Source organism: Chitinophaga jiangningensis (assembly GCF_900142605.1).
Lineage (GTDB): Bacteria > Bacteroidota > Bacteroidia > Chitinophagales > Chitinophagaceae > Chitinophaga > Chitinophaga jiangningensis.
The window spans coordinates 576,714-634,384 of sequence record NZ_FRBL01000002.1 but is presented as its reverse complement, the minus strand read 5'-3'; the positions used below and the strand labels follow the sequence as shown (position 1 = coordinate 634,384).

Below are 57,671 nucleotides of genomic sequence, written 5' to 3'. Positions count from 1 at the left end.
CTGGAAGCGATCGGGTACAAACAGTATACGGAAAACACGGCATCACAGATGGTGGGCCGCCTCGTAGGTACTTATGAGTTTACCACCACCGACCGCCAGATTATCCGTATCAACCCGATCAATGGTACACAGAATGATAACTACCTGGATATGATCCATTTCATTCCTGTTGATGATAATCAGGTTTTTCCAAGGTTCAAGCCAGATGGTACCCAAATATTCCAATAAAAAAGAGATTATGATGTCCTATAAGACGATCGCATATACCTTGCTCCCTTTGCTGTGCTGTGCAGTGCTGCTGCAAGGCTGTAAAAAATGGGAAGACAGCATTACCATTAACGACCAGGTACTGAAAGAAAACCTGATGGAGCGCATTGCCGCAGAACCATCCACCAGCAAGTTTGCCGAGCTGGTAAGAAAGGCTGGCCTGGACTCGGTTTTAACATCTTCCAAAGTATATACGGTATTTGCTCCCGATAACGACGCTGTATCTAAACTGGATCCGGCCACGCAGAATGATCCGGCTAAACTGAAACAGTTTGTATCCAACTACATCACCCTGCAGGCATGGAACAGCAAAACAGAAGATACCGCTTCCAGCTACCTGCAGATGCTGAATGGTAAATACCACCTGCTGCACGCTGCCCTCATGGGAAATGCTACCATCACCAGTGGTAACAAGCCCGCTAAAAACGGGGTATACCACGTGATCAGCAGCCTGCTGCCAATGTCGGATAACATCTGGGAAACATTGACCAACGATAACACCATTCCTGCAGTACAAAAGGCTTACATGCTGTCGCTGTTCAGAAATGTGTTTGATCCTACCAACGCGGTGCAGATAGGAGTGGACCCTAAAACAGGAAATCCAATTTACAAGGCAGGAACAGATTCTGTTAATACCAACCTGTTCTGGCAGCGTGTTTACGATCTCAGAGATGAGTCAAAACGCTATGCCTTATTTGTAATGGAAGATGCCGCCTGGCAGGGTGCTACCCAAACCTACTACCCGTACTTCGTTACCGGCGGTATGGATACCACCGCTGCCCTGGCCAGTTGGGAAGTGCTGAAAGACCTGGCCACCGAAGGTAACTACACCTCAGATAATATTCCGGATACCGTGTTGTCGAAATTTAACGTGAAAATTCCCGTGGAAGGTGCACAGATCAAGCGAAGCATTACTACCAGTAACGGTACCATATTTATAATGGGGAAGGTAGATATCTCCCCAAAAAATAAATTTCAGCAATGGATACTACAGGGAGAGGAATATACTTCCTCTACCAGCAACAAACGGAGCAATACTTACTTCCGCGACAGGGTAACGCCAACGGGTATACCGTTTAAGGATGTACTGGTGTATAACCATGGTACCAGTGGCTTCAGCCTGGGTTTCCGTATTACCAATGTGCATACCATGAAGTACAAAGCCTATTGTGTGGCAGTAAACGACTGGATGACGACCAACTTTACACAGCGACTGAGTGTGGACAGCGCTACCAATGCATCAATGGCCTATGTTACTGTAACGCCTAACAACTATTCGGAAATATACCTCGGGGAGTTTACTATCAGTAACTACCGTTCTGCAATGAATGTATACCTTACCGCAGCCGCCAACACCACCGCAACCACAAATCCGCTGGTATGTGATTATATCAGGATTGAACCTTCATTCAATTAATTATGCAGCACAAATATAAATACAACGGCATAAAACTATTATGTGGCGCGGCTTTGCTGCTGATCACTGTTACCGCAGCCGCCCAGTCTGCCAAAGATTCTACCGGCAGCAGGGAACAATCGGTTACCGGTAAAAAGAACCTGACTGTTACTGGCAGAATTCTCGATGCATCCACCGGGAAACCGGCAGCGGGTGTACACGTATCCATGCAGGATTTTTCAGCAGCCATTACTGATACTTCCGGTAAATACAGATTACAGGTGCCTTCCTATAACGTCACCATCCTGGTAGACGGCGATGGTTACGCCTCCCGCATGATTCCCCTGCAGGGCAGAAAGAAAGTGGACGTTACACTGATGGACGCCTCTCATACCGGCTACCAGGAAAATATTGTGATGCCGGTAAATATTATACCACAGCGGGAGATTACCTCTGCCGCACAGCAATATAATGTGGACGGCTGGCAGCAAAACAGTGCCATGCCCGACGAACTGCTGCAGGGCCGCATTGCCGGACTGAATGTAACCCGCCGCTCCGGTACGCCGGGCGCAGGTGCCACCCTGTTTCTCCGCGGTATCAATTCTATCTATGCCACCAACAAACCATTGGTAGTGGTGGATAACATGATTTTTGATACAGAGGATTACGGCGAAAGCGTGATCGCAAATTATTATACCAATCCTTTATCCCTGATTGATGCAAAGGATATTGATAATATCACCGTGTTGAAAGATGCATCTTCCATTTACGGTACCAAAGGTGCTAACGGTGCTATTATCATCACCACCTCTCATACTACGGATAAGGCTACTCATATTGATTTTGGAGCCTATGGCGGTTACATTGCCGCACCTAAAGGCCTGCCGGTAATGGGGGCTTCCGATTTCCGCAGCTACCTGAGCAGCATGATGCAGTCCAAAGGTATGAGCCCGGAAGAACTGGCTGCCCAGCCTTATATGAACGACGATCCCACCGCTCCCGGTTATGCACGTTACCATAACCAAACCAACTGGCAGGATAAAGTGCTGACAGATGGTTTCAGCAACAACTACTACCTGAAAGTAACCGGTGGCGATAACATCGCTACCTATGGCCTCAGTATGGGCTATATGAAAAACCAGGGTACGATCAGTGGTACGGATTTGAGTCGCTATAACACCCGCTTCAACGCGCAGTTCAACTTTACGCAGCGTTTCACCGGTTTTGCCAACCTGTCTTTCACCTACAATCAACAACAACTGAAAGACCAGGGTATTGCCGACAGAACTTCTCCTTTATTCCTGGCGCGCACTAAATCTCCTTTCTTACAGGATCATGAAGTGAACGATGCAGGGGTACAGAGTCCTAACCTGGCAGATGTGGATTTACTGGGTACGGGTAACCCTACCGCAGTTATTGATAAAATGATTGGTGCCAATATCTTTTACCGTTTCTTCGGTTCCTTTGGATTTAAATACGACCTGGGTAAACATTGGAACCTGAATACTACTGTTGGGGTGGTGCTCAATAAAGTAAGGGAGAATATGTTTGTACCGGGCATTGGTATCGTAAAAGATACGCTGGCCAATGCGATTGCGGAAAACCGCATGGGCTCACAGGTTAAGCGTATGTTCACTTTTTATAACGATACCTGGGCGGAATACGAGCAGCGTTTTAACATGGACCATAAGCTCTATGTGCGCGCCGGCCTCCGCACCCAAACCAATAATGCAGAACAGGATTACGCCCTCGGTTTCAACTCCGCTACGGACGACCTTACCAGCGTTCAAAACGGTTTGCCAGCCCTGCGTGTAATTGGTGGTGGCATGGGAAAATGGAATTGGTTTAATACCTACCTAAGTTCCAACTATGGTTTCCGCGATAAACTGTTCCTTACCCTGAACGTGGCTATGGATGGTTCCAGCCGCTTCGGTAAAGCAGCGAAGGATGGACTTACTATCAACGGCAGCAAGTTTCCGGTAATGCCTTCTGTTGGCGGTGCCTGGCTGGTATCGTCTGAAAGCTTCATGGCACATTCTAAAATTGACCTGCTGAAACTGCGTGCAAGCTATAGCGTTACCGGCAACGATGATATTGGTAACTATACTGCCCGCCAGACATACATTACACAAAATCTCCTCGGTTTACAGGGGCTGGTGCGCAAAGGCATCGCCAACCCTGAGCTGCAATGGGAAACTTCCGTGAAACTGAATGGAGGTATCGATGTGGCGATCCTCAACGAGCGCCTCTCGCTTAGTGTGGATGCCTATAAATCAGAAACCAAAAACATGCTGGTATATGAAAATGTACAGGCAGCCACCGGTTTTGAACAAATGCTGACCAACGCCGGCCGTATGAAAAACACCGGTGTGGACCTGTCGCTCAACGCCCGCATTGTGGATAATGCCAGCTTCAAATGGGACCTGGGCGTAAACGTAAGCAAATACAAAAATACGGTGATTGCTGTACCTAACGGCGCTTTCACCACTGAATATGCAGGTGCTACCATCCTGACTGCCAACGGTCAGCCGGCTAACCTGTTCTATGGTTATAAAACCGAAGGCATCTACGCTACCAGCGCCGATGCTGCAAAAGCACAGGTCTATACAAAGCAACCGGATGGCAGCCTGCGTGCTTTCACCGCTGGTGATGTACGCTTCGCCAACACCAACGGGGATAACGTGATCAATGCAGATGACCGCACCGTTATCGGTGATCCTAACCCGGATTACATAGGTGGTATCAGCAACCGTATTAGCTGGAAACGTTTTGAGCTGAATGCACTGATTACTTTCTCCCAGGGTAATGACGTATTCAACTATACCCGCTACCGCATGGAATCGATGACTGATGCCAGTAACCAGCTTCAAAGCGTGAATAACCGCTGGCAGTACGAAGGACAGCAAACCAGTATGCCAAAGGCTACCTGGGGTGATCCTTTGGGTAACAGCCGCTTCAGCGACCGATGGATCGAAGATGGTTCTTACCTCCGCCTGCGCTCTGTATCCGTACAATACTATTTGCCGGTAAATCGTAAAGTGATTAAAAATGCTACAATTTACCTGATCGGTAACAACCTCGTTACCCTCACCAAATACAAGGGGTATGATCCGGAATTCAGCAGCAGCAACAGTCCGCTGGCGCAGGGTATAGATACAGGCCTGGATCCCATCAGTCCTAATGTGACACTCGGAATTCGTATAGGCCTCTAGGTTATTAACAATTTGAAACGATTAGCATGAAAAAGCTCACCATATTATTCTTATCTGCGGCCTGCTTCTGTACGGTGCTTTCTTCCTGTAAGAAAATGCTGGATGTAATGCCGGGTGATGAACTGGACCAGTCGCAGATGTACCGTAACGTATATGATGCAGATGCCGCAGTAATTGGTATCTATGGCAAGTTCCAGGGCCTCGCGGAAAGATACATCCTGCTGAATGAACTCCGTGCGGATATGCTGGATTATACCGACAATGCAGATGAATACCTGCGACAGCTCAGTAATCATACCGTTACGGCCGATAATCCCTATGCAAGTCCCCGTCCGTTTTATGAAGTGATCCTTAACTGCAACGATGTACTGAAGAACTTCGACATCATGCTGAAGGATAAAAAAATGAAGGAGTCGGAGTACGCGGTGCGTTATGCCGATATCACCTGCCTGCGTAGTTTCCTATACCTGCAGCTGGGCATCCACTACGGAGAAATTCCTTATGTAACCTCCACACTGGAATCAGTGGAAGAAGTAAAAGATGTGAAGCGCTTTCCTAAACTAAGTTTCGACGCGCTGCTGGATACACTGATTAAATCCACAGAAGCGCTGACATATAAAGATGAATATCCTTCCGGTACTTCACCAAACATTACCGTGGATGGCTATCCTACCGCGAAATGGTTTATCAACAAAAAAGTATTGCTGGGTGATCTGAACCTCTGGAGAGGTAACTACGTACAGGCGGCCACGTGGTATCGCCAGGTGATGGAAACTGCTGCCAATAACTCCAACGATGCTACGATGTATACCATGTACAAAGTGGGTTGGGACTCCAATGGTGATGTGGATCACTATATCAGCTATGGCCGCATCAGCGATGCCACCTCCCTGGTGTGGAATACGCAGTGGCGCATCATGTACGAGCAGGCTGCCAATACGAAAGGTTACGAAAGAGAGTGGGTATGGGCAATGCCGTTTGATTCCAAGTTCAAACCGGAAAATCCATTTGTGAAACTGTTTTCGCCAATTGGTGGTAAATACCTGGTGAAACCCAGCCAGGAAGCATTCGACAACTGGAACAGCCAGCAACAAATCGGCAACAGCTCGGCACCGGCCGTTCCCGGTTTACCGTACGATGCACGTGGTATCCTCACCTGTCAGCAAATTAATGGTCAGCCGGTGGTGATGAAATACCTCTGGAACTACCTCAACTGGTCCAGCATGCTACCAGTAGATGTATTAAAGAGAAGCAGCACCTGGTTCCTCTTTAAGCAAACGCACCTGCACATGCGTTTTGCGGAAGCAGCCAACCGCGCCGGTAAACACCTGCTGGCATGGGGACTTTTTAACAACGGTATTGCGGGCGCTTACCCTGCACCTACCTCCGATGTAACCAATTATCACAACACCTTATTTGAACCATATCCTTTCAACTTCGACGCAAGAAACAGTGGAAGTTCGGGTATTCCTTACTACCGCGCTCCGTGGTACCGTAACATCGGTATCCGTAAAAGGGCCAACCTGGTGAACTATAACGTAGCACCGGGGGCAGACAGCACCCTATCCATCGAAAGTGGATTGATTAACGAAACCGCGTTGGAAGACGCATACGAAGGAACCCGCTGGCCTGACCTGTTGCGCGTAGCACTGAGAAGGAATGATCCGGCTTTCCTTGCTGACAAAGTTTATCAGAAACTGAAGAAGGATAATGTTCCGGGTGCAGAAGCAGCAAGGGCTAAACTGATGGATAAGTCCGGCTGGTACCTGCCTTTCAAATTCTGATTTTTTATCGATTCCCACAGCAAACAAGCAGCAGAGAAATTTGCTGCTTTTGCTGCTTTTTACAAGGGGAAATTATGCTCATGATTTTATATTTTGTTGAGATGAAGAAAAAAGTATTACAGATTGCCGCAATGCTCGTATGTAATTATGCTGCTCAAGCCCAGGTACAATGGCCAGCTATTACTCAAACGGCCAAACCATGGACACGCTGGTGGTGGGAGGGTAGTGCTGTAGACTCCTCCGGGCTCACTGCAGCGATGGAGTTGTATGCAAAGGCCGGCCTTGGCGGACTGGAAATCACACCGATTTATGGTGTGAAAGGAACAGAAGCACGATTCAGACCTTTTCTTTCCCCTTCATGGATGACCATGTTGGAATACACGCTCAGCGAGGCTTCCAGGCTTAAGCTGGGAATCGATATGGCTACCGGTACGGGCTGGCCCTTCGGCGGGCCATGGGTTACCAATGAAGATGCCAGCAAATATCTGGCGTATAAAAAATTTGAAATAAAGAAGGGTAGCAGCCTTTCAGAAAAATTGGAATTTATACAGGAGCCAATATTGCGCAGTGCTAATCCAAAACCACTGCCACCGGATACCAAAGTGCTGGAACCTGTCAGTGCCAATAAAAATTTACAGGAGCTTGCCATCGACCAGGTAAGGTTCAGAAAGCCACTGCCGCTGGTGTCAGTACTCGCGTACGACAGCAAGGGCAACATGACCGACGTTACCCGATATGCAACCGCTGACGGTCGCCTCAACTGGAGCGCACCGGAAGACGTAACCATCTACGCCCTCTTCATGGGATGGCATGGTAAGATGGTGGAAAGAGCTGCCCCCGGTGGAGAAGGCCTCGCCATCGATCACTTTTCATTACCCGCCTTACAACACTACCTCGCTAAATTTGATGAAGCATTTAAAGGCAGGAATACTGCCAGCTTGCGCAGCTACTTCAACGATTCCTATGAAGTAGATGATGCGCGCGGACAGGCCAACTGGACACCTGAGTTCTTCAGCGAATTCCAGCGCCTACGTGGATACGACCTTCGTACGGTAATGCCGCTGTTGCTGGCAAAAGATAATAGTCAGGAGCACCTGCGTGTACTGTATGATTACCGCATGACGATCTCCGACCTCCTCCTGGAAAAATTCACACAGCCATGGCATAACTGGGCAAAGGCCCAGGGGAAACTGATCCGCAACCAGAGTCATGGCTCGCCTTCCAATATATTTGACCTGTATGAAACAGTGGACATACCTGAAACAGAAGGCACGGAAATATTGCGTTTCAAATTTGCCTCCTCTGCCGCGCATGTGAGCGGTAAGCAGTTCGCCAGTGCAGAAGCGGCCACCTGGTTAGGGGAGCATTTTAAATCCAGTTTGGGAGATGTAAAACAAGCGGTGGACAAATACTTCCTTGGTGGGGTCAATCACATCTTCTATCATGGTACCAACTATTCCCCGCAGGATGAACCGTACCCGGGATGGTTGTTTTATGCAGCGGTGCACTTTACACCAGCCAACTCTTTCTGGAAGGATTTTCATACGCTCAATGAATACGTGGCCAGGTGCCAGAGCTTTTTACAGGCAGGCCAAAGTGATAATGATGTATTGCTGTACTTCCCTTTCCACGACCGTAATATGCAACCAGGCAGGGATATGCTCCATCACTTCGACGGGATGGAAGGCTTTTCAGGTACCTACTTTGAATCAGTGGCAGAAGAAATGCTGAAAGAAGGCTGGACGTTCGACATGGTGTCCGACAGGCAGCTGCTGGAAAGCAAGGCTACCGACGGTAAGGTGCAGATGCCGGGTGGCAAATACAAAGCCATACTGCTGGCAGATGTAAAGTACCTGCCGCTGGAAACCCTGCAAAAACTCAATGCCCTGGCTAAAGCCGGTGTTAAAATTCTCTTTTACGAAAACCTGCCGGCAGATGTAACAGGTTACCATAACCTGGAACAAAACCGTGCAGCCTTCCATAAAACTCTAGCGGAAGTAAGCGCTAATAAAAACTCTGCACTCAACAACCACCTGTCCGAGTTAATGCGTGCAGCCGGTATCGTTAAAGAAGAGATGAATGGCCTCTCCTTCGAACGCAGAAGCTGGGATAAAGGCCGCACCTACTTCATTGCCAATACCACCGGTAAGGAATACCACAGCTATATCACGCTTTCCGAACCATTTGCCTCGGTAGTACAGTACAACCCGATGACACAGGAGGCTGGTGTAGCGCATGCGGTGGGCCGGCAGGTATATATGCACCTGAAAGCAGGAGAGAGCTGCATCTTACAAACCTCTTCTGAAAAATCTACCGCTCCTGCTTATCCTTACATGATTTCCGCAGGCCTGCCGGAAGAAATAACCGGCGACTGGCAACTGCAATTCCTACAGGGAGGGCCGGATATTCCGCAAGGGAAGATTACCACTAAAACCGGCTCCTGGACTGATTTGCAGGTGGCGCATGCCAGCGAGTTTTCCGGCACAGCGGCATATACGATTAACATTAAAAAGCCGCAACGAAATGTAGATGCCTATGAGCTCAACCTCGGAAAAGTAGGTGAAACCGCGGAGGTATTTTTAAATGGTAAACGCATTACTACCTTAATGGGACCTGATTACCGTGTGATGATTCCAATGAGTGCCTTTAAGGAAAATAATGAATTGCGTATACTCGTTACCAACGGCATGGCCAACAGGATGATTGCGCTGGAAAAGAAAGGTGTGCAATGGAAGAAATTCTATAACATTAACATGCCGGCACGACTCCCGGAAAACCGCGGTGATGACGGATTATTCACCACTAAAGGATGGCAGCCAACGCCTTCCGGATTATTAGGCAAAGTAACGCTGACGCCTCAACGTAAATTACTGGACCTCAAGATTACTAAACCACGACAATAATGAAACGGAAACTGGCAGTGATGCTTGGTATGTTGCTGAGTGGACAAACCTATGCACAATCGACACTGATTCAATACCTGTCTGGCAAGGACAATCACCCCACCGTGCAATGGGATTTCTATTGCACCGGTGGCCGTAACAGCGGCGCCTGGACTAAAATTGCCGTGCCCAGTTGCTGGGAGCAGCAAGGTTTTGGCAGCTACAACTACGGCAGGGACTATAAAACCTACGGTAAAAATTTCCGCTTTGCCGACGAGCAGGGATTATACAAACATACTTTCCAGGTGCCAGCCACCTGGAAAGGACAAACGATAAACATCGTTTTTGATGGGGTAATGACCGATGCGGAAGTGAAAGTAAACGGCGTATCCGCCGGAGCTATCCACCAGGGCAGCTTTTATCGCTTCCGCTACAACATTTCCTCTCTGCTGAAGTATGGTACCGCCAATACGCTGGAAGTAACGGTCAGCAAAATGTCGGCCGATGCCTCAGTGAATAACGCGGAGCGCCTGGCGGACTACTGGGTGTTCGGGGGGATTTTCAGACCCGTGTTCCTGGAAGTGCTGCCGGCAACGCATATACGGCAGGTGGCAATAGATGCCAAAGCCAACGGCAGCCTGCGTTTGCAGGCTGAGCTCACGGAATCTAAGCCTGGCGATGTGCTGCTGGCCACCATTACCGATAAAGCAGGAAAGAAGTTAACAGAAATAAAAGCACCGGCGTCTTCCAAAACCTTACTGGAAGGTAATGTAAACAACCCGGCCACCTGGAGTGCGGAAACACCGGAGCTGTACAAATACACCTTGCAGTTACAACGTGGCGGCAAAACCATCCATACCGTAACGGAGAAGTTTGGTTTCAGAACTATTGAAATTCGCCGCCAGGATGGTATTTATGTGAATGGCGTGAAGGTAAAAATGAAAGGCATCAATCGTCACTGCTTTTGGCCGGAAACCGGCCGTACGCTCAACGATAGCATACAACTGCAGGATGCATTGCTGATAAAGGAAATGAATATGAACGCTGTCAGGTGCTCGCACTATCCGCCGGATAAGCGTTTCCTGGAGTATTGCGATAGCCTCGGCATTTATGTGATCGATGAACTGGCGGGCTGGCAAAAGGCTTACAGCACTAAAGCCGGTGAGCCGTTGGTAAAAGAAATGGTGGAGAGAGATGTAAACCATCCCAGCATTATTTTCTGGAGTAATGGCAACGAAGGTGGCCACAATAAAGACCTGGATGACGATTTCGGCAAATACGATTTATCCGGCCGCCCGGTGATACATGCGCACCACCGCCCCGGTAACCAGTTTAACGGTATCGACTGCAACCATTACGAAGACTATTACAGTACTAAAAAAATCCTGGAAGATACCAGCATTTACATGCCTACTGAATTCCTGCATGCGCAGGATGATGGCGGCGGCGCTGCTGCACTGAAAGAATTCTGGGACCTGCACTGGAACGCCAAACTGGGCGCTGGTGGCTTCATCTGGGCCATGCTCGACGAAGGTGTGGTAAGAAGGGATCAGCACAATATCATTGATGTAAACGGCATCAATGCGCCGGATGGGGTGCTGGGTCCGCACCGCGAAAAAGAAGGCAGCTTTTGGGCAGCGAGAGAAATATATTCTCCCGTAAAAATAGATATGCAACAGCTGCCTGCTAACTTTTCCGGTGAAATACCAGTGGAAAACCGCTTTAATTTCACGAACCTGAATAAGTGCAGCTTTAAGTGGGAACTCCGTAATTACCGCAAGCCCTTTGACGCACAGAGCGGGAACTTTATCATGAAGTCAGGACAAGCTACGGCGCCGGATGTGGCACCAGTAGTCAAAGGCAGTATTCAACTGCCTCTGCCTGCCGACTGGAAAAACTATGATGCATTGAGTTTGACCGCTACAGATCCTTTTGGTCGTGACCTGTACACCTGGGTATGGCATGTGAAACCAACATCCGTATTGATAAAAGACCTGACGGGTACCACTACCGGCGCGGGCAACGTTACGACTACTGACAGTAGTGTAACCCTTACCGGTGGACAGGTAACCGTTGTGTTTGACCGCGGTACCGGTATGATCAAAACTGTACGCAATGCCGCTGCTGACGCATTATCGTTTACCGGTGGGCCGGTATTTACTTCCGGTAAGGCTACCGCGGAAGATATGCAGGTAGTAGCAGATACCATAGTGTTCCATTACAACGGTGATATGAAAGAAGTGAAATGGTACATGGACAACAACGGCTGGCTGCGCATGGAATACAACTGGGAACTCAAACGCGACGCCCCTTTTGCAGGGGTGAGCTTTAATTATCCGGAGCAATACATGCTCAGCGCCAAATGGCTGGGTAAAGGCCCTTACAGGGTTTGGAAAAACCGGCTGCAGGGCGTAACGCTGGATGTTTGGGAGAATGCTTACAACAATGCTTCCGCAGGATCTGCTCCCTGGCAGTTCCCGGAGTTTAAGGGATATTTTTCCGATGTTACCTGGATGGAGTTTAATACCGTGCAGGGTAAGTTTTATGCAGGAACTTCCGACCCCGGATTGTATGTACGCCTGTTCGAATTTTATGGTGTGAAGGATGTGAAACCTAATCCGGCACTGCCTCAGGGTGATATTTCCTTCCTGGAAACCATTCCGCCGGTAGGTACCAAGCTGGCATTTAATATCACCAATGGTACAGCCGCATTAGGCCCCGCCAGTGAATTAAATCACCCAACAGGCATGCACACACGTACCCTGTTTTTCTATTTCGGACTGCCTAAGTCGACTGAGAAAGCGCAGCAGTTCAACAGACCTAAGGTAAACGAGTTATTATGAGAACCTGTATAATCGTGCTTTTGCTGGGTATAGCCCACCTCAGTGATGCGCAAAGTATCAATCGCCGGCAGGTGGTAACCCGCCACAATGTGCAAGTTCAACAGATAGACAGCCTGTCGTCGTTGTCGGTGGGCAACGGACAATTTGCTTTTACAGTAGATGCTACCGGCATGCAGTCGTTTCCTGCACTGTACGCCGGTGGCGTGCCTTTAGGTACGCAGTCGGAATGGGGATGGCACAGCTTTCCCAATACCCATCACTACAAATTTGAGGAAACACTCAGAAACTATGATTTACAGGGTAAGCAAAGGCCTTATTCCGTTCAGATAAAATCACCGGACCGCAGTCGAGAAGCATGTGATTATTTCCGCGTCAACCCGCATCGTTTGCAGCTGGGCAGTGTGGGCATGGAAATCACGCTGCGAAACAATCGGCTGGCTACCGCTGCAGATATCAAAGATATCCGGCAGCAGCTGGATGTATATACCGGTATTATCACCAGTAAGTTTACCGTGGAAGGTGTGCCGGTGGAAGTAACCACCAGTTGCCACCAGGAGCGGGATATGGTAGGTTTTCATGTGGAATCGCCCCTGCTGGCCCAAAGTCGGCTGCGCGTGCTGATACGCGTACCTGAGCCTGCCGGTGGCTGGAAAGATGCTGCGGATAACTTTAAAGGATATACGAAGTTAAATACTGAACTGCGTGATAATTTTATTGCCTGCTCGGCAGATACCAGCCAATGGTTTATTGGTGTGGCGGGAAATGCTTCGCTGGTAAAAGCCGGCTTGCATGCCTATGAGGTGAAGCCGGCCGGGGCAAAGGGTTTGGACTTTACTGTGCAGTTTACCGAAAAGCGCACTACAAATTATATGACCGCCGACCAGGTGGACCAGAGCAGCATCGCTGGCTGGAAGCATTTCTGGGAAAGTGGTGCTGCGGTGGACTTCGCAGGCAGCAAGGACCCGCGTGCGAAAGAAATAGAACGCAGGGTAGTATTATCAGAATACCTCACTAAGCTGCAATGTTCCGGTAATTTTCCGCCGCAGGAAACGGGGCTTACCTATAACAGCTGGTACGGCAAGCCTCACCTGGAAATGCATTGGTGGCATGCCGTGCACTTTGCGTTATGGGGTCGCCCGGAGTTGATGGAGAAGAGTTTGGACTGGTACCGGACGGTGTCGGCCAAAGCGGAGCAGCTGGCGCAGCGGCAGCATTACAGCGGCTTGCGCTGGCAAAAGATGGTGGATCACAGCGGAGATGAATCACCTTCGTCCGTAGGTGCGTTCCTGATATGGCAGCAGCCGCATTTTATTTATATGACGGAGCTGTTGTACCAGAGCAGGAAGCAATCTGCCGAGGTGATTAAGAAGTACGCAGACCTGGTGTATAAAACGGCGGAGTTTATGGCCGATTACGCCAGCTATGATTCCGTGAAGCACCGCTACAATCTCGGGCCAGGGCTGATTCCCGCTCAGGAGTGCTTTGATCCTTTACAAACTTTTAATCCTACTTATGAACTCGCCTATTGGCATTGGGCATTGCAAACCGCTCAACAGTGGCGGGAAAGAGCCGGCTTGCCGCGTGTAGCCAAATGGGATGCCGTTTGTACGCAGCTGGCTCCATTGCCTGTGTTAAATGGGGTTTATTTGCCGGCAGAGAGTAACCCTGACGGGTATACGAATTCCCGTTACCTCGGGGATCATCCGGCGGTATTAGGGGCTTATGCCAGTATTCCCGGTAGTCCTGCCCTGGATACTGCTACTATGCTCCGTACGTTAAATCTGGTATGGGATAAGTGGAGATGGAATGATACCTGGGGCTGGGATTTCCCGTTGACCGCCATGGCGGCTACCAGGCTGCACCAGCCAGAAATGGCCGTGCAGGCCTTGCTGAAACCTATCCGTACCAATACCTACCTGGTAAACGGGCATAACTTTCAGGACGAGCGACTCACGATCTACCTGCCTGGCAACGGGGGGCTGCTCAGCGCCATTGCCATGATGTGCGCTGGCACAGCGGCGGATCCAACGCTCATAAACGGATTCCCAGACAACGGACAATGGAAAGTGAAATGCGAAGGATTTACAAAAATATTTTAATAGCAGGCTGCTGCCTGCTCACTACTACGGCGGCCGCGCAACGTGAAATGCGTTACCAGCCGCAGCAGGGCGATTTCGTGATTCATAACGGTTCACTCAGGTTTAACCGTGCCCTTTATGGCGGTAATACAGGCTTCCGCGTGGAAGCGGGCGACAAGCCCATGTTTGCCATGTACCTGCCCGGAATGGGCGGAAATCTTAGGTTTGCGATTAAAAAAGGGAAAAATTTTAAGTGGCTCAGCGATGCAGCGGACATCACTTCCCGGTATGGCCATGGTGCCATGCAATATGATATTGCTGATCCTGTTTTAGAGAGAGGTAAGATTACCCTGACGGTAATGGCCTTGTATAGCCACGAGGGCCTCATTGCCCGGTTCACTACGCAACAACTGCCTGCCGGTGTAACACTGTACTGCGTGTACGGCGGCGCCAGCGGGAAAAAGTTTAGTCGCGATGGTGATATAGGCGCGGATTCGCCCAGCCTCTTTGACCTCCACGAGGCCAATTGCGCGGGCAATGCCTATACGCTGACAGACCAGCAATTCAGGCTCAAACTCGCTAATGGCAAGACCATTGCAGGCTCGTTCCCTAAAGGTGCCACGCTCGCCGTGGGTGAGGCTGCCGGCCTGCAACGTGCTGACCAGCTTCCTGCCGCCCTAACGGCGAAGGACCCACGCGCCGCGATACTGATCGCTCACATGCCACTTACCAATGGCGTGACTGATATCTCCCTGAACACAGGCGAACAACCGGTGAGCTTATCCGGTTTGTTTGAAAAAACAAAAGCTGCAGCGAGGGATATTGCGGACCGGATAAAAGTAAATACCCCGGATTCCTGTATCAATAATCTGGGCAGCGCCCTCGCACTGGCCGCGGATGCCGTTTGGGAAAGCCCTACCTTCCTGCATGGTGCCGTCGCCTGGCGTATGCGGCTCAATGCCTGGAGAGGCGCCTATATCGGGGATGCCCTCGGCTGGCACGACCGTGCCCGCGAACATTTTTCCAGCTACGCTAAAAGTCAGGTAACGGTACCGCCTACACTGGGAGTAGTGGCAGATACCAATTTGCACTTGGCCCGGCAACTGGAAAAGATCGGAACTGCCATGTTCAGCGACGGTTACATCTGCCGGAACCCAAATGGCGACATACGCGCGCACCACTACGATATGAACCTCGTGTTCATTGACCAGCTGCTGCGGCACTTCAACTGGACAGGCGATACGGCCTATGTCAGGGAAATGTGGCCGGTGATTACCCGCCACCTTGCCTGGGAAAAACGAAATTTTGATGCCGACGGGGATGGCCTGTACGATGCCTACGCCTGCATATGGGCCAGCGATGCATTACAGTACAATGCCGGCGGCGTAACACATTCATCTGCCTATAATTATTTTTCCAATGCAACAGCCGCGAAGCTGGCAAAACTGATAGGGGAGGACCCGTCGCCTTATGCGAAAGAGGCGGCGCATATTCTGACTGCGATGCAGCAACAGCTATGGATGCCGGAAAAAGGATGGTTTGCAGAGTATAAAGATAAAATGGGTAAGCAGCTGCTGCACCCAAGCGCAGGTTTATGGACCATCTATCACGCGCTGGATTCAAAAGTGGCGGACCGTTTCCAGGCATATTCCTGCCTGCGGTATATCGATGAATACATTCCGCATATTCCCATTGGGAAAGATATGTACCTGCTCAGTACTACTAACTGGCAGCCCTATACGTGGTCGCTCAACAACGTGGCCCTGGCGGAAAACCTGCATACGGCCCTGGCTTACTGGCAGGGTGGTAACCCGGAAAAGGCTTATCAGCTCTGGCGTAGTGTGTTGGTGGAAAGCATGTTCATGGGATCATCGCCGGGGAATTTTGAGCAGCTGGCAAAGGAAGATGCCATCAGAGGGGAGTTGTACAGGGATTTTGCCGACCCGGTAGCGATGGCCGCTCGTTCACTGGTGGAAGGACTTTTCGGGATTCAGCCGGATGCGCTGAATGGGAAGTTGTTGGTGCAGCCGGGGTTTCCGGCGGCGTGGGAGCAGGCATCGATTCAAACACCGGATATAACGTTTGCGTATACCGGTAAATATGCAGAAAGAAAGTACGTTATTAAACCTTCTTTCAGCAAGCAGTTGCAGGTAAGTTTGATCATTCCTGCACCCGTTACCACAGGAATTAAAGTGATGGTTAACGGTAAGCCGGTAGCTTATAAGCCACTGGCAGATGCCATTGGAACCGCCACCATGCAGATAGATTTACCACTGGCAGCCACTTACGAAGTGGTGGTAACCACTCCGCCCAAACATATGGTGCGGAAGCTGGAGTTGACAGGCCGCAGGCAAATGCCGCTGGTGAGCTTTGATAAGTTCGAAAAAGATGGGTTTAGCTGGTGGGTGCCAGGCAGGCATCTTCGCCCGGAGGAAGCAACCAGTGCTATGGCAGATTTAGGCACCAGCTATGAGAAAGTGCCGTTAGATAAATTTTTCAACAGCAAAGTTACCGACATCTTCCAGCAGCAGTATTTAAGTCCGCGGCCAGCAGTGCCTACACTACAGCTGCCTGTACAAGGGATCGGCAACTGGTGCTATCCATTGGCTACCGCTAATATCGATGATAGTGGCCTGAGAGCCGCAGCCGGAACAGGGAATGAAGTGCGTAACACCGCAGGTGTACCCTTTCAGACACCTGGCGATATTACCGAAAAAAATATCGTGTATACGTCCCTGTGGGATAACTATCCTGACAGTATAAGCATACCGTTGACCGGTAAAGCTAAGGGCGCCTGGCTGCTGATGGCAGGGTCTACCAACGCCATGCAAAGCAGGTTTACCAATGGTTTTGTACGTGTAACCTATACCGATGGCTCCAGCGATACACTGCTGCTGCGCAACCCGCAAAACTGGTGGCCTATCGAGCAGGATCTGATGAACGATGGCAAAGCCTTTACTACCAATGCACCCGTGCCGGAAAGACTTTACCTGAAACAGGGTAAGTTTTCGCAAGGCATGCAGCAATATGCAGCTATCAAAGGGTACACCACCAGGGCGGTAGACGGTGGCGCAGCTACCGTGCTGCAAATGCGTTTGCAGCCCGATAAAACACTGGCCACATTGAGTGTCCATACGCAGGCCAACGATGTTATAATTGGGCTCATGTCCCTTACTTTATGCAGGTAAAATTTTTTTTATGAAGAGATGGTTGTTGTTGCTTTTAATATTTGTAAATATATCCGCAGTGGCACAGGATTCAGTATACCTGTTCTGCTATTTTAAAGACAACGGAAAGGATGGCTTGCACATGGCGTATAGTCATGATGGTTATAAATGGACGGCCCTCAACGGCGACAGTTCCCTGCTGAAACCCACCGCCGGAAACGATAAGCTCATGCGCGACCCCTGTATCATCCAGGGGCCGGATAAATTATTTCATATGGTGTGGACGGTGAGCTGGAATGAACGGACGATCGGCTACGCCTCTTCTCCTGACCTCATTCACTGGAGTGAGCAGCAAACGGTGCCGGTAATGGAACATGAACCCACAGCAAAGAATTGCTGGGCACCGGAAATTACCTATGACCCGGCAGGCAAGCAGTATATGATTTACTGGGCCACTACCATACCGGGCCGGTTTCAGGCCGGTGATACCACCGGCGATGATAAATATAATCACCGCCTGTATTATACACTCACTAAGGACTTTAAGAAGTATTCAAAAGCGAAGTTGTTGTATGATCCCGGGTTTAATTGTATAGATGCTACTATTCAAAAGGATGGTAATCAATGGGTGATGTTTTTTAAGGATGAAACCCGCTTTCCACCTGCCAAAAACCTGCGTGTAGCATATAGTAAGCGGCTTACCGGTGAATATGTGATGACAGGTTCGCCGATCACCGGCAACTATTGGGCAGAAGGACCAACTGCTTTACGCAGCAATAACACCTGGCTGGTATACTTTGATAAGTATCGTGATCATAAATACGGTGTAGTGAAGATGCAGGACAATGGGGTGCAAGACGAATCACATCAATTACAAATGCCTTCCGGAATCCGCCACGGATCAGCGTTTAAAGTAAGTAAAGCCGTTTTTGACCAACTGCCCCGGTAGTTATACAGGTAGGCACAGGATAGTTTCACAGAATGGAACTTGTATTTTGATCTCCGATAATTACCGTTATGATTAGATCCGCGTTACTGATACTTTGCTTATTTACCCTTTCCGTGCATGCGCAACAGTTAGACTGGGTGAAGAAGGTGGGTGCCGCCTCCGTTCCCAAAGGCACAACGGTGTATTATGCCAATACTTACGGTGCGGTAAGTGATACCGTTACCATAAATACAAAAGCGATTCAAAAAGCGATTGATGCCTGCGCCGCCAAAGGTGGTGGCATCGTGGCATTCAGACCAGGTACCTATGTTACTGGTTCCATATTTTTAAAGAATAATGTTCGTTTACGTATAGACAAGGGCGTTACCCTCCTTGGTAGCCAGCGTTTTGAAGATTATCCCGAAATCGATACTCGCATCGCTGGTATTGAAATGAGATGGCCTGCCGCTATGATCAACCTCCTGAAAGTGAAAAATGCTTCCCTGGAAGGAGATGGCGTGATCAACGCCCGTGGCCGTTTCTGCTGGGATAAATACTGGAAAATGCGGAAGGAAGAATACGAACCTAAAGGGCTCCGCTGGATTGTAGACTACGATAGCAAACGCGTACGTACCCTGCTGGTCCAGGAATCCGAAGATGTGACACTGAAAAATGTAACCATCAAAAATGCCGGCTTCTGGACTGTACACCTGCTGTACTCCACCCGCATCACCGTTGACGGCGTGGTAATCCGCAACAACGAAGATGGTACCGGCCCAAGCACCGATGGTATCGATGTAGACTCCTCTACCTGGGTGCTGGTGCAGAACTGCGATATTGATTGTAATGATGATGACTTCTGTTTAAAGGCCGGCCGCGATTATGATGGCCTCCGGGTAAACAGACCTACGGAATATGTAGTGATCCGCAAATGCATTGCCCGCAGAGGCGGTGGGCTGCTCACGCTGGGCAGTGAAACTTCCGGCGGCATCCGTCACGTACTCGCTACGGACCTGCAGGCAAAAGGCACCACTAACGGTTTTCATATTAAATCCGCTACCACCCGTGGTGGTATAGTAGAAGATATTTATTTCAACAACATCACCATGGAAGAGGTAACTACGGCATTCCACTTCACCATGAACTGGAACCCTGCTTACAGCTACTCCACCTTACCTGAAGGTTACAACCCGGATTCTATTCCTGCTCATTGGAAAACCATGCTGATGCAGGTAACGCCGGAACGTGGTACACCACACTTCCGCAATGTACACGTGAGCAACATCAATGCCACCTCCGTGCGCCGCATCATCACTGCACAGGGGCTGCCTTCCTCCCAGCTGGAAGATTTCAGCTTCGATCAGCTGAACATCGCCGCCGAAAGCAAAGGAATGCTCACACAAGTACAGAACTGGACCATCACAGATAGTAAACTCAGCGCTGCTGATAAGAAACCTTTTCAGGTAACCGACTCGAAAAACGTGCAAATCAACGAGTAATGAAATACCTTTTATGGGGCCTTCTGTTGCTCCCTGTAACGGCAACGGCACAACGAAATATGGAATACCTCAACCGGGGCGTAGTGGCTATCGCCGCACCGGAAGGAGGCAACTTCATCAGCTGGCGCTCCCTGGTTACCGACCCGGAAAACGCCGCCTTCAACGTATACCGCGGAAATGTAAAAATCAATAACCAACCAGTGAAAGCTGTTACCTGGCTGTTGGATAAAGCCGTCGACACGGCCGCTACCCTCAGCTACCAGGTGAAAATGGTAGTAAACGGTAAGGAAAAAGAAAGCAGTGAAGTCTTCACAAAAAAAACCGGTAACAAACCTTTTTTATCGATACCACTGCAACTCCCCGAAGGATACACCGCCAACGATGGTTCCGTGGGAGATGTTGACGGAGATGGTGCCTATGAGATCATCCTCCACGCCACCGGTAAAGCACATGATAACTCTCATGCAGGTCTGACAGATCCACCGGTGTTCCAGGCCTATAAAATGGATGGAACGCTGCTGTGGACCATCAACCTCGGAAAAAATATACGCGAAGGCGCCCACTACACACAGTTTCTTGTGTACGACCTCGATGGTGACGGTCGCGTGGAAATCGTCATGAAAACGGCCGACGGCTCCATAGATGCACTCGGCAACGTTATAGGCGACAGCACCAAAGACTATCGTAACGCGAACGGATATATCCTCGCCGGACCCGAATACCTCACCGTATTCGACGGCAAAACCGGCAAGGCCATGGCTACCACCAACTATATCCCCGCACGCCACCCATCGTCACTCACGCCCACCACAGAAGAACTTAAAGCCATCTGGGGTGATGGCTACGGTAACCGCATGGACCGCTTCCTGGCCTGTGTGGCCTACCTCGATGGGCAACATCCCAGTTTTGTAATGACACGTGGTTACTATACCCGCACCGTACTCGCTGCATGGGATTACAAAAATGGAAAAATCACCCACCGATGGACATTCGACAGTGATGCACCAGGCGGACAAAACCGCAAATACAGAGGCCAGGGTAACCACAACCTCACGGTAACGGACCTGGATAATGACGGTAAGGACGAAATCGTGTACGGCGCCATGGTAATCGACGACAACGGAAAAGGACGCTATTCCACCGGTCTTGGTCATGGTGATGCCCTACATGTTTCTGACCTCGATCCGGAACGTCCCGGACTGGAAATATTCGATATCCAGGAACGATTTGATGATGCCGGCGCCAGCTTCCGCGACGCCCGCACCGGAGAAATCCTTTGGAAAAAAGCTTCCGTAAAAGCCGGTGAAGACGGAGAAGGTCCCGGCCGCGGACTCGCCCTGGACGTAGATCCCCGCTATCCTGGTTATGAAAGCTGGGTGGCTGGTGCCGGTATCAGCGGTATGTTCGACGCCAAAGGAAACGTGATCTCCGAGAAAACACCTTCCGTAAACATGGGCATATACTGGGATGGCGACGTGCTCAGCGAACTCCTGAATGGTACCACCATCGATAAGTGGGATTACGCCAACAGTAAAAGTAACCGCTTGCTGGATACCCGCGCGTACGGTTGTGTGAGCAATAATGGTACTAAATCAAACCCGGTATTGTCCGCCGACCTGTTTGGCGACTGGCGCGAAGAAGTGATCTATCGCACCGCGGACAACAAGGAACTGCGCATATTTACCACCACCATACCTACGGATGTGAAATTGTATACGCTCATGCAGGACCCGCAGTACCGCCTGAGCATCGTTTGGCAAAACGTAGGTTACAATCAGCCACCACATACCGGCTATTTCCTGGGCCAGGGCATGAAAGCTCCGGCAAAGCCCAACATTAAAATTATTAAACCATGAAGACATTGAAATATTTGAGTCTGGCCGCCATGTGCCTGATCATGAGTGCTTTTGTACAGTTGAAAAAACCGGTGTTGTATATCATCGGCGACAGCACCGTAAAAAACGGGGATGGCAAGGGTACTACCGGCCAATGGGGCTGGGGTACAATGGTAGGCAGCTACTTTGATACTGCTAAAATTGATGTGCAGAATCATGCCATTGGTGGTCGCAGTAGTCGCACCTTCCTCACCGAAGGCCGCTGGGAAAGGATCCTGGCCGATCTTAAACCAGGTGACTACGTAATCATGCAGTTTGGTCACAACGATGCAGGTCCGCTGGATGATACTTCCAGGGCAAGGGGAACCATCCGCGGAACAGGTGAGGAGTCAAAAGAGATTTATAACCCGATCCGTAAACAGCAGGAAGTAGTACACACCTACGGCTGGTATATGCGTAAATATGTAGCGGAAGCCAAAGCAAAAGGCGCTATCGCCATCATCTGCTCACCGGTGCCGCGCGACAACTGGAATGGCGAAAAGGCAAAGCGCGGCAATGCCGATTATGGCCTATGGGCACATGAAACAGCTGATACCACCGGTGCTTTCTTCATTGACCTGAACAACATCATTGCAGATAAATATGACGCGATGGGCAAGGAAAAAGTAGCCCCGCTGTTTAAAGGAGACCATACCCACACCGGTAAAGAAGGCGCGGAACTCAACGCAGCCGCCGTTATTGAAGGACTGAAAAAAATACCTGGATGTACGCTTAATAGTTACCTGAGATGAAAAAGATACTGATAGCATTCACAATGATCGGGGCCCTGCAGGCAAATGCCCAGCAGGTACCCAACAAAAAGGAAACACTGAAAGCACTGGAACTAACCAACCAGTACTTCATGGAAAAGTACGCTGATCCCGGCAAACCAACGTTCGTGAAAAAGGAACGTCCGTCTAACCTCTGGACCAGGGCGGTGTACTATGAAGGACTGATGGCATTGTACAGTATTGATAAAAAGCCTGCCTACAAGCAGTATGCACTGGACTGGGGAAAGAGCCACCACTGGGGTTTATGGGGTGGACCTACCGTGCGCAATGCGGATAACATCTGTGCCGGCCAAACTTACATCGACCTGTACAGAATTGACAAAGACCCGCAGTACATCAAAGAAGTAAAGGCTGCTATCGACAACATGAAGAGCACTGATAAAGTGGATGACTGGTGGTGGATTGATGCGCTGCAGATGGCGATGCCGGTATTTGTGAAGCTGGGTGTGGATAATAAAGACAACAGCTATTTCGATTTCATGTACCGCATGTACAGTTATACCAAACATAATCATGGTACTAACGGCTTGTATAATGCAGCTGATAAATTATGGTGGAGAGATAAGGACTTCGTGCCGCCGTATACTACCGTAGGTGGTAAACAGTGCTATTGGAGCAGAGGCAATGGCTGGGTGGTTGCGGCCCTTGTGCGTACCCTGGAGGAGCTGCCGAAAACCGATCCTCACTATGCGGAATACCTGCAGGATTATAAAGATATGCTGGCAGCGCTGCTGCCGCTTCAACGCCCGGATGGCTATTGGAATGTAAGCCTGGCCGATCCTACAGAGTACCCGGGAAAAGAACTGACAGGTACTTCCCTGTTTGTTTATGGCATGGCCTGGGGTATTAACAAAGGTATCATTGACCGTAAGGTATACCTGCCAGTGCTGAGCAAAGCCTGGAATGCCATGCTGAAGGACTGTGTGCATCCTGACGGGGCACTGGGCTGGGTGCAGAGCACCGGTAAAGAACCTAAGGACGGTCAGCCGGTGAGCTACGATAAAATTCCTGACTTTGAAGATTATGGGCTGGGATGCTTCCTGCTGGCAGGGTCGGAAGTGTATCAGCTGAAGAAGAAATAATTGCCTGAAGATCCCCCAGGTGGGGTGGCAGGTGCCACCGGCACTGCCCTCCCGGGATTAAATCGGGCCTTCGGCTGCCCGCCCCCTGGTAGTTACTAACAGCTGCATATGGAACTTTCATCAGGTGGCGGCGGGCCAGGCGCAACAACCCGCAATGCGGAAGCCAGGTACTAACAGTCACTGAACTTCCATTGGGTGGTAGGCGCCACCGGCGCCGCCCACCCCGGATTCAATCGGGCCTTCGGCCCGATTGAATCCGGGGCCACAAAATAATTACAAAGAGGTCCCCTCTTTCAAGATACCGTTTTGAGTAGATGCGGTGTATTTTTGCCCATTCCCTCGCTGGTTTTCCGGCGAGGGATTTTTTGTATGCTTTTACGTAAAAATGACCCTTTTGGGAACGATTGCGTAAATAAATAGGGGGAAACTGTTGGCGGTTAGAAAATTAGACAGTAAACTTGTTACCAGAGCTATGGAACTGACGAACTAACAGGCTATCAGCTTTTCATTGGACACGTTAATGAAAATTAATTTAAAGGATGCTTCCTGACCTATAGACACCAACAATATATAGCATGTCATACAGCTGAAAAGCTGATTCTATCAACCTAAATTTCATTCGAAAGGAGTTCTTCACCGGACATTAAATCATTTTTTCCACTTATGAAAAGAATTCTTCTCCTTGTTGCCATTATATGTGGCAGTATGGCTGGCTTTGCCCAATCCCGTCAGGTAAAGGGAACAGTCACCAACAAAGAAGCAGGCGATCCCTTACCGGGAGTAACTGTTCGCCTTCGCAACACTTCAACAGGGGTTAATACAGATGTTAACGGCCGCTTCACGATCACTTTGCCAAATGATAATGCAGCGGAATTGCAGTTTACCTACATTGGCTACCAGGCTAAGGTAATACCTGTAAAACCCGGTCAAACCCTTAACGTTACGTTGGATCAAACCAATGCCAACATGAATGAAGTAGTGGTAGTAGGGTATGGAACGATGTCCCGCAGGGAATTTACAGGTTCCGTTTCCAGCATCAATGCAGCTAAAGAGTTAAAAGACATTCCGGCTAACACCGTAGCGGAAGCACTGGCAGGCCGCCTCGCCGGTGTGCAGGTAACAACTACGGAAGGTCGCCCTGGTGCAGAAATCCTCATCCGCGTACGCGGCGGTGGCTCCATCACACAGGATAACTCCCCCCTCTACATCGTGGATGGTATCCAGGTAGAAAATGCACTCTCTTTACTTTCCCCACAGGAAATCCAATCCATCGACGTACTGAAAGATGCGGCTTCCACTGCCATCTACGGTGCACGCGGTGCAAACGGTGTGGTAATCATCACCACCAAAGGCGGTAAAGAAATGAAAACCCGCGTGAGCTACGATGGCTACGCCGGTACCCGCAGCATCATTAATAAACTGCCGGTACTGAAACCATACGACTTCATAAAGTACCAGTATAAAGTATATAACTATAATACAGACGAAGCTACCTCCAACTCTTTCCGTGATAAATATGGTCGCTGGGAAGATTTAGAGCTATATAAAAATATGCCGTTTACCGACTGGCAGGATGAAGTGTTTGGTCGTGATGCTAAAAACCTGACTAACGTAGTAACCGTTAGCGGCGGTTCTAAAACCACGAGCTTTAATCTCACCCTCAATAACCTGAAAGATGAAGGTATAATGCTCGAATCAGGTTATCGCCGTAATATGCTGTCGTTCCGGTTCGATCACCAGGCATCCGACAGGCTGAAAGTGGGTCTCACCGCACGCTATGGCCGTCAGCGTATAGACGGGGTAGGTACTTCCAACACCGGTTCGCAGGGAACCAACCGCTTACGTAACTCCGTTCGTTACAAACCATTTATAGGTACAGGCCAGGAAGATGTAGTGGATGTATTCGATCCCGAATATGCCAATCTCACCAACCTTACCAGCCCTGTATTACTGGCACACAACGAACTGAAATACGATTACCGCAATGATGGTAACTTTAGCGGTTACTTCAGTTATGATCTCACAAAAGACCTTACCTTCAAATCCGTGGCAGGTATCACCGCCAACAATGGCCGTGCTAATACCTACAACGGTGAAGTAACAAGTGTTGCACGCAGCAACGCAGGCCTGGCGGTTGTAAACATCACCACCGGCGAAACTACTACTCTTACCAACTCCAACACGCTGAACTATAAACATACTTTTGCGAAAAAGCATAACCTAAACGTATTGCTCGGCCAGGAGTTATACCAGACAAAAGCCACTACTTTCAATTCCACCGTTAAGTTTATGCCGGTGGACCTTACGCCGGAACAAGCGTTTGCAGGTATCGATAAAGCAACGCCGCCTTCCGGGTATATTCAGGACCCTGCCTCTACCAGTGAAACACAGGCCAAACTGATTTCTTTCTTCGGCAGGGTAAACTACTCTTACGACAGCAGATATATGCTCACCTTAACAGGTCGTTATGATGGTTCTTCCAAGTTCAACTACGACAATGGTTTTGCATTCTTCCCATCCGCGGCAATAGCCTGGCGGGTGGCAGAAGAAAACTGGTTTAAGGAAGCCAACATCAGCTGGTTATCCGATCTTAAATTCCGTGCAAGCCTGGGTACTTCCGGTAACAACCGAATCGCTAATGACCTGTTCCGCACTGTGTTTGATCCTAAAACCGCCAGCTATGCTTTTGAAGAAGCCGTTACGCCCGGTCTGGCACCTGTGGCGCTCGCCAACCCACGCCTGAAATGGGAAACAACGGTGGCCCGCAACCTGGGACTGGATGTAAGTTTCCTGGATAACAGGGTAAACGCCACCATCGACTTCTATAACAACAATACCCGCGACCTCTTGCTGGCCGTACAGATTCCGCAAACCACCGGCTATGCCACTCAAATGCAGAATGTTGGTAAAACCAAGAATACCGGTGTGGAATTACAGGTGAATGCTTCCCTGTTCGCTAAGAAGAAATTCAACTGGAATGTGAGCTTCAACATCGCGCATAATAAAAATACCATCGTTAGCTTAGGTACTGATCCAAGTGGTAAACCACTGAATTCTTACTTCGCACAATCCGGATGGGTAAACAGTTTGAACGACTTCCTGGTACAGGTAGGTGCGCCCATTGGTCAGTTCTATGGCTATGTAACCGATGGTTACTACAGTGTGGATGATTTTGATTATAACCCATCTACGCAGAAGTATACACTGAAATCAGATGTGCCAAACGCAGGTGCAGTGGCACTCGGCAACAGAGATCCTCAGCCGGGCGATCTGAAACTGAAAAAACTTACCGATGATAAAAACATGGTGATCGGTGCCAACGACAGAACAGTATTAGGTAACGCACAGCCTAAATTCTTTGGTGGTATCAACAACCAGTTTACCTGGAACGGCTTCGATATGAGCATCTTCCTGAACTTCTCTTATGGTAATAAAGTATACAATGCCAACAGGATGGAGTTCACCACGCAGTATCTGTATAAAGACAATAACCTGTTGGAGATCATGAAAGACCAGTGGAAATGGTACGACGATAACGGCATGAAAGTAACAGATCCGGAAGCACTTAAAGCATTGAACAAGGATACCAAATACTGGTCCGCACCAGGGGGTAACTACTTCCTGCATTCATTCGCCATCGAAGACGGTTCTTTCCTTCGTATCAGCAACCTCACACTGGGTTATTCCATACCTGACAAACTGCTGAAACGTACAAATGTATTCTCCCGTTTCCGTGTATACGCGACCGTTAATAACCTGTATACTTTCACTAAATACAGTGGTTATGATCCGGAGGCCAATACCCGTCGCAATAATCCGCTGACACCGTCTGTTGATTACTCTGCGTATCCGCGTAGCCGTTTCATTCTGGCTGGTATAAATGCTTCTTTCTAAGAATTTAATTGTGACTTATTATGCGTAAACGTACTTTATATACAATCCTGGCTGCTGCTGGTATACTTACTGTAGCATCCTGTAAAAAATACCTGGCTGTAGATTCACCCTCTACAGTGCTGCTGGACGATGTTTATAACAGTGTATCCAATACCAACAGTGCCATCGTTGGTACCTATGCGATGCTGATCGGGGATAATGGCTACGGTAGCCGTATTGCTACCCTGTTTCCACAGTCAGGTGATGATTTCAGAACCTCCGGCGACTACAACGCAGATGATCGTCGCGGTATCAGCTGCTATGGCGCAAGCCCGGCTAACACTGACCTGCCGAACTGTTTTAACCAGTTGTTTAAAGGAATAGAGCGGGCCAACAACTGTATTAAGTACATCCCGTTATCCAAACCCTATACTTCCGGTTCGGAAAATGATAAAAAGATGATGCGTAAGATGCTGGGTGAAGCACTCACCCTGCGTGCACAGTTTTACTACGAGGCCGTACGTAACTGGGGCGACCTGCCAGCACACTTTGTGCCGGCTGCAGACCTCACCGATCCTTACCTGCCACGTACCAACCAGGACAGTATCCTGGACCACATCATCGCTGACCTTGCCACCGCAGAAGAGCTGGTGCCTTGGAGAAGTGAATCGCCCGACCAGAACATCCGTATCACCAAAGCTGCCGTAAAAGGCCTCCGCGCCAGAATTGCGCTGGCGCGTGGTGGTTATGCATTGCGTACCGCGTCCAAAACGATGGAACGCGGAAGCGACTACAAAAAATACTACCAGATAGCGATGGATGAGTGTAAGGATATCATGGATCATCCTACCGAACACTCGCTGAACCCGGTGTATGAAAATCTCTTCAAAACCCTGCATTCCGCTACCAGACTGGACAACGAGCATGAGCTGATATTTGAAGTAGGGGCGTTTGGTGGTAATGCCAGCTCCGACAGTAAGCTGGGTTATTACAACGGTATGCGTCACAATGCCAGTTCAAAATATGGCGGCGGTGGCGGTGGTATCAATGCCATTCCAACATACTTCTATGAGTTTGATTCTATAGGTGATATAAGGAGAGATGTAACCCTTAACAGTTTTGAAATTGACGCGGACAGCAAAAAAATCGCCACTACCGGTGCTGCCATGACGGACGGTAAATTCAGACGTTCCTGGACCAGCATTATCGGTACCGCACAGAACCTGGCGGTGAACTGGCCTATTCTGCGCTTTGCCGACGTCCTGCTGATGTATGCGGAAGCGGACAATGAAATCAACGGAGCCCCATCTGCCACAGCGCAGGATGCACTGCTGAAGGTACGTAAACGCGCCTACGTAGGATATGAAAGCCGGATTCCTGCTATTCCACAGGATAAAGAAGGATTTTTCAAAGCGATTGTACAGGAGCGATTACTGGAATTTGGAGGCGAAGGTATCCGTAAATATGACCTCATCAGGTGGAACCTGATCGCTGCCAAATTTGCTGAAACTAAAGATAAGCTGCGCGAATTTATGAACGGCACCGGCAGATACGCCAACGTACCGGCGTATATCTATACCAAGGCTGCCCCTTATGCAGTAAAATCTTCCGGAGAAGAAATGGCAACCATGGACCTGTACGGTGGAGCTCCTGCTAAAGTTTTCTTCGAACCGGGCCTTGGTACCTCCTCTGCACCAAGTGGGTCAGGCTATACCTCCAAGGCATGGCGGGCATCTGTAACGGAAGATTATATCAGCGGCGACCGTAAAGGTTACGTGCGTTACTTCGAAGCCAACAAAAAAGAGCTGTTCCCGATTCCGCTGGATGCAATGAACAGTAATTACAAACTCGAGCAGAACTTTGGTTACAAATAAAAATCCCTATCATGACTATCAGACTTAACTATAATTATATCATAGTATTGCTGCTGGCAGTAGCCGGCCTGTGGTCCTGCAAACGTACCGAAGACGAGCTGGCCATGCCGCGTGAATTCATGCCTTCCGGCAGCATTGATATCTCATCTGAAGATACGGTGGCCATCATCACCTGGAAGGCGGCATTGTATACCACCAAGGCAACCTATATAGTTGATTTATCGAAAGATACCACCTTCGCTACCTACGAACACCGGTTTACTACAGATACTTCCGGCATCAGGATCAACGATAACTTCCTGACGCCGCGTACTAAATATTTCGTGAGAATCCGTACTAACAATGCTGACAGTACGAAAAACTCTCACTGGCTGACCAGTAAAAGCTTCTCCATTTCCGGGGAGCAATGGCTGATCAATCCTGCTGCTACAGATATCATTGATAAGGCGGCTGTCATCAGCTGGAAACCTGCAGCCGGATTTGTAAAGCTGGAACTGAAAGCCAACGGGCAGCCCGTGATTACAGTGCCTTTGGATGCTGCCACCAGCCAGGCCGGACACGTGCAGGTAAACGGCCTTAAAGCGGCTACTACCTATACTGTTGAAATTTACGATGCAGCGGGGAAAAGTAAAGGTTATATATCTTTCACGACCAAAGATGGAGTGCCTGCAAACGGAACGGTGATTGACCTTTCTGGTATTACCGGTCGCCCTTCTGTACTGATGGATACCATTAGCGTGGTGCCTTCCGGCAGTACTATTATTCTCAGACGCGCCGAGAACTACGCGTTCACTTCAGAAGTATTGCTGAATAAATCACTGAGCATTGTAGCTGAAATCAGTTTCAATCCTGCCTATCCTGTGATTACTTTCAACAGTCCCATGAACCTGACTGCCGGTTCCACTATTGACTCTGTATTGTTCAGGGAAGTATCGTTGAAAGGTGCCGTGTATACTGGTTCCTACGTGATGAACATCAATAAAACAGGCAGCATTGGTAAAGTAAACTTTGAATCCTGCAACCTGGAAATGTTCCGTGGGGTGATACGTGTACAAACAGCGGATGCTGCCGGTACTGCCATCAACACGATCAGCTTTAACAACTGTGTAATCGATAGTATTGCAGATTATGGTGTGGTGAATGGTAATGCGCAATCTGCCCTTGCAAATATTAAGTTTACCAACAGTACCCTGTATAAAATGCAGAAGGTAGTGGTAGGGGCTAAGCAGGCGGAGTCTGTTGAGTTTACCGGCTGTACTATCAACGAGGCGCCGCAGGGCGGCGGTGGTGCTTATCTGGTGGACTTCAACGCGATCAATGTTACCAGCGGCATTAAATTCAACAGTTGTATCATTGGTCACGGCAGGATCAACGCAGGCGCTATTACCGTGAGAGGTGCACGTGCAGGTACAGGAACTTCCATTTCTTCCAGTTCCACTTACACCACCGGTGATTACTCCGCCACGGCTAATGCCATACCGGGTGTAACGGCCTATAGCAGCACTGTTGCGGCGCTGTTTACCGATCCTTACAATGGCGTTTTCAGGATAAAAGATAACGGTTTCCCTGGCAGGGCTATTGCCGGTGATCCGCGTTGGAGATAAGTGCCTTCGGCCCTGGCGATCTTTTTTTCTCGCAAAGCAGCATAAGGGGCATAAGCAGCAAAGGCCTGCATTTTGCTCCAATAAGTTTATTCGAAAAAGGAGGAAACCTTCGGTTTCCTCCTTTTTCGAAAGTAGTGCGCCTTTGGCGCACTACTTTCGATCTTAACCAACAAAACACAATTCTTTGCTGCTTACCTGCTTTGCTGTTTTGTGTGCAAAAAAGATCGCGCCCTGGCGCCGCAGGCACCTAAATCCCAATAAGTCTTTGCGAGCTTAAAATCCTTATGCTCCTTCGCGAGAAAAAACATTTAACACGTTATTCATATGAAATTCATTAGCAAAAATTTTTTCTGGCAGATGATGATTGGAGGATGCCTGTTTGCTGCCGATGCGAATGCGCAGCAACAGGCTTTTCCTGGTGCGGAAGGATTCGGGCAGTTTGCCAGTGGCGGACGGAATGGAAAAGTCATTTATGTCACCAACCTGGAAGACGATGGCCCTGGTAGTTTACGCAAAGCCTTAGCCGCCAGGGGCCCACGTACCATTGTGTTTAGTGTTTCCGGCACTATCGCCTTACAATCTCCTATCCGCATAAAGGAGGGAGATGTTACGATCGCGGGACAGTCGGCCCCGGGTGATGGTATTTGTGTACGCAACTACCCGACCTACGTGGAAGCTAACAATGTGATTATCCGGTATATGCGTTTCCGTTTGGGGGATGATTCCCACCAGGAAGGAGATGCCCTCGGTGGTCGAAATACGGATAACGTGATCATCGACCACTGTTCAGTAAGCTGGGCGATGGACGAATGTGCTTCTTTCTATTATAACAGCAATTTCACTTTGCAGTGGTGCCTGGTGGCAGAAGCACTGAATGAATCGTACCACATCAAAGGTGCGCATGGTTATGGCGGCATCTGGGGTGGAAGGAAAGCTAGCTTTCACCACAACCTGATTGCCAACAATAACAGCCGTAATCCGCGCTTCAGCGGTTCCAGCACTACTACCAATACGGAAGATGAGCTGGTCGACTATCGTAACAACGTGGTATATAACTGGGGTTTCAACAGTTCATACGGTGGTGAAAAAGGGCGCTACAATATGGTTAACAACTATTATAAGGCCGGCCCTGCCACCCAGAAAAAGGTGCGCAACAGGATCATCAATCCTTCTGAACCTTATGGGCAGTTTTATGTAGATGGTAATTTCGTTTATCAGGATCCGGCCGTAACGGCCAATAATACCAATGGTGGAGTACAATGCAACGATCCCGCGGCTGCTGTTGTAAAAGTGCCGTTCGAAGTTAGTTCTGTAAAAACTACTGATGCGCTCAATGCCTATAAAGCGGTATTGGCCTCCGCCGGTGCCAGCTTACGGAGAGATGCAGTGGATACGCGTATCATTCGCGAAGTGGAAACCGGCATCTCCACAAATGGTAAAAAGCAAAATGGGATTGTAGATACACCAGCTGAAGCTGGAGGCTACCCGGAGCTGAAATCAGCGCCTGCGCCATTGGATACCGATGGTGATGGTATGCCGGATGCCTGGGAAAAAGCCAATGGGTTGAATCCGGCTGTAGCCGATGGAAACGGACATCAGTTGGATAAAGGGTATACGAATGTGGAGGTGTATTTGAATAGTCTGGTGAAATAATTTTCCTATTTGAAAAGGGCGGGCGCCGATGGTGCCCGTCCTTTTTATTTCCGGAACTGCCGAAGGCAGTTCCGGAAATAAAAAAAAGCGCTGCAGACGCAGCGCTTCGGTGGCTATAGATGGCGGAAGGCGAGCAGCAATTACTGCTCGTTTTGTTTTTCTTTATCTGACTTTCTTTTTGCAACGTCTTCGAGCAGCTTCAGGCCGAGCAGGCCGGAGATAGGACCATTGGTGCCATCTCCGCCGCCGCCGATGAGTATTTCAGGCATGATGCGGATGTTTTGTTCACCGATAGCCTCCATTACTTTCAGCTGGGTGAAGTTATCGCCGCCCATGGCTTCTACGGCAAGCTTATACGATTCTGCGCTGGCCTGACCGGTGGCGAGGATTTTTTCTGCTTCTGCTCTACCGATGAGGGAGATTTTTTCCGCATCAGCTTTAGCAGTCCACTCCGTACGTTCTGCTTCTGCTTTGGCGAGGAGGCGTACTTTTTCGGCCTCACCGGCAGCCATCAGTTTCATACGGTCACTTTCCGCGGTTGCCTGCAAACGTACGCTGTTGGCGTCACCGGTAGCTTTTTTCACCGCCGCATCGGCGATACGTTCGGCGATCCATACACCCTGGTCGGCCTTTACGATCTCCTTCTGGATTTCTGCGATGGCGGTTTCTTTCTCCAGTTTCTGACGTGTTTCCTGCGCCAGTCTTTCCGTATCGTAGGTCACTTTCTGTTCCTCTGCAATCTTACGATCGGTGAGGGTCTTCATCAGTGTTTCCGGCGGTACGATATCACCGATGAGGGTATCCACGCCGTGTACATTATATTGTTCCAGCACATGGCCGATATGTTCTTTCGCAGAGTCCTGGCGTTCTTTACGACTGGTTAAGAAGCCGATCACATCTGAGCCCTGGGCGCTGTTACGGAAGTAGTTACCGATAGTAGGTTCGAGTACCTGTGTTACGAGGTTGCTCATATTACCGAAGCGCGCAATTACTTTTGGTGCTTCGTTGGTAGGAATATGGATGATCTGTGCCACGTCCAGGTTGAACGTAAAACCGTCTTTACTACGCACGGTGATGGTAGACAGGTTTTTATCCAGCTGGTGTGCTTCACTGCGGGCTGCTGCCCAGTTGAGTACCAGGTTGGTGGTAGGTACCAGTTCCACTTTCATAATATATGGGTTGATGGGGTACTTACCGGGTCCCAGTGGTTCCGCCCACACACCTTTATTACCTTTGGATACGATGTTGCCGTGTTTAAACTCAACGCCGCTGAGGTCCACGCCATCACTACCTACGAAGGAGATAACCACCCCTACATGACCGATGGCGATTTCCGTCATTTTCACCAGCTCAATGCGTGCATACCAGGGGTTGATAAAGTAGGAACCTGCCAGCACTACCTGCTCCTGTAATCCTTTATAGCCGCCGTTTTCAAGGAAGGTGTCCACATCCTGGAAGTTGTTGTGATGATCAATATGTTTACCTGCGATGGAGCCGGCTTCCAGGGCCTTACCTTCCAGTGTGGTGACGATACCTACTGCGTTTTCAGGTACCGTGATACTATCGGTCAATTCCACTTCAAACAGGAAGGTGTTGATACGATAGGAACCTGGCGTGATGATGGCGGTTTGCCGGCCTTTGCGGCCACCATTTTTCAGAAATGCTTCGGCGTCCTGGTAGGTGTCGCAGGGCACTTTGCGCGCAAGAATAGCACCGGTTTCCAGCTCCATACCATCCTTTGCCAGTACCAGTCCGATCTTACCGGTAGGGATGATGGTAAATGGCTGAAACGACACGCTGTATTGCCATATCCAGCGCCAGAAATAGATACCGGGAGCCAGTGTTTGCGCCTGAAAACCCGCTTGCCCGTCAGTAGCAATGATGCGGCCTTCCGGCAGTTCCTGCTTACCCAGCAGCACGAATTTTTTGGTTACCAGACCGATACGGTCTTCCGGTACGATTACCACGCCAAAGAGCATACGAAGTATTACCTTATGCAATACAAGGAGTAGTATGGGCACAGCAATAGCTATTACCCACGTAATTGCAGATACGTTTTCCATTGTTAGGGATGTTAGAGAATGTATGTATTGAAAATGATTACATCAGTTGATTATGTAGCTGAAGACATGCATCAAAGAGGCCCCTTTAATTTTTGTGGCGCTATATATCCAAAAGGTATGCCAGAAGTAAAATTATGCGCGTGGCGGAGAAGTATTGAACTTAGATAAGATGTAGGCAGTGAGGAACGTAATAATGTCCGAATTGTCAGATTCCATTGTGGTTGAAATTACGGTGTAAATGTGGAGAAATTCCCGGAATCTGCAAAATTATTTTCAAGAGGTAGATAAGAATATTCATTGTTACAAAGGCAGGGCAGCCTGCGGCCGCCCTGCCTTTGCGATGGTTGCTCGCTGCCGGAGCATGAGGGCATCCTCTCTTATTTTGTACTTGTTTCCATATTAATCGCATTCACGGTTTGTGCTAAAACCGTTTCATCAAAACCGTTATTTGCAATCATAAATTTCTTCGCTGTTTCTGCTGCCTGCGGATCATTGTCGAAAGCAGCCAAAATGTTTTTACGTTTCAATATTACCTTGGTGGCCTTGTCGTTTTGCACAAGGTAATAAGTATACTTACGTCTGAATTCATTATACATTTTCCCTGTTTGCACCATGCCTTTATCCACGAAGTCAGCTTTGGAATAAACAACGGCTACATCTTTCAGTAAAGTATACTTTCCGGCGGAGGAAAGTTGCTCCACAAACTTCATAGAGCCGTTCAGGTAAGCACGTACAAAGAAGCGCATCTCATCACCTTTTTTGAAGTGCAGCGCCTGTACATTGAAGATCTCCGGTGCGTAAGCTTTACCGTCGCCACCTTTGATGATGAGTTGATTTTTTTGCAGATCAAGATTGGCCTCATATACGACTGATTTTTGCACCGGCTTGTTGTCCAGTGAATCCAGCCACATATAAGCCCATCCGTCGTACAGGTAAGGAGTGCCAACTGTATTGGCGGTGGTGGTGAAATTGTACACCATATCCTTTCCCATAGTGAGTTGGTCTATAGCATTGATGTATTGGGAAGTACGTAAGTAACCGGTGGAATCCTGGGCTACAGCACCGTAACAGAAAGACATCAACAAACAAAAAGCAATGGCTAACGATTTCATAAGCGATAAAATTAGTTGGGTTGAAACCAAAATTATCGAAAAAAGCGCTCACGAAGTAATTAATTGATTGCAAATTTATCATGATAGGGTGGAGATGGACCCCACGCAGCCGGCACCTTTTGTGCCAGCTGTACATCGGTCAATGTGTGGGTATCCGATAATCAGCATTTTCATGCTCCGGAAGCTATGGTGGGTAAATACCCCCGGGTAGCTGTTCATAAATATCTTAAGGTAGCAGTACTTGCCCCTGCTCATTCATTTCCCAGAAAGGATTATGCGCCACTTCAAACAAATGCCCGTCAGGATCCGTGAAATAGCCACTGTAGCCACCCCAGAATACTTCTTCCGCGGGTTTCACAATTTTGCCACCGGCTTTTTCCGCCAGCTGCAATACAGCATCGGTTTCTTCCCGGCTGCGGGTGTTGTATGCCAGCGTTATGCCCCGGAAACCACTGCTCTCAGCCGATTGATTTGCATCGGCCGCCAGTGAATCCCAGCCAAACAAAGAGAGTACAATACCTCCCAGTGAAAAGAAGGCTACCGCCTCCTGGCTGTCGGGTGATTTTTTCCAGCCTAATCCTTCTTCGTAAAATTTCAATGAGCGACTCAAGTCCCTTACACCTAATGTAATGAGTGTTAGCCTTTGCTGCATACAGATATTAATTTGCTAATAAATTTAGTAAAATAAATCCGTATGCAGCCATATGTATCATTAAATTTCTACTGCTTCCAGCTCTGCCTCCTGGATGGCTTTCAGCGTTTTAGTAACGGCATCGGGTGTTACAGAAATACTGTCAATGCCCATGCTGATCAGCATCCGCGTGAATTCCGGGAAGTCGGACGGCCCTTGTCCGCAGATACCTACTTTCACTCCTTTTTCTTTGGCAACGCTGATCAGCCTTGCAATCATACGTTGTACCGCAGGATTCATTTCGTTATAAAGTGAGGCAACAATGCTGGAATCGCGATCCAGCCCCAATGTAAGCTGGGTAAGGTCGTTAGAGCCGATGGAGAACCCGTCAATAAACTCCGCAAACTCTTCGGCCATGATTATATTACTTGGCAGCTCTGCCATCAGGTATACTTCCAGTCCTTCTTCGCCGCGCTTCAGCCCAAATTCGGCCATCACGTCCAGTACTTTTTGCAGCTCTTCCACGGTACGGCAAAACGGAATCATCACCACCACATTTGTTAATCCCATCTGCTCACGTACCTTCCTGATCGCCTCACATTCCAGGCGGAACGCTGGTTTGTAAGCATCGGAATAGTAGCGGGAAGCACCTCTCCAGCCTATCATCGGATTTTCTTCTGATGGCTCAAAATACTTACCTCCCAGTAAGTTGAAATATTCGTTACTCTTGAAATCAGAGAAACGTACAATCACTTTTTCAGGGTAGCAGGAGGCGGCAATTTTACCAACGCCGTATGCAAGCTGATTGATGAAATAATCTGATTCGCTGTTATGCCCCTTGATTAGCTGTGTTATTTTTTTTGTGAGATCAGCATCCTTCAGCTCACGGTGGTTCAGTAACGCCAGTGGATGCGCCTTGATATAGTTGTTGATGATAAACTCCTCTCTGGCCAGGCCTATGCCGCGGTTTGGCAAATGGGTATATTGGAAAGCCATGGAAGGCGTGCCCACATTGAGCATCAGCTGGGTGTTTACCTGTGGCAGCAACGACAAGTCCATTTCCTGTTCTTCAATAGGGAGTATGCCATCATATACCACTCCCTCAGTGCCTGCTGCGCAGTTGACCGTAATGGCCTGCCCAGACGTGAGTTTTTCAGTAGCATCGCCGCAGCCAACAATTGCCGGAATTCCCATCTCCCTGGCAACAATAGCAGCATGACAGGTTCTTCCTCCTTTGTTGGTAACAATGGCGGAGGCCATTTTCATAATAGGTTCCCAGTCAGGATCAGTCATGTCGGTTACCAGCACGTCCCCCGGTTGGAAGCCCAGCCCGGCATTCAACCGGTTGTCCAGCGAAAACAGGATGTTGACATGACCGGCCGCAATTTTATCACCCACGGCAATACCGCGCACGATTTCCTCACGGGGAGCGCCGTTGTCATTGATTACATACGACTTCACCTTGCTATGATCCTTACGGGAGTGGATCGTTTCAGGCCTTGCCTGTACAATATATAATTCGTTGGTAAGTCCGTCCAGCGCCCATTCTACGTCCATAGGGCACCAGTGGCCTTTCTTTTTCGTATAGTACTCCTCGATGCAATTGACCCAGGATGCGAGCTGAATAATATGTGCATCGCTGAGGCAGAACTGATGCAGCGCCTGTTTTTCTACCGGAATAATTTTCGTCCTTTCGTCACTGCCTTCTCCATAAACCATTTTTTTATCCTTATGCCCAAGCTTCTTTTCTACGATAGGGGTATAACCTTTATCCAGCAATGGTTTGAATACAATGAATTCATCCGGGCTCACCGCGCCCTGCACTACCATTTCGCCCAATCCCCAGGAGCCATTAATCAGTACTACGTCCCTGAAACCTGATTCTGTATCGAGTGAAAATGCCACCCCGGAAGCACCGAGGTCAGAGCGCACCATTTTTTGTACACATACGGACAAGCCTATACTAAAATGATCATAGCCAAAGGTGGAGCGGTAGCTGATGGCACGGTCAGTAAACAGGCTGGCAAAGCAGTTTCTCACAGCATCAATCAGGGCCACGGGGCCGCGCACGTTCAGGAACGTTTCCTGCTGACCAGCAAAAGAAGCGTCCGGTAAGTCTTCCGCGGTTGCGGAACTACGTACAGCCACGTCCGTTTGGTCCTGGCCATATTCACGGGACAGTTCATTATACGCATCAATAATCTGGCTGCTCAGCTCATACGGAAAGCGGGTGCTGCTAATGGCCTGGCGGATACGCATACCCGCGCGGCGGAGACTGGTGATATCTTCAAAGTCAATATGGGCGATTTGTTCACGGATATATGCTTCCAGCCCGCTATGTTGCAGGAAGTCGTAATAAGCTTTGGTAGTGATGGCAAAACCGGTTGGGATTTTAACTCCTGCCTGGGTGAGGTTGCCTATCATTTCGCCAAGGGAGGCGGATTTGCCGCCTACGAGCGGCAGCGATTCCATCGTTACGGCTTCGAGTGGGAGAATTATATGATCTTTCATAACATGCTGTTTAGACAATGAAGGTATCCCCCGATACCGTTTCCTGAATCGATTGATTCCCAACACCGAAAACAAATCTGAATTAGGGAGGCGATTCGGAATTTTTTTCAGCATTTGTGGCCGGATACCTATTTTTGGAGAAAATCAGACATGGCCTTCATCCCCGATATGCTCGATATGTGTATTTTGGACATACTTCAACAGGATGCGCGAACCACCAATAAGGAGATTGCCGCAAAACTGGGGAAGTCTGTTACTGCTATATTCGAGCGTGTGAAGCGGCTGGAAGCAGAAGGCTATATCCTTGGTTACATTGCCGTGCTCAACAAAAACAAGCTGGGAAATGCACTGGTGGCCTATACCAGCGTTACCCTGGAAATGCATGGGCATGAAAGATTATCGGCCTTTGAAGAAAGTATGAATGGCTTTGCAGAAGTGCAGGAGTGCTATAAAATGAGTGGTCAGTTTGATTACCTGCTCAAAATTGTAACGGCTGATATGGAAGCCTACGACGGCTTTTATTCCAATAAACTCTCCAAGCTGGATAACATCCGTAAAATCCGCAGTTTGTTTGTATTGTCTGAAACCAAGCAGGAGCCTGGTTTGCATCTCAAAACTGAATTTGTAAACCGCACTAAATAATTACGCCAGCGTACTACTGCCGAATCGCGCCCGTAAAGCATCGATGCTTGCCCGGTTAAAAATATAGGTCAGCGGAAAGCCGGTAGCTATCTCTCTTTGCAGAATTTCATCCTGCGTAAGGTTGTCTATAAACATCACGAGTGCACGTAAGCTATTCCCATGTGCTACGATCAGCACGTTTTCAGCGGCTTCCATATGCGGCAGTATGGTGTGCATGAAATAGGGAATCACGCGGTTATAGGTGTCTTCCAGGCTTTCCCCGCCAGGAGGGCGTGTGCTGAAAGAGCGCCGCCAGATGTGTACCTGTGCTTCCCCGTATTGGGCGGCGGTGTCGGCTTTGTTGAGTCCTTCCAGGTCGCCATAGGAGCGCTCGTTGAGTGCTTTGTTGATCACAACAGGGATGCCTGTTTCCCCGGAGTTTTGCAGTACCAGGTCCAGGGTATGTTGTGCCCGTATAAGGGTAGAAGTAAACGCAATATCGATCTGCTCGCCCCGTAATTCCTTGCCCGCTTCAGTGGCTTCCTGCACACCTTTTTCGGAGAGATCTATGTCTTTCCAGCCGGTGAACCTGTTTTCCAGGTTCCAGAGGGACTGGCCGTGGCGGATTAAGAAGAGTTTTACGCTCATGAGTGTTTTTGTATATTACAGTTAGCTAAAGTGTTTTGTTGATACCCTACATCGCTATCAGGAATAAACCCAAAATATACCCTTATGAAAAGTAAAGTTATCCGATCAGCAGAAGGCTCCCGGCTAAATGTATTGGGAGATAATCAAACTTTTAAGTTTACCGGAGCAGATACCGGGGGGCTTTTTACCACGTTTATCCAGGAAAATCCGCCAGGGATTCAGATACCTAAACACCGGCATACGAGGGAGGATGAATTTTTTCATGTCATCAGCGGCGAAGTGGAATTCCAGATAGAAGATGATATACATTCCCTGCTTGCTGGTGACATGATCTTTTTGCCTCGTGGCGTAGCACACTCGTTTAAAGTGGTGGGGAACAGTCCGGCACGGGTGGAGTGTAGCGTATATCCGTCGGGGTTAGAGTTTATGTTTGAGGAGCTGGGACGTTTGCCTGCGGGCCCGCCTGATTTGGCGGTAGTGGCAGCGATTTGTGACAGGTATGGGGTACAGTTTGTATAGCTGTTTATTTTTCCGCGATGAAAGTAATACTTGTGGTACCACTTTCATCGCGGGAGCGTATATCCATGGGAAGTTTCCCTTTAATTTGTTTTATTTCTCTTTACAACCAGATAACAGATATACAGGAACAGCAACCATCCCGGCATCAGTGCCACCGGCAGCTTCATCCCCGTAATCCACATCAGCACCAGTATCCCCGTCAAAAATATCAGGCAGATGTAATTAGACACCGGGTATATGAAAGAAGGAAACTTCGTTTTTTCCTGGTGTAACTCCTTGCTGTGTTTAAACTTGAGGTGCACCACACTGATCATGATCCAGTTGATAATAAGCGAGCTTACTACCAGCGACATCAACACCTCCAGTGCTTTTTCCGGCATCAGCTTATTTACAATAATACAGATGGCGGCAAACAGGCCTGATACGAGTATTGCCTGCACGGGTACACTGTTTTTATTAAGTTTAGAGAGAAATTTTGGCGCATTGCCCTGTTCTGCCAGTCCGTACAACATGCGGCTGTTACTATATACACAACTGTTGTATACCGACAGCGCGGCGGTCAGTACAATCAGGTTGAGCACATTAGCAATAAGGCTGGTGAAGTACACCGTTTTACCAAACAGGGTAAACTGGAAGCCTTTCAGGCTTTCGAACACCATAACAAACGGGCTGCTATCCGTAGTAATACTTTTCCAGGGAGACAGGGAGAATAATATAATCAACGCGCCCACGTAAAAAATCAGGATACGGTAGATTACCTGGTTGGTAGCTTTAGGAATTGTTTTCTCCGGTTTATCTGCTTCTGCAGCGGTGATGCCTATCAGTTCGAGCCCCCCGAAGGAGAACATGATCAGCGAAATAGCTGCCAGTAAGCCCTGGTAGCCTCCTTTGCCGTCGGCCTGCATAAGGCCTTTAGGGAAAAATCCACCATCGTTCCAGAGGTTAGCTACTGTTGCATCCGGGCCGCCGCTGCCACTAACAAGCAGGTATACCCCAAATATGATCATGGCAATGATAGCCACTACTTTTACGATGGAGAACCAGAACTCCGCTTCGCCGTATACCTTTACGGACGTGAGGTTCAGCGCATTGATGGCTACAAAAAAGAAGCAGCTGGATGCCCACAGGGGTATTTCCGGCCACCAGAAGTGAACATATACACCGATGGCGGTGAGCTCAGACATGCTCACCAGGATATAGAGAATCCAATAGTTCCATCCGGAAGCAAAACCGGCAAAAGTACCCCAGTATTTATAGGCAAAGTGGCTGAAACTGCCGGAAACCGGCTCTTCTACCACCATTTCTCCCAATTGTCGCATGATAAAAAATGCTATGACACCTGCCAGGGCATAGCCTAATATAACGGAGGGACCGGCCAGCACCGCCGCAGGACCAATGCCGAGGAACAAACCCGTTCCGATAGCACCTCCCAGGGCAATAAGCTGTATATGCCTGTTTTGCAGTCCTCTTTTAAGGTGCTGCTCTTCTGATTTAGCCATTGTGATGTTTAAGTTGATTGCTATAGGTAGGCTGCAATATGAGCTTTTTTAATAAAATCTTCCCAAAAAAATAATATAAGATGGCCACTATCTACACCAATGGTTATGATAAGTGTATTTTGAACGTTAATTTAGCTGCACGAAAAAACCGCGTGCATGATAACAATGAAAAGAATCGGATTAACCGCCCTGCTAGGGGCCGGGTTAGCTGGACTGTCGCCCCTCGCTGCGCAACAGAAAAAGCCCAACATCATCTTTATACTGGCCGACGATCTTGGTTATGGTGACCTCAGTGTGTACGGACAACAGCGATTCAGTACCCCCCACATCGACCAACTGGCTGCTGAAGGAAAGCGCTTCACACAGTTTTATGCCGGCACCTCCGTGTGTGCGCCCTCCCGCTGCTCTTTTATCTCCGGAAAACATACCGGGCATACCTATATCAGAGGCAATAAGGAAATGAAGCCGGAAGGCCAGCAACCTATTGCCGATACCGTGATTACCCTGGCTGAAGTGCTGAAACAGGGCGGTTATAAAACCGGTACATTCGGCAAATGGGGACTGGGACCGGTGAAGTCCGAAGGTGATCCCATCACACAAGGCATCGACCAGTTCTATGGCTACAACTGCCAGAGCGAAGCACACCGCTATTATCCTTCTCACCTCTGGAGCAACGATACCCGCGTTGAACTCACTGCAAACGGTGATCTGGAACATACCGTGCAATATGCCCCGGACAGCATCCAGCAACAGGCACTCCGCTTTATGGATGCCAACAAGGATCAGCCTTTCTTCCTCTGGCTTACCTACAACCTGCCGCACGCAGAGCTGCTGACGCCGGACGACAGCATCCTGCAACGTTTCAAAGGCCAGTTCCCAGAAAAACCCTATAAAGGAATTGAATATAATACCGGCGGTGGTAAGCACGGCTATGTGTCGCAGCAATATCCACACGCCTCTTTTGCCGCCATGGTTACCAGGCTCGATCTGTATGTAGGCCAGGTAATGGCTAAGCTGAAACAACTAGGCCTCGATGATAACACCCTGGTTATTTTCACGAGCGACAACGGCCCGCACGCCGAAGGTGGTGCTGATCCGGTGTTCTTCAACAGCAGCGGTGGTTTCCGTGGCATCAAGCGGGATCTGTATGAGGGTGGTATCCGCGTGCCTTTCATTGCAAGATGGAGCGGGAAAATCAAACCGAATACTACCTCCGATTTCGCGGGCGCCTTCTGGGATATGATGCCAACTTTCGCCGTGCTGGCTGGGCAGAAAGCCCCTGCCAATATTGATGGTATCTCCATCGTTCCGGAGCTGACAGGCAAAGGCAGGCAGCCGCAACATCCTTTCCTGTACTGGGAATTTCATGAGAATAATGGTCGCCAGGCCGTGCGCATGGGCAACTGGAAAGCCGTGAAATACAATGTGCAAAAGGATCCCGGGGCAGGAGTAGAGTTGTATGATCTTTCAAAAGACCCGCAGGAGAAAAATAATGTGGCTGCGCAATATCCAAAAATTGCGGCACAGATGAATGATATTATTAAAAGAGAACATGTGGAGTCGGACGTGTTTCCGCTGTTTGGACAGCGGTAATACCGGAAACTAAATTGTATAAAATAACAGCGGGCCCACAGGGCCCGTTGTCATTTACGCTAAAAACAAAAAGCCGCCAGGTAGAAATAATCCGGGAAATGGTCGTATTTTTCGCCCTTAACGAAGGGGGATTTTGAATAGGTATGCTAACACCAACTAATGATATTGAATTATGGCAGTTACTCCTTGCTGGGGACGACCGTTCATTTCAGCAGGTGTACCGTTCGCATTTTTCGATGCTGTATGAGTATGGTATGCGTTTTTCTGATGAGGAAGATTTTGTGAAAGAGTGCATCCAGCAACTGTTTGTGAAGATCTGGACTAACAAGGACTCTCTGGCTGCCGTCACTAAAATTAAACCCTACCTGCTTTTTTCGTTGCGCGCTATTATATATAATAAGTTCAGGGACGAGAAGCGCCGCCGCATTAACGGCCTTGAAGAGGACTATGACTTTGAACTGGAATTTTCTCCGGAAGCCTCTTACATAGAGCGGGAAGTGACTGAAAAAAAGCTCGCCGCATTAAAAGCTGCTATGGAGCAGCTAACTCCCCGGCAAAAAGAAATTATATATCTTCGCTATTTCCAGGAGTTAGATTATAAAGAAATAGCAGCTGTCATGGATGTTTCCGTAAAAGGTGCTTATAAGCTCTCCGCCCGATCCCTTGAAGCATTGCGGGAAATAATGGATATCTCCCTCATTACGCTGATTTGCCTGCTGAAAATTGCTGCCAGCAGGTAGTTTACTTCCTTTTTTATTCCCTGTTTGCAGTTCAGTTTATATTGACTGAAAAAAAATTAAAGATTTTTTCATTTTCCGTGGGGTGATATGTATACCACCGGTGTTTAATGAGAAATGGACCTTACAGGTAAGGCTCCGGGTGTAGTTATGAGTGAGTTGTATCAGCAATATAATAAACAGGATTTCCTGGACGATGACAGCTTTGTCCGCTTTGTCCGCGGGGAAAAGATCGACGTATGGGAGCAATATGTGCAGGGGGCACCTGCCAATCTCCACGCCTTCCATGCCGCCAGAACGGAATTGCAACTGCTGCTTACTGCCAGGCGTATACTGCCATCCGCCGCTGTAGAAGCGGAAGTATGGGAACAGATACAAACCAATATAACACACGTAGCGCATCGATCGCACTTGCGCGTAATCCGTAAACGCTGGATGGTAGCTGCTGCAGCCGCCGCGGTACTTATTGTTGGCATAGCTGCCTATTATAAAATGGCGGATAAAAAAGTGAGCACCGACTATGGTAAGCTGGCCAGCGTATTACTGCCAGACAGTTCCAGGGTATTGCTCAATGCGAACTCTACTATCTCCTATAAAAAGAATTGGAAAGCCGGACAGCCAAGAGAAATATGGCTGAAAGGCGAAGCTTATTTTGAAGTGCGGCACTTAAAGCAGGATGCTTTGCCGGTAAAGGCTTCGGAGCGATTTATTGTACACACGAAACACCTGGATGTAGAGGTGCTGGGTACCGTATTTAATGTAAAAGAAAGACGCGGCATTACCGAAGTAGGACTGCGCTCCGGCGCCGTACAGCTGAAAGCGCAGCAGGGGACACAACAGCTGCTACTGCAACCCGGAGAGGTAGCCAGCTATAGCGAAACAACGCAAACGTTACAACGAACAACAGAACAGGTAAACACCGTCAGCGCCTGGAAAAATAAGGAACTGGTCATGGATAATATGACGGTTCAGGAAATAACGGAATTATTGGAAGATACTTATGGCTACCAGTCAGCGATTGCCGATTCAACTATCTTGAGCAGGCGAATCCAGGGTGTAATCACCGTAAAAAATGAAGATGATATCATTTTCATCCTGTCTGGCATATTAAAGATGAACATTGAAAAAAAGAATCACATGCTGATTTTCAAACAACGTAATTAGTCGGCTCAACCAAATCAGAACGCTAACCAACTTATTCTTATGCAAAAAATTTCATTGAAATTTTGGCTGCTATTGCTATGCAGCATCCTGACCGTGGCAACCTATGGCCAGTCAGCAAATGGTGGGAAAAAGATTCCGATTGCAACCGCATTAACGGATATCACTAAACGCTACAGTACACATTTTGTGTTTGAGCCGGACTTAATAAAAGGACAGTTCACCAGTATTAGTGTGACTGACCTGCCTAAAAGTACACCACTGGAAGAAGTGATGAAACGGATATTCTATCCTGCCAACCTGTTGTTTGTGTACGTAAATGAAAATACTTACATGCTCATTCAGCGTCCTGTCAGTGGGAGTCCTAAAGAGCTGGCAGTTGCAGTGGCAGCCCAGCTGCCCAGGCAGGAGGGAGGCCAATTTGTGGATGCAACGGAAATCAGTGGTTTTGTGTTGGATTCCGCCAGCAGGGAACCACTGCCGGGGGTAACCGTACGGTCGGTTAATGGTAGTCATGGTGGCCTTACGGATAACAGTGGCCGCTTTATTTTACGCAATGTAGCTGCCGATAGCAGGCCGCTGGAAGTAGTGGTTAGTATGGTAGGGTACCGTCCTAAGCGGGTTTCCCTGCATGGACAGGTGACCAGCATTGCGCTGAGCCAGAACGTGAATACGCTGGATGAAGTGAAAGTGGTGGAAATCGGTTATGGCTCCAAAAGAAAAGAAGCACTGACGAATGCAGTGGGAACAGTGAACAATAAAACCATTACGCAGATGCCTACTCCTATGCTGAGTAACGCGCTGGTAGGTACTATCCCGGGATTGTTCGGAAGGCAAACCGGCGGCTCTCCGGGAAGGGATGCATCGCGGCTGCTGGTACGCAGTTCATCATTTGTAAACCCTGCATTAATTGTAATTGACGGCGTGCCACTGAATGATAACATTTCCACCGGAGGCTTCGCTGGGCAGGCCAGCATCAATGACCTGGACCCTGCAGATATTGAATCCGTAACGGTGCTGAAAGATGCAGCATCTACCGCTATCTATGGTTCCAGAGGTGGTAACGGGGTAATCCTGATCACCACAAAGAGAGGTAAGAAAGGAAAGTCCGCATTTAATTTTACCGCCAACTCCACCTGGTCGCAGCCTACGCAGCAGCCTAAATTTGTGGACGCCTATCAGCAGGCATTACTGGAAAACGAATTCTCTGTCAACTCCAACAAAGGCATTGTATATTCTGATGCCACTTTAGATACTATCCGCCTGGGTCTCAACCCGGATAAGTTTGCCAACACCAACTGGAGAAAAGCGGCATTAAAGGATTGGGCTAAAGGACAAAACTATAACCTGAATGTTTCCGGAGGCAACGAGGCCGTGAAATATTATGTTGCCGGCGGCTACAACAACCAGGGCTCGCTGGTGTCGGATAACGCTTTCAAACGTTACACGCTAATCTCAAACCTGGATGCTAAAGTAAACAGGAACCTGACAATGGGCGTAGACATTCGTTATGTAAATGAACAGTTAAATGATCCGGCTGCCATTGGTGCCAACGGCATCCTCAACAACGTATATCTGGCATCTCCGTTGCAACCGGTATACTTCAGTAATGGTTTGCCTGCGGCCAACTATACCGGTACTATTACCAACCCGGTGGTGCAGGAATCCAACTCAGGGTACTACCGCAAAACAGGCAACTACTTCAACGGAAAGCTAAAACTGGATTACAATATTCCGTTTGTAAAAGGGCTTACGGCACATGCTATGGCTTCTTTTGACAGGAATAATTACGGAGATAAGACTTTCGCTACGCCATATAAATTATACAGGCAAAATGCCAGCGGCCAGTATATTCCGGTGGCCGGGGTGGACAGTAAAGGCGCTGATCTGAAACCTACACTCAGTGAAAACCTATATCGTGCGAACTATACCAATACCGAGTGGGGTTTTAACTACGACAGAACCTTCGGTTTGCACCGCGTATCCGGTATGCTGCTGTATACTACCAATGAGTCCAATACCAGTACGCTCAGTGCTGCCCGGTCTAATATCTTTTCTTCCAGTATTGACCAGCTGTTTGCCGGCGATGCCAGTACCAACTCCACTAACAATGGTACTGCCAGTGAATTTGGGAGAGTGGGCTACGTAGGCCGCGCCAGCTATTCCTACAATGGTAAATATTATGTGGATGCGAGCTTCCGCTCCGAGGCCTCTGTGAACTATCCGGACGGACATCGTTGGGGAACCTTCCCTTCTGTTTCTGCCAGCTGGCGTATGTCAGAAGAAAACTTCATCAAGGATAATATTACCTGGATAGATGAACTGAAAATTCGCGCATCTTATGGGATGGCAGGTGATGAAACCGGCTCCGGTTATGGCTCTTACCTCTATAACTTTTCCGTAGGACAGAATTCAGGACCGAGCTCCACTACCGGTAGAAATGGATATGTATTTGGCGGCAGCTATGTGCCATCTGTGTATCCTGGCAATACCGCCCCTAACCTCAATATAACCTGGGGTACAATTAAGGCTGCTAACTTCGGCATGAATGTGAGTTTGTTCAAAGGCTTGCTCGGTGCGGAGTTTGACGTATACCGCAAGAACAATACAAACATCCTCATATCCGTATCCGACAATGTGCCTTTAAGCTACGGCGCCAGCACACCAAAAGTAAATAGGGGAAGTAACCATACAACCGGTTATGAGCTGTCGCTGACGCATAATAACCATATCAGTAAAGATTTCAGTTACTATGTACGTGGTACCATTTCTCATACCAAAACCATCACCGACTATTCCGGGGAGCAAAGCGGCTTACCGGCATGGGATACCCGCCAGGTAAACGGTTGGGGCGCTAATATCGCCCGCGTGTATCACGCAGTGGGATTATTTCAGTCGCGCGAAGAAATTGACAACTGGGCTGTACAGGATGGAAGAAATAATACCACCATCAACCCGGGAGATATAAAGTATGCGGACCTCAACGGAGATCATATCATTGACCAGAAAGACGTGATTGTAAAAGATAATACCGCTATCCCGCTGCTGAACTACGGTATCTCACTGGGGGCCACCTGGAAAAAATTATCGCTCGATGTAACCTTCCAGGGTATTGGCGACTATACAAATACTAACCTGGGTAAATCATGGACTAACTACGACTCCCGCCAGCTCGACAGATGGACACCGGAAAATACGGATGCTACATGGCCTAAACTGGGTTCCATCGCAAGCGATATCCGTATCTCTGATTTTTACGGTTTAAACAGTAACTACCTGCGCTTACGCAATGTACGACTGGCTTATACGCTGGCTCCTTTATGGCTGAAAAAGGCGGGGATTAATAATGTGGTGATTAACATGCAGGGCGGCAACCTGCTGGTATTCTCCAGGGTGAAATTTACCGATCCTGAAAATGATAATACCACGCCGTACGGTCCGCAGAAAACATTGAGTGCAGGCGTAAACGTGAGCTTCTGATTTATTAACTCTTTAACCTGAATGGTCATGAAAAGAAATATCATATACATACTGCTGGCAGGTAGCCTCGTTAGCTTTGCTTCCTGCACAAAGGATATTTTAGATAAAAAACCAACTGATAGCATCAATGAGCTGACTGTATGGAATGATATCGGTTTGGTGGGGAACTACGTAAATTATTTCTACTCCACTTTGCAGAGCGGTTATTCGCGTAACTACTACCTGTCTGCCGCTACTGATGACGGCATGAATGGACTAGCCAACGATATCTTTTACGTAAAGCCGCTCACTATGGATGCCAGCTGGAACGCCACCAACGCACCCTTTAATGGCTACTATACCACTACGTATCAGAATATACGAAAAGCCAATGATTTCCTCGCACACATAGATGCCGTGCCGGGCGACTCCCTGCTTAAAAAGCAGTATAAAAATGAGATACACTTTTTCCGAGCTTACTATTATACGGAACTGCTGAATTACTTTGGAGATGACCCCATCACGGCTTCCGGCGCTGTTGCGCCCTCCGGACTGGTGCCTGGCTATGAAGATGCGCTGGGTGTAGTTATTGTGGAGAAAGCACAGCAGTACGGGAAAGATACCTTGAACATTCCACGTAGCACCCGTAGAGAAACGGTGGATTATATTATTGGTCAGCTGGATGAAATAGCCGCTTCACTGGGCTCCCTGCCTGCCAGCTACACCAGCCCTGCCGGCCGGTTAAACAGCGGGGTTGCCCTGGCACTAAAGGCGCGTGTACTCCTGTATGCAGGCCGGTTTCAGGCTGCTGCCGCAGCTGCCAAAGTAGTGATGGACCTGGGGAAATACAGTCTGTACCCAGACTATAGAACCCTGTTCACCGTTAAAAATAACCAGGAGTGCATCCTGTCCGTACAACATAATAATATGGCCAAAGAAAGAGGCCATACCTACGATCGCGACATGGCCGTAGGCTCTATGAGTGGTTTTTCCCGGAGCAACCCTACCCAGAACCTTGTAGATGATTATGAAATGACGGATGGTAAGCTCCCTGCACAATCAGCATTATATAACAGTGCCACCCCTTATGCCAACAGGGATGCCCGCTTTTACGCCAGCGTAGCCTATGATGGCGCTACATACAGAGGCAGTGTGCTGCAAACCTATGCTAACGGTTACGATCAAACGAACGCGGGTTTTTACAAAACACAAACCACTTACCTGGTGCGCAAAGCCTGCAACGAAACTTTCAATTTCCTCGGTGATGCTACCTACGGCAGCGATCAGAACTGGCAATACCTCCGTTATGCGGAAATCCTGCTGAACTACGCCGAAGCACAGAACGAGGCTATAGGCCCGGATGCCACCGTGTACAACGCCGTAAATGCCATCCGTACCCGTGCGAAGCAGCCAGCATTGCCGGCAGGACTTACCCAGGACCAGATGCGCCAGCGCATCCGCCATGAACGCAGAATTGAGTTCGCCTTCGAAGACCAGCGTTTCTGGGATATCCGCCGCTGGCACATCGCTGACCAGGCAGCTTACAAAACTATTTATGGCGCCAATATCAAATTGTCGGGTACCACGAAAGTATACGGTACACCGGTGTTACTGGAATCCCGCTTTTTTGAGCTGAAGAATTATTGTATGCCTATTCCATATTCAGAACTCCAGGCAAATTCCAACATGATCCAAAATACTTACTGGAAATAAAGCAACTTTAGATGCAAACACTCAGGAAAGGCTTACTGGCAGCAGGGATGTTAATTTCCTCGTCGGCCATGGCACAGCAGAACGGTAAAGATTACGTACGGCCGCTGCCGGTACTCGACAGCTGGACTGACAGCCAGCATTTCATTCTCTCTAAAAGAAATGAAAAAAACCGTATTACCTATGTAAAAGTTAATGCAGCCACGGGACAGGAAGTGGCAGATACCAGCTACCGGCCAAAGCCTAAGCAGCCCGCCGCAAAGCTGCTGGTAAAAGATCATGATATATTCCTGCAACAGGGATCCTTGCGCAAACAGCTGACACACGACAGCATCCCGGAAACTACTCCGGTGTTTTCGCCGGACAGCAGCCGCATTGCCTTCATTCGGCAAAATGATTTGTATACCCTGGAACTGGCCACCGGTAAAGAAACCCGGCTTACCTTCGACGGCACCGCCATGCTCATGAACGGTAAGGCCTCCTGGGTATATATGGAAGAAATACTGGGACGCCAGTACGACGGGCGCGCATTTTGGTGGAGCCCCGACAGTAAATCCATCGCCTATTTTCAGACAGACGACAGCCAGGTACCGGAGTATACCATCACCGACGCCGGCAGCGGCTACCATGGCTATGTGGAAAAGCAACGTTATCCACAACCGGGCGATCCGAACCCTGCTGTTAAAATCGGTATAGTGGCAGCTACAGGCGGTAATACCACCTGGGCCGACTTTAACCCCGCTGTGGATCAGTATTTCGGCACTCCAGTATGGAACCCCGACAGCAAAACGGTGCTGGTGCAATGGCTGAACCGGGATCAGAACAATTACCAGCTGTTCGCCATCAACAGGGATAACGGCAGCAAAAAGCTGTTGTACAACGAAACCCAGCCTACCTGGATCAGCCTGGATGAAGAAGACCGCATCACTTTTTTAAATGGTGGTAAGCAATTCATCTTTATATCTGATAAATCAGGCTACCGGCACCTGTACCTGCACAATGCAGACGGGACGCTGAAAAGCCAGCTTACCAGCGGAAACTTTGTAGTGAAAAACATTCAATACATCGATGAAAAAAAGAAAGTCGTTTACTTCAGTTGTAATAAAGACGGCTTAAACAGGCAGGATTTATACCGGGTAGATTTTGCCGGTAAAAATCTGAAGCGACTTACTTTTGGCCCTTATAACCACAAAGTTTCTTTTTCGCCGGATGGAAGTTATTTCACCACCCAGTATAGCAACAGCGCCACACCAGATCGCCTTGCACTGGTGACTAACGAAGGGAAAGTGATCAGCCAGCTGGGCGATAGTAAAGGCCCGGATTTCAATGACGAAGTGGCTAGCTGCATGCGCACCATATACGTAAAAAGTGCAGACGGGAAGTTTGACCTGCCCATCCATTTATCACTCCCAAAAAATTTTGAGGCTGGTAAAAAGTATCCACTCGTGCTGGCAATTTACGGAGGCCCGGCATCGGCGAATGTATACGACGAGTTTATAAATCCTAAGTACGGCAGTAATGATGGAATTATTCATGCCAGCATCGACCACCGCGGATGTTACGAGTTTGGTAAGGTTGGACAAAACTACATGTATCGCAACCTGGCTTACTGGGCCCTGCAGGATTACATCCAGGGTTTAAAATGGCTGATCGACAATGTACAGGTAGACCCGGAAAAAGTATGCATCAGCGGTTACAGCTTTGGCGGATACATGACCTGCTATGCACTCACTTACGGTGCTGACTATTTTAAATACGGCATTGCCGGCGGCAGCGTGGTGGACTGGCGTATGTACGATACCCACTACACCGAACGATATATGGATACCCCGGCTCAGAATCCGGAAGGTTATCAACAATCATCCGTTCTAACGTATACGGATAAACTGAAAGGGAAATTGCTGTTAATACATGGTGTGAAAGACGATAATGTGCATATCAATAATACATTATCGTTAGTGGATAAACTGGAACGTGAGAATAATACTCACTTTGAACTGATGTTATACCCTGGTAACAGACACGCTGTTATTTCCGATAAACTATCGCATTACAATGAGGTGATGAAAACATTTATTGACAAATACCTGCTAAATAAGACGAATGAAAAATAAGCTATTAACGGCCACCGTATTTTCTGTTGTGACATTTAGCGCGCAGGCGCAGCAAAAGCCAGGCATTATTAAAGGTACTGCACCCGCAGCACTTAATGGTGTTACGATCATGCTGATCAGGGATGATGGAGGATTACGTACCTCCTACGTAGATACGGCTGTTATCAGGGACGGTAAATTTGAATTAAAGGATACCACTCAGCAGCCATTCTCCGGCATGATTTCAGCGGTGTTACGCAGGCCTGGCCAGCTTCCACTGCCTGGTTATCGCCGTATCTTCCTGAAACCGGGTGATGTGACCGTGATTTCACAACCGGAAATAAAAAGTGATAAAAATAGTATGGAAGGAGCTGTAATTACCGGTTCCGACTATACGAAACAGCAGGATGAATTGCTGGCAGCCCTGGCGCCATCTGAAATAAAATTGCAGGAATTACGTACCAGCCACCGTCGCTTGTCATCAAAAGATTCAGTGGCATTCAGAGCCAGCAGCGACAGGCTGATGGCTGAAATAGCGGTGCAGGATAGTATAAAGAAAGCATTCATCCAATCACACCCGGATTATTATGTAAGCCTGTTTACCTTCAGCAGGATGTTAGGAAGCAGGGTGAATGATATTGCCCAGGCCAAGGCAGATTTTGCGAGATTTACGCCTGCGTTGAAAAAATCAGATTTAGGGCAACGTATTATGACGCTGATCGGGCAGTCGGCACGCATTAATGTAGGGCAGCAGGCACCGCGCTTTTCAGCACCTGATAAAGACGGGAATGAATTGTCGCTTGCCTCTTTCAAAGGCAAATACCTGTTGCTCGATTTCTGGGCCAGCTGGTGTGGGCCATGCCGGCACGAAAACCCTACCGTGCTGAAAGCATATGAGCGTTTTAAGGATAAGAACTTCGATATCCTGGCGGTGTCGCTCGACAGGCCCAATGGTAAAGAGGCCTGGCTGAAAGCTATTAAAGACGACGGGCTTCCGTGGCATCACATTGCGGAATTGGCGGGTTTTGCCGGAAGTATTCCGAAGATGTATATGGTAAATGCTATTCCTACTAATTTTCTGATTGATCCTACCGGCAAAATAATCGCGATGAACCTGCGGGGGGAAGCATTGGAGCAGGCGCTGGAGAAATTTCTGAAATAATTATACCAACCAATCACTTACAAACCGTGACACGTTTATGTGTCACGGTTTTTTTAATGTTAATTATTCATCACTTTATGATAAGCGATGGTATCCGTCGGCAACTGTGCCAGCCTGTATCCACCGGTGTCAATTTTCATCAGTTCCAGTTGTTTGTGCAGGTCTTGTAAAGTGCTGGCAGGTATTCCTGTTTGGCCTACATACAGTTGTTCCAGGTGCTTATTATTTTTTAGGGAGATGATATCGGCCGCTCCGGTAGCCGTTTGTACCAGGTTGAGGTACATGAGGTTCGCACACTGATTTAACGCTTTCAGCTCTTTTCCTTTGATGGCAGTGCCTTTCAGCGTTAGCTTCGTGAGGTTTTTCAACTGGCCGAGGGTGCTGAACACCTGGTCTGTTACCGCGGTACCGGATAGATCCAGCCAGATCAGCTGCTCTTTCAATGGCAGCATCAGTGCTGCGTCCTGATCATTAAAACCTTGTGCTGTAAAGGCGGTGATAGACAGGTAGTTGCTGTTTTCCGCCACCGGTAATACTTTCAGTCCTTTGGCGGTGAGCGCTGCAATGGCAGCATCCGGCGCTTTACCCACTGTTTTTTCCGGCACGGTGGCCAGCTGGTCCACCGGCTTGGAAGGCTGCATAGCAGCCAGTACGGCGCTGATGCGTGGGTTTTTAGGCAGGTCCTTTACCTTTTTGCCTGCCGGGCCGCCACAGGCAATCCACCAATGTAACAGTTCCGTTTCCGCAGGCGTGAGCGAAGGTTTGCCTTTTGGAGGCATGCGGTGCTCATCGTTTTCCGAAAGTATAATACGTTTGTATATTTCACTTTCTTCGGGCATGCTGTCCTTTAATACCGGACCATTTTCACCACCCTTACGCATCAACGCTAATGTTTCCAGTTGCAAACCGCCTTTCAGCTTTTGCTGACTGTGGCAGCTGATGCAGCGATTGTTGAGCACAGGTTGTACCAGGTCCTCATATAACAGCGCATCCCCGATGTCCTTATAGTTGCTCGTGCCCGCAGCAGTTGCTTTTTTAGAGAATCCGCTGAGCGCCGCCGGCATGGCTGCTTCCAGGTAGTTGTCGCCATGAGTAAGCGTACCGCCATAATGCCCGGTGATGCTGATCAGTACCAGCATTACCAGTGCCAGCACCAATTCCAGCTTAGGACTTTTTTTCAGCATCCGGTAAGTAAGCCACCATATACCACTGATAACGGCAACGGCTATACCGAGATAGAAGTGCGTGTCTAACGTTTTTTCGTCATAGCCACCATCCTGCGAGAGCAGGTAGCCGGTGAGGCAGCTGAAAGCGGCTGCCGCAAAGGCGAGGAACAGCGTAAATGGAATGGCTGATCGCAGTGATTGCCACCTGGGTAGTTTGCTGATGAGCACAAACAGCAGTGCTACGATCAATATGCCTATCGGTAAATGCACCAGCAGCGGATGCATACGCCCGGTGAGGCTGGCCCAGCTGCCTGTACTTTCTAAAAGAATCATGCAGAAAATAGTTGAGTAATTCAGATCACTTAGCAGCGGCGTAGCGTGCACGCAGTTGCTGCATCATGTATACGTTGATGTCCCACTGATTGGCCAGCGGCTGCCGGGTATAGGGCAGGGTAGGCATGTAGTTCGGCGGACCGAATTCAGTGAGCACAGTGAGTGGCCTGCCCTCGGCCTGGTGGCGCTGTACTATCTGATCCCACCAGCTGAAGTGAGCTTTTACCGCAGCCTCCCATTCCGGCGCCCGCGGATCATTTACCTGCGGCCCTTCCTGGTGGCCTACCCGCGCATGAAAATGCCCTGCCCGCGATAATGCCGCAGCCACCGCTTCCGGCTGATCCTGCAGAAGGGACTCATGCACATTGCACCAATGCGAAATATCCAATGTTAAACGCAGATCCGGTTTGGCATCAATAAACTGTTTGGCGATGTGCGCTGCAAAGAGCATCCGGCTACGGTGTGTTTCGTGGTACACCGGAATGCCACTGGCCCTGGAAATGCGCGTGGTCATATCAATCAGGCGGCAGTTTTGCTCGAAGGTAAAGTAATCTCTTCCGCTATGGCAGTTGACATATAATGGCTTTACCTCCGCTTTAGCAGTAGCACGTTGCAGGTTGGTTTCAAACTCAGTAAAATGTTTGTCGAAGTTGCTGCTGCTGCCAGCAGCCAGGTAGCCAACTGCCAGGTCATTATCCTTTAATGCTTTGAATAACTCCGTTTGTACGTCCGGGTTACCTGACCACCATACTTCAATGCCATCGTAGCCGGCCTGTTTGGCGGCGGCGCAAAAGGCGGTGATGCCACCGGTGAATCCCCAGTCGGTGGCCATGATAGAGAGCTTGTAGCCCGGTTTAATATTGCTGGCAGGTGTTGCCAGGGAAGGGAGCGACGGTAATAAAAATGCGCCGCCCAGTATCGATGATTGTTTAAGAAAATTTCTTCTATCGCTGTTCATGCTGTGGTGAAATGTTTAAGCCAGTATAGGGGTGATTACATGTCCTCCGGTGTCTGTAAGGCGGAAAGGCCTTCCCTGGAACTGGTAGGTCAGTTTTTCGTGATCAAAGCCCAGCTGCTGTAAAATAGTAGCGTGTATATCATTGATGGCTACCTTGCCTTTTACGGCGGCGTAGCCTATTTCATCGGTTTCTCCCCAGGTAAAGCCTTTTTTGATGCCGGCACCTGCCATCCAGATGGTGAAGGCTTCTACGTGGTGGTCGCGGCCAAGGAAAGGCATGTCTTTACCATCACGGTTTTCCTGCATAGGGGTGCGACCAAACTCGCCGCCCCAGATCACCAGTGTTTCATCCAGCAGGCCGCGTTGCTTCAGGTCCTGCAGCAGTGCGGTAACAGGACGGTCAATTTCGCGGCATTTATTGCGGAAGCCGTAGTCGATGGCCAGGTTTTCATCCGTACCATGACTATCCCAGCCCCAGTCGTACAGCTGTACAAAGCGCACGCCTTTTTCCACGAGCTTGCGGGCAAGCAAACAGTTGTTGGCAAAGGATTCCTTACCCGGCTGCGTGCCATACATTTCATGTATATAGTCTGGTTCGTTCTGGATGTTCATCACATCGGGAACGGCTATCTGCATTTTATACGCCAGTTCATATTGTGAAATACGGGCCAGGGTTTCAGGATCGCCATAGGCCGTGTATTCTTCCTCGTTAATGCGGTTGATGGCATCGATGGAAGCTTTGCGCAGGTCACGGTCCATCCCTTCCGGATCGGAGAGGAACAGCACCGGATCGCCTTTGGTGCGGCATTGCACGCCCTGGTATACCGATGGCAGGAAGCCGCTGCCCCAGATGCTTTTACCCGCATCCGGTGTTTTACCTCCGGAGGT

At 48.9% G+C, this 57,671-nt stretch carries 35 protein-coding genes (2 of these 35 cut by a window edge); 26 read left to right on the top strand and 9 right to left on the bottom strand.

The features are described from left to right. The 17 genes from BUB18_RS07080 to BUB18_RS07000 all read left to right on the top strand — a co-directional run. Positions 1-228, top strand: partial view of a fasciclin domain-containing protein gene (locus tag BUB18_RS07080; protein ID WP_073079367.1) — the end only. The gene continues 1,452 nt to the left of window position 1, outside the view; 228 of the gene's 1,680 nt are visible here — the last part of the coding sequence; its start codon lies off the left edge, out of view; the stop codon is at positions 226-228. Positions 229-238: 10 nt separating this feature from the next. After that, positions 239-1,684 carry a fasciclin domain-containing protein gene (locus BUB18_RS07075; RefSeq protein ID WP_178372099.1) on the top strand — a complete coding sequence of 482 codons (1,446 nt, stop codon included), beginning with the start codon at positions 239-241 and terminating at the stop codon, positions 1,682-1,684. A 2-nt stretch (positions 1,685-1,686) separates the two neighbouring features. Then, a complete protein-coding gene (locus BUB18_RS07070; RefSeq protein ID WP_073079365.1) occupies positions 1,687-4,875 on the top strand; it encodes a SusC/RagA family TonB-linked outer membrane protein in 3,189 nt (1,062 codons plus the stop codon). 26 nt (positions 4,876-4,901) lie between these two features. Beyond that, positions 4,902-6,659, top strand: coding sequence for a RagB/SusD family nutrient uptake outer membrane protein (locus BUB18_RS07065; RefSeq protein ID WP_073079364.1), 1,758 nt, complete (start codon positions 4,902-4,904; stop codon positions 6,657-6,659). Between the two features lie 101 nt (positions 6,660-6,760). Further along, positions 6,761-9,562 carry a glycosyl hydrolase gene (locus BUB18_RS07060; RefSeq protein ID WP_073079584.1) on the top strand — a complete coding sequence of 934 codons (2,802 nt, stop codon included), beginning with the start codon at positions 6,761-6,763 and terminating at the stop codon, positions 9,560-9,562. Then, the gene (locus tag BUB18_RS07055) at positions 9,562-12,384 is read left to right on the top strand and encodes a glycoside hydrolase family 2 protein (RefSeq protein ID WP_073079363.1); all 2,823 of its coding nucleotides are present in this window, start codon (positions 9,562-9,564) and stop codon (positions 12,382-12,384) included. Before BUB18_RS07060 ends, BUB18_RS07055 begins: the two co-directional genes overlap by 1 nt. Next, complete coding sequence (locus tag BUB18_RS07050; RefSeq protein WP_073079362.1) at positions 12,381-14,483, top strand: hypothetical protein; 2,103 nt, start codon at positions 12,381-12,383, stop codon at positions 14,481-14,483. The genes BUB18_RS07055 and BUB18_RS07050 overlap by 4 nt, the downstream gene beginning before the upstream one ends. After that, positions 14,456-17,650, top strand: coding sequence for a DUF4450 domain-containing protein (locus BUB18_RS07045; protein WP_178372098.1), 3,195 nt, complete (start codon positions 14,456-14,458; stop codon positions 17,648-17,650). Before BUB18_RS07050 ends, BUB18_RS07045 begins: the two co-directional genes overlap by 28 nt. A gap of 10 nt (positions 17,651-17,660) precedes the next feature. Next, positions 17,661-18,578, top strand: coding sequence for a glycoside hydrolase family 43 protein (locus BUB18_RS07040; protein WP_073079360.1), 918 nt, complete (start codon positions 17,661-17,663; stop codon positions 18,576-18,578). A gap of 68 nt (positions 18,579-18,646) precedes the next feature. Next, positions 18,647-20,056: a glycoside hydrolase family 28 protein gene (locus BUB18_RS07035; RefSeq protein ID WP_073079359.1), complete on the top strand. Its 1,410-nt coding sequence runs from the start codon at positions 18,647-18,649 to the stop codon at positions 20,054-20,056. Then, entirely contained in the window at positions 20,056-21,912 is a 1,857-nt protein-coding gene (locus BUB18_RS07030; RefSeq protein WP_073079358.1) for a rhamnogalacturonan lyase, read from the top strand. The genes BUB18_RS07035 and BUB18_RS07030 overlap by 1 nt, the downstream gene beginning before the upstream one ends. After that, on the top strand, positions 21,909-22,682 hold the full coding sequence (locus tag BUB18_RS07025) for a rhamnogalacturonan acetylesterase (RefSeq protein ID WP_073079357.1): 774 nt from the start codon (positions 21,909-21,911) through the stop codon (positions 22,680-22,682). Before BUB18_RS07030 ends, BUB18_RS07025 begins: the two co-directional genes overlap by 4 nt. Then, positions 22,679-23,803 carry a glycoside hydrolase family 88/105 protein gene (locus BUB18_RS07020; protein ID WP_073079355.1) on the top strand — a complete coding sequence of 375 codons (1,125 nt, stop codon included), beginning with the start codon at positions 22,679-22,681 and terminating at the stop codon, positions 23,801-23,803. Before BUB18_RS07025 ends, BUB18_RS07020 begins: the two co-directional genes overlap by 4 nt. A 663-nt stretch (positions 23,804-24,466) precedes the next feature. Beyond that, complete coding sequence (locus tag BUB18_RS07015; protein ID WP_073079353.1) at positions 24,467-27,697, top strand: SusC/RagA family TonB-linked outer membrane protein; 3,231 nt, start codon at positions 24,467-24,469, stop codon at positions 27,695-27,697. A gap of 20 nt (positions 27,698-27,717) precedes the next feature. Beyond that, the gene (locus BUB18_RS07010; RefSeq protein ID WP_073079352.1) at positions 27,718-29,550 is read left to right on the top strand and encodes a RagB/SusD family nutrient uptake outer membrane protein; all 1,833 of its coding nucleotides are present in this window, start codon (positions 27,718-27,720) and stop codon (positions 29,548-29,550) included. Positions 29,551-29,561: 11 nt separating this feature from the next. Then, a complete protein-coding gene (locus BUB18_RS07005) occupies positions 29,562-31,154 on the top strand; it encodes a DUF5123 domain-containing protein (RefSeq protein WP_073079350.1) in 1,593 nt (530 codons plus the stop codon). Between the two features lie 324 nt (positions 31,155-31,478). Further along, positions 31,479-32,807, top strand: coding sequence for a pectate lyase (locus BUB18_RS07000; RefSeq protein ID WP_245805622.1), 1,329 nt, complete (start codon positions 31,479-31,481; stop codon positions 32,805-32,807). Between the two features lie 140 nt (positions 32,808-32,947). Here BUB18_RS07000 and BUB18_RS06995 read toward each other — a convergent pair whose 3' ends face one another. From BUB18_RS06995 to ppsA, 4 genes are all read right to left on the bottom strand, one after another. After that, a complete protein-coding gene (locus BUB18_RS06995) occupies positions 32,948-34,870 on the bottom strand; it encodes an SPFH domain-containing protein (RefSeq protein WP_073079348.1) in 1,923 nt (640 codons plus the stop codon). Between the two features lie 377 nt (positions 34,871-35,247). After that, positions 35,248-35,982 carry a hypothetical protein gene (locus tag BUB18_RS06990; protein ID WP_143159856.1) on the bottom strand — a complete coding sequence of 245 codons (735 nt, stop codon included), beginning with the start codon at positions 35,980-35,982 and terminating at the stop codon, positions 35,248-35,250. Positions 35,983-36,208: 226 nt separating this feature from the next. Then, positions 36,209-36,634: a VOC family protein gene (locus tag BUB18_RS06985; protein ID WP_073079344.1), complete on the bottom strand. Its 426-nt coding sequence runs from the start codon at positions 36,632-36,634 to the stop codon at positions 36,209-36,211. Between the two features lie 60 nt (positions 36,635-36,694). Continuing rightward, positions 36,695-39,124, bottom strand: a complete 2,430-nt coding sequence (ppsA, locus tag BUB18_RS06980; RefSeq protein ID WP_073079342.1) for a phosphoenolpyruvate synthase — start codon at positions 39,122-39,124, stop codon at positions 36,695-36,697. A 150-nt stretch (positions 39,125-39,274) separates the two neighbouring features. Here ppsA and BUB18_RS06975 point away from each other — a divergent pair, with 150 nt between their 5' ends. Then, positions 39,275-39,766 (top strand): Lrp/AsnC family transcriptional regulator, encoded by a 492-nt coding sequence (locus BUB18_RS06975; protein WP_073079341.1) that lies wholly within the window; start codon positions 39,275-39,277, stop codon positions 39,764-39,766. On the opposite strand, the gene BUB18_RS06970 is transcribed toward BUB18_RS06975, so the two are convergent. Continuing rightward, entirely contained in the window at positions 39,767-40,393 is a 627-nt protein-coding gene (locus tag BUB18_RS06970) for a 2,3-bisphosphoglycerate-dependent phosphoglycerate mutase (RefSeq protein ID WP_073079340.1), read from the bottom strand. 84 nt (positions 40,394-40,477) lie between these two features. Between BUB18_RS06970 and BUB18_RS06965 the strand changes: the two genes are divergently transcribed. Further along, the gene (locus tag BUB18_RS06965) at positions 40,478-40,912 is read left to right on the top strand and encodes a cupin domain-containing protein (RefSeq protein ID WP_073079339.1); all 435 of its coding nucleotides are present in this window, start codon (positions 40,478-40,480) and stop codon (positions 40,910-40,912) included. Between the two features lie 80 nt (positions 40,913-40,992). Here BUB18_RS06965 and BUB18_RS06960 read toward each other — a convergent pair whose 3' ends face one another. Next, the gene (locus tag BUB18_RS06960) at positions 40,993-42,411 is read right to left on the bottom strand and encodes an amino acid permease (protein WP_073079338.1); all 1,419 of its coding nucleotides are present in this window, start codon (positions 42,409-42,411) and stop codon (positions 40,993-40,995) included. Positions 42,412-42,567: 156 nt separating this feature from the next. Here BUB18_RS06960 and BUB18_RS06955 point away from each other — a divergent pair, with 156 nt between their 5' ends. The 7 genes from BUB18_RS06955 to BUB18_RS06925 all read left to right on the top strand — a co-directional run bounded on the left by BUB18_RS06955 (position 42,568) and on the right by BUB18_RS06925 (position 54,326). After that, on the top strand, positions 42,568-44,004 hold the full coding sequence (locus tag BUB18_RS06955; protein WP_073079337.1) for an arylsulfatase: 1,437 nt from the start codon (positions 42,568-42,570) through the stop codon (positions 44,002-44,004). Between the two features lie 143 nt (positions 44,005-44,147). Continuing rightward, positions 44,148-44,744 carry an RNA polymerase sigma factor gene (locus tag BUB18_RS06950; RefSeq protein WP_073079336.1) on the top strand — a complete coding sequence of 199 codons (597 nt, stop codon included), beginning with the start codon at positions 44,148-44,150 and terminating at the stop codon, positions 44,742-44,744. Between the two features lie 147 nt (positions 44,745-44,891). After that, complete coding sequence (locus BUB18_RS06945) at positions 44,892-45,905, top strand: FecR family protein (protein ID WP_073079335.1); 1,014 nt, start codon at positions 44,892-44,894, stop codon at positions 45,903-45,905. A gap of 39 nt (positions 45,906-45,944) precedes the next feature. After that, positions 45,945-49,382: a SusC/RagA family TonB-linked outer membrane protein gene (locus BUB18_RS06940; protein ID WP_073079334.1), complete on the top strand. Its 3,438-nt coding sequence runs from the start codon at positions 45,945-45,947 to the stop codon at positions 49,380-49,382. A 27-nt stretch (positions 49,383-49,409) separates the two neighbouring features. Further along, the gene (locus BUB18_RS06935) at positions 49,410-51,074 is read left to right on the top strand and encodes a RagB/SusD family nutrient uptake outer membrane protein (protein ID WP_073079333.1); all 1,665 of its coding nucleotides are present in this window, start codon (positions 49,410-49,412) and stop codon (positions 51,072-51,074) included. A gap of 11 nt (positions 51,075-51,085) precedes the next feature. Then, positions 51,086-53,185: a S9 family peptidase gene (locus tag BUB18_RS06930; RefSeq protein WP_073079332.1), complete on the top strand. Its 2,100-nt coding sequence runs from the start codon at positions 51,086-51,088 to the stop codon at positions 53,183-53,185. Further along, positions 53,175-54,326, top strand: a complete 1,152-nt coding sequence (locus BUB18_RS06925; RefSeq protein WP_073079331.1) for a TlpA disulfide reductase family protein — start codon at positions 53,175-53,177, stop codon at positions 54,324-54,326. Before BUB18_RS06930 ends, BUB18_RS06925 begins: the two co-directional genes overlap by 11 nt. Before the next feature lie 59 nt (positions 54,327-54,385). On the opposite strand, the gene BUB18_RS06920 is transcribed toward BUB18_RS06925, so the two are convergent. The 3 genes in view from BUB18_RS06920 to BUB18_RS06910 are tightly spaced (at most 25 nt apart) and all read right to left on the bottom strand, a layout consistent with a single transcriptional unit that may run on beyond the window. Further along, positions 54,386-55,825 carry a DUF2231 domain-containing protein gene (locus tag BUB18_RS06920; RefSeq protein ID WP_073079330.1) on the bottom strand — a complete coding sequence of 480 codons (1,440 nt, stop codon included), beginning with the start codon at positions 55,823-55,825 and terminating at the stop codon, positions 54,386-54,388. 25 nt (positions 55,826-55,850) lie between these two features. After that, complete coding sequence (locus tag BUB18_RS06915) at positions 55,851-56,783, bottom strand: sugar phosphate isomerase/epimerase family protein (protein WP_073079329.1); 933 nt, start codon at positions 56,781-56,783, stop codon at positions 55,851-55,853. Positions 56,784-56,798: 15 nt separating this feature from the next. Next, positions 56,799-57,671, bottom strand: partial view of a DUF1501 domain-containing protein gene (locus BUB18_RS06910; RefSeq protein ID WP_073079326.1) — the 3' portion only. 615 nt of this gene lie beyond the right edge of the window; 873 of the gene's 1,488 nt are visible here — the last part of the coding sequence; its start codon lies beyond the right edge, outside the window; it ends in the stop codon at positions 56,799-56,801.

Coding starts and splice junctions, on each gene's coding strand:
- BUB18_RS07025 (WP_073079357.1), top strand. CDS start 21,909: ATGAAGACATTGAAATATTTGAGTCTGGCCGCCATGTGCCTGATCATG.
- BUB18_RS07050 (WP_073079362.1), top strand. CDS start 12,381: ATGAGAACCTGTATAATCGTGCTTTTGCTGGGTATAGCCCACCTCAGT.
- BUB18_RS07035 (WP_073079359.1), top strand. CDS start 18,647: ATGATTAGATCCGCGTTACTGATACTTTGCTTATTTACCCTTTCCGTG.
- BUB18_RS07010 (WP_073079352.1), top strand. CDS start 27,718: ATGCGTAAACGTACTTTATATACAATCCTGGCTGCTGCTGGTATACTT.
- BUB18_RS07065 (WP_073079364.1), top strand. CDS start 4,902: ATGAAAAAGCTCACCATATTATTCTTATCTGCGGCCTGCTTCTGTACG.
- BUB18_RS06985 (WP_073079344.1), bottom strand. CDS start 36,634: ATGCAGCAAAGGCTAACACTCATTACATTAGGTGTAAGGGACTTGAGT.
- BUB18_RS06965 (WP_073079339.1), top strand. CDS start 40,478: ATGAAAAGTAAAGTTATCCGATCAGCAGAAGGCTCCCGGCTAAATGTA.
- BUB18_RS06925 (WP_073079331.1), top strand. CDS start 53,175: ATGAAAAATAAGCTATTAACGGCCACCGTATTTTCTGTTGTGACATTT.
- BUB18_RS06970 (WP_073079340.1), bottom strand. CDS start 40,393: ATGAGCGTAAAACTCTTCTTAATCCGCCACGGCCAGTCCCTCTGGAAC.
- BUB18_RS07060 (WP_073079584.1), top strand. CDS start 6,761: ATGAAGAAAAAAGTATTACAGATTGCCGCAATGCTCGTATGTAATTAT.
- BUB18_RS06920 (WP_073079330.1), bottom strand. CDS start 55,825: ATGATTCTTTTAGAAAGTACAGGCAGCTGGGCCAGCCTCACCGGGCGT.
- BUB18_RS07055 (WP_073079363.1), top strand. CDS start 9,562: ATGAAACGGAAACTGGCAGTGATGCTTGGTATGTTGCTGAGTGGACAA.
- BUB18_RS07040 (WP_073079360.1), top strand. CDS start 17,661: ATGAAGAGATGGTTGTTGTTGCTTTTAATATTTGTAAATATATCCGCA.
- BUB18_RS07020 (WP_073079355.1), top strand. CDS start 22,679: ATGAAAAAGATACTGATAGCATTCACAATGATCGGGGCCCTGCAGGCA.
- BUB18_RS06940 (WP_073079334.1), top strand. CDS start 45,945: ATGCAAAAAATTTCATTGAAATTTTGGCTGCTATTGCTATGCAGCATC.
- BUB18_RS07070 (WP_073079365.1), top strand. CDS start 1,687: ATGCAGCACAAATATAAATACAACGGCATAAAACTATTATGTGGCGCG.
- BUB18_RS06935 (WP_073079333.1), top strand. CDS start 49,410: ATGAAAAGAAATATCATATACATACTGCTGGCAGGTAGCCTCGTTAGC.
- BUB18_RS06995 (WP_073079348.1), bottom strand. CDS start 34,870: ATGGAAAACGTATCTGCAATTACGTGGGTAATAGCTATTGCTGTGCCC.
- BUB18_RS06930 (WP_073079332.1), top strand. CDS start 51,086: ATGCAAACACTCAGGAAAGGCTTACTGGCAGCAGGGATGTTAATTTCC.
- BUB18_RS07000 (WP_245805622.1), top strand. CDS start 31,479: ATGAAATTCATTAGCAAAAATTTTTTCTGGCAGATGATGATTGGAGGA.
- BUB18_RS07075 (WP_178372099.1), top strand. CDS start 239: ATGATGTCCTATAAGACGATCGCATATACCTTGCTCCCTTTGCTGTGC.
- BUB18_RS06915 (WP_073079329.1), bottom strand. CDS start 56,783: ATGAACAGCGATAGAAGAAATTTTCTTAAACAATCATCGATACTGGGC.
- BUB18_RS06950 (WP_073079336.1), top strand. CDS start 44,148: ATGCTAACACCAACTAATGATATTGAATTATGGCAGTTACTCCTTGCT.
- BUB18_RS06945 (WP_073079335.1), top strand. CDS start 44,892: ATGAGTGAGTTGTATCAGCAATATAATAAACAGGATTTCCTGGACGAT.
- BUB18_RS07045 (WP_178372098.1), top strand. CDS start 14,456: ATGCGAAGGATTTACAAAAATATTTTAATAGCAGGCTGCTGCCTGCTC.
- BUB18_RS06955 (WP_073079337.1), top strand. CDS start 42,568: ATGATAACAATGAAAAGAATCGGATTAACCGCCCTGCTAGGGGCCGGG.
- BUB18_RS06975 (WP_073079341.1), top strand. CDS start 39,275: ATGGCCTTCATCCCCGATATGCTCGATATGTGTATTTTGGACATACTT.
- BUB18_RS06990 (WP_143159856.1), bottom strand. CDS start 35,982: ATGAAATCGTTAGCCATTGCTTTTTGTTTGTTGATGTCTTTCTGTTAC.
- BUB18_RS07015 (WP_073079353.1), top strand. CDS start 24,467: ATGAAAAGAATTCTTCTCCTTGTTGCCATTATATGTGGCAGTATGGCT.
- BUB18_RS07030 (WP_073079358.1), top strand. CDS start 20,056: ATGAAATACCTTTTATGGGGCCTTCTGTTGCTCCCTGTAACGGCAACG.
- BUB18_RS07005 (WP_073079350.1), top strand. CDS start 29,562: ATGACTATCAGACTTAACTATAATTATATCATAGTATTGCTGCTGGCA.
- ppsA (WP_073079342.1), bottom strand. CDS start 39,124: ATGAAAGATCATATAATTCTCCCACTCGAAGCCGTAACGATGGAATCG.
- BUB18_RS06960 (WP_073079338.1), bottom strand. CDS start 42,411: ATGGCTAAATCAGAAGAGCAGCACCTTAAAAGAGGACTGCAAAACAGG.